Here is a 55,102-nt window from a genome sequence, read left to right on the forward strand (position 1 = left end):
ATCCGCAATATCCTGCGCAAGGCCGAGGGCGAGGTTGCCGCCGAGGTGCAGGCCTCGGCGCTGAAGGAGGAGGCCGAGCGCGCCCTGCTGCAGGCGCTCGAACAGGCCGAGGAGGACACCCGCGGCCCGCTCGCCGAGCACGATTACGTCGCCGTGCTGCGACGCCTGGCGCGCCTGCGTCCGCAGGTCGACGCCTTCTTCGATGCGGTGATGGTCATGGTCGATGACCAGGCCCTGCGCTCGCAGCGGCTCGGCCTGCTGCAGCGGCTCTCCGACCGCTTCCTCGCGGTGGCCGACATCTCCGGGCTGGCCCACGGCTGAGCGGAGTGCGCCCGGCAAGGCGTCCGCTTTGCCGGGCTTCACCTTGGATCGGCTAGTGTCCTGTCCCGGGAGCCAGCCGGCAGGGGGGCGTCACGCGTGTGGCGCCGACGCCGCAGAGTAAGGAGGCAAGGCAGCGCCATGGCGAGGACGCTCAAGGCAGCATCAGTGGCGGAGCCTTCACGGCTCAAGCCGATGCCCAGCCCCGCCCGCGCGGCGGCCAGCCTGAACGGGTGGTTCCATCGCCGACGGAACGCCGTGTATGCCCTCTTCCTGGGTGGCATCGTGCTGCCGATGGCGGGCGGCCTGCCCGGGGCGGTGCGGGCGCAGCCCGCGGCAGATCCGGCGGTCGCCGAAGACGCCCTGCTCAAATTCTCGGGCGTCGAGTTCAGCGGAGTCGACGAGCGCATGGAAGCCAGCCTGCGCAAGCGGGTCAGCCTGGCCCGCCTGAAGGTCGGCACCGGCCTTCGGCCTTCCCGGTTCCGCTATTTCCTGCAGATCATGCCGCGCGAGGTGGACGAGGCCCTTCATCCGTTCGGCTACTACAGCAGCGTGGTCGACGTGCGGCCGCGGCAGCAGGGCGATCAGCTCGGGGCAGCAGTGGCGATCGAACTGGGCGACCCGGTGCGCGTGCGCATCGACCGGCTGGCGGTGGATGGCGATGGCGCCCGCGACCGCGCCCTGCGTCGCGCCATCGCCGGCTTCGAGCCAGGCGAGGGCGATGTCCTCGACCACGTGCGCTACGAGGAGAGCAAGTCCGAGGTCAATCGGCTGCTCGGCGAGCGTGGCTACTTCGATGCCAGCCTGGCCCGCTCGCGGGTCGAGGTGGTTCGGGCGCGCGGTGAAGCCAGCCTCGACCTGTTCTGGGAGAGCGGCCCGCGCTACCGCTTCGGTGATACCCGCTTCGAGGGCAGTCAGTTCCGGCAGGGCCTGCTCGAGCCGCTGGTGCCCTATCGTGCCCAGGCGCCCTACCGGCAGTCGCAACTGCTGGTGTTGCAGCAGCGGCTGACCGATCTCGACTACTTCGATCGCATCGATGTGCTGCCACGGTTGAAGGCCCAGCCGGAGCGCCCGGGGGACGCCGAACGCGAGCTGGCCGAACAGGTCGAGGCCGGGCCGCCGACCGCCTCGGCGGACTCCGCCGGGGGGGAGGAGGGTCCGCCCCGCGTCGGCGTCGACGTCACCCTCGAGCCTGCACCGCGCAACGTCTACCGCGCCGGCCTCAGTTACGGCACCGACACCGGCCCCGGGGTCAAGCTGGGTTACACCCGGCGTTGGCTGAACGACCGTGGTCACCGTCTGGAGAGCGATCTACTGCTCGGCGGCGAGCGCTCCTCGGCCCTGGTGCGCTACCGCATTCCCGCCTTCGAACGGCTGACCGGCTGGTGGACCGCTCGGGTTGCGGCGCGCGAGGAACTGTTCCTCGATGAGCGCGCCGAGATCTTCGAGTCCTCGCTGATCCGGGACGGGCGCTGGCGCGGCAACCTGTTCGGTGTCGGCATGGTGGTCCAGAAGGAGCAGTACGACAGCGTGGGTGCCCTGCTGGTCTATCCGCAGGTCTCTCTGGAGCGCAGCGTCAGCAACGACCCGCTGTATCCGACCCGCGGCTTCAAGTGGTCGGTGCTCGGCCGCTGGGGCTTGACCGGGCTCGGCTCGGAGGTGCGCTTCCGCCAGGTGATCGCCTCCGCCACGCTGATCCGCGGCCTGGGCGAGCGCACCCGGGTGATCGTCCGCGGTGAGGCCGGGGCCCTGCGCACCGGCGAGTTCCAGCGGATTCCGCCCTCGCTGCGCTTCTACGCCGGTGGCGACCGCAGCGTCCGCGGCTATGGCTACCAGGAGCTGGCACCGCCGCTCGGCGACGGCGAGCGCTTCGGCGGCCGCAACCTGCTGGTCGGCAGCGTCGAGCTTGAGCATATGTTTACCGCCCAGTGGGGCGCGGCGGTTTTCGCCGACGCCGGCAATGCCTACGGCAGCGAATTCGAGCCGGCGGTCGGTGTCGGTCTCGGCCTGCGCTGGCGCTCGCCCGTGGGGCCGGTGCAGGTCGACATCGGCCGCGGGCTCGACCAGCCCGACAAGACCTTCCGCCTGCACATCCAGTTGGGGCCGCCGCTGTGACCCGCGCCCGCCGCGGATGGCTGTTTGCCCTGGCCCTGCTGATCCTGCTGCCGCCGCTGGCTGCGGCCTGGCTGCTCGGCACGACCAGCGGCCTGCGCTTCGCGTTCGCCCGGGCTGCGGGGGCGCTGCCTGGACTCGCCCTCGAAGCTGAGCGCATCGAGGGCCGCCTCGGCATGATCCGGGTCGAAGGATTGGCCTTGCGCCTGGCCGACAGGCCGATCCGCGTCGATCGGCTCGAACTCGACTGGCGGCCGCTTGCGGCCATCGCCGAACGGGTCGAGGTGGAGCGCCTGCAGGCCAGCGGGCTGGTCATTGGCCCGGTCGCCGGCGCGCCAGTCGAGAGCGAACCCTTCGATCCCGAGCAGTTCGTCTGGTCGTATCCGATACCCGAGCTGCCCGTTACGCTGGACTTCGATGAGGTGAGGGTCGACGGTGCGCGACTCGAGGACCAGCTGCTCTGGGAGTCGCTGGCGCTGTCGGCGAGTCTCGATCGTGCCGGCCGCCTGCAGCTGCGTCGACTGCAGCTCGGGCGCGGCCAGGACCGACTGCGGCTGTCCGGGGCGCTGCCGGCGCCGCCCGATTCGGCCGGTCTGCAGGGCGACTGGCGTCTCGGTGAGGCCCGCGGCGCGCTGAACCTGCGGGCGGACGGCAACGGCGGCGGCCTGCAGCTGAGCACCGACGAGGGCCGCGCCGAGTTGGCGCTGGCGATCCAGGCGCCGCGCAGCTGGCAGCTGCGCCTGGCCGCCGACCACGCCGATCTCGCGGCGATCCTGCCCGGCGTCCCGACGCCGCTCGACCTGCAGCTCGAGCTGCGCGGGGAAGGCGCTGCGGCCAGCCTGAGCGGCCGCTTCGAACAGGCGCTCATCCAGCTGCGCGAAGTCGAGGGCGAACTGCGCTGGCTGGCCGACCGCGACACCCTGGCCCTGGGCGCGCTGTCGGCACGCCATCCCGCGGGCGGCAGCCTGCGCGTGGAAGGCGAGCTGCAGCTCCAGGCATCGCTGGAGCTGTCCTTGCAGGCCGAGCTGGATGGCTGGCCGCTGCTGGCGGATGAGCCGGAGGCCCCGGCACCGCGCTTCAGCGGCCGCGTCGAGGCCGAGGGCACATTCGATGATCTTGCCCTGCGACTGCGCGGAAGCCTCGCCCGCGGCGAACAGCGGCTGCCGCTGGAGCTCGATGCGCGACTGCTTCCCGACGCGCTGGCGATCGAGCAGCTGCGAGCCCAGGGCGAGGCCGGGCGGCTGCTCGGCCGCGGCCGTCTGCAATTCGATCCGGAGCTTGCCCTGGACCTGGCTATAGAGGGCGAGGAGTTCGACCCCGGATGGCTGGATCCCCGTCTCAGCGGCGCCTTTTCACTCGGCGCCTCGCTGGATGCGCGGCAGGTCGGGGATCGTTGGCGGGCAGTGCTGGAGCTGACCCGGCTTGGCGGCCGGTGGAAGGATGTCGGGATCAGCGGCCAGGGAAGGCTGGAGTGGGAGGATCAGCGCCTGGCCGGTGAGCTGCTGCTGCAGGTCGGCGAAGGCACGGTCCGGGTCACCGGCGAGGGCCAGGCCGCACGGCTTGATATCGAGCAGCTGCAGATCGACCTGGTGCAGCCGGACACCGGTGGGGTGCTGTCCGGCAGCGTGCAGCTCGATGGGCTGCCCGATGCGCTGCGCTGGGACAGCGATCTGCGCATCGACAGGCTGCGCCGCGACGAGTTGCGGGTCGAGCAGCTGAGCCTGAGCGGAGGCCTCGGCCAGACCGGCTCGCGCAGCCTTCGTCTGGCCTGGCAGGGGGCCGACCTTCCACCGCAGGTGCGCGCACTCGCCGGTCAGCTCGAGCTGAGCGGAAACCTGACCGACTACCGCGCCGATCTCGAAGCCGAGGGCGATGGGTTGCGGCTGCAGGCGCAGTGGCGAGGGGATCTCGACGACACACCCGAGCTCCGAGTGGAGCAGTTCAGCCTGGTCAGCCCCGACATCGGCGAGTGGCGGCTGGAGGAGGGCGGCCAGATCGCGCTGGGCCCGGTGATGCGCGTCGAGCCGCAGTGTCTGGTATCGGACGAGGCCCGGTTGTGCCTGCGCAGCCTCGAACCCGGAGCGCCCGGTGAGGCGGCCCCCCTGGAGATCCAGCTGGATGACCTGGCGCTGACCCGCCTGGCTGCCCTGGGCGGGGCGCCGGAAAACCTGCGGATCGAAGGGCGACTGTCGGCCAGGGCCCGCCTGCGCACCGCGCCCTCGATCGAACTGCTGGGCGTGGAAGGTGGGCTGGACGGCGGCAGCGTGGTCGACGAGGCGCTGGAGACTCCACAGCGACTGGTCGCCTGGTCGGCGGCGCGCTGGGGCCTGCGTAGTGAGGATGGCCGCTGGAAGATCAAGGCCGGCGCGGATTTGCTGCCGGGGGGGCAGCTCAGACTGCAACTCGACGCCGACGCCGCAGCGCCGCTGGACAGCAGCCGCTGGGATGGATCACTCGAGGTCGATATCGACCAGCTGCAGGCGCTGGCCCTGCTTGCGCCGGACGTCACCGCCGCCAAGGGCGCCCTGCGCGGCAGCCTGCGTTGGAGCCCGGGTCTCGCTCCCCAGGGCGAGATCGCCCTGCAGGATTTCAGCGCGCGCATTGCCGCGCTCGGCATCCAGCTGCGGGACTCTTCGCTCAGCCTGCGCCAGGGCGAGAACGGGCTGCTGCTGGACGGTCTGCTCGACACCGGCGAGGGCCCACTGCGCGTCGAGGGCGAGGTCCAGCCCGGCGCCGAGGCCCGCGCCCGCATTCGTCTGGCAGGCGAGGGCGTGCTGGTTGCCGACACCCGGCGTCTGGCCCTGCGCGCGTCGCCGGATCTCGAGATCCGCTGGCGTGGCGGGCAGCTCATCCTGCGGGGGAAGGTCGCCATTCCCAGCGCGCTGATCGACCTCGAGCGCATCGAGGCAGGCGTGCAACCGTCGCCCGACGTGGTCGTGCTCGATCCGCGCGAAGCGCGCCAGGGCGCGGCGGCGATGCCGTTGGATGCCAGCGTGCAGGTGGTGCTGGGCGAGGCGGTCAAGCTCTCCGGCTTCGGTTTCGACGGCCGCATCAGCGGCACGCTCAATATCCGCGAACAGCCGGGCAGGTCGATGCGCGGGCGCGGCACGCTGCAGCTAAGCGGCAGCTATCGCGCCTACGGGCAGGAGCTGGAGATCGAGCGTGGACGCCTGTTGTTTGCCTCGAGCGCGCTCGACAACCCCGGCATCGACCTGCGCGCGCGACGCCCGCTGCGCGAGGTGGAAGTCGGTGTTGAGGTGCGCGGCCCCGCGCGCAACCCGCGCCTGAGCCTGTGGTCGCGACCGTCCATGGACCAGGCCGAGGCGCTGTCCTGGCTGGTGCTCGGCCAGCCGCTGGCCTCGGCCACCGAAGCCGACGGTGCCCAGCTCGGCCAGGCCGCCGCTGCGGTGGGCGGCAACCTGCTCGCAGCACGGATCGGCGGCCGGCTCGGCTTCGATACCTTTGGCGTCTCCGATTCAGAGGCCCTGGGCGGCGCGGCATTCACCGTTGGCAAGTACCTTTCGCCCAAGCTATACCTCAGCTACGGCGTGGGCCTGTTCGACGAGGGCACCGTGGTCACCCTGCGTTACCTGATCAGCCGGCACTTCGACATCGAACTGGAGTCGGCCCGCGAGAGCCGGGCCGGCATCAACTACCGCATTGAGAAGGACTGACGCGACATGCCGCCCGCGGCACGCGGCAAGCTGAACCGGCCCTGACAACGGCCCGTTTTGCGACTGCTACACTTCCGCCCCCTGCGGGCGGAGCGCCGCCCCGAAACCCGCTCAACGAAACATAGGAGCTCCCCATGCGCGCGCCGCTGTTCATCGCTCTTTCCGCCGTTCTTCTGGCTGCCTGCGGGCAGCAGGGCTCCCAGCAGGAGCAGCAGGCCCGCCGCGAGCAGGCCCAGCAGGGCCCGACCGCGCCGCCGCCGGTTCCGGCTTCGGCCACTGCCATCCGCGGCACCCTCAACATCAACGGACTGAGCCAGCTGCCGCCCGGTCTGCAGCTGCGGCTGCGCGTACTGGATCGCACCGATCCGAGCATCGTCCCGCCGGTGGTGGCCGAGCGGGTCGAGCCGGCGCCGGCCAGCGTGCCCTACAACTATGCGCTGCCCTACGATCCGGCGACGATCAACCCCGATGGCCGCTACGTGGTCGACGGTGCCCTGGTCGCCGGCGAGGCGGTGCTCTACGGCACCCCCAACTCGATCTGGGTGCTGACCCAGGGCGAGGACGCCAACGCCGACATCGGTCTGGAGCGCGGTGGCGGCCTGCCCCCGCCGGACATGGCGCCGGCCGATCTGCTGCGCCAGGAGTTCGACCGCCTCGAGCGTTCGATCGGCGGCATGAAGCGGATCAGCGGCGAGCGCATCGAGAACGACATCACTGTCGGCTGGGATGCCTTCGCCGACTCCTCGGGCATTCGCTTCGCCCGTCAGGCGATCGACTACGACAAGGGTGGCGTGGTGTCCTTCCGCTTCGCCTACAAGGATGGCCAGCCCTGGATTCTCGCCCGCGAACAGGGCGGTGTCGTGCAGATGGTCGGCTGGGCTGCTGACGGCACGCTGGCCCTGAACAGCGATACCAACGACAAGGCGCTGGACGAGAACGAGGTCGCCAGCCTGAAGGCCATGGCCGCCTCGGTTTACAGCGAGGCCGCCGCCAAGCACGGCGGCTGAGCCGGCCTTCACGGCGCATGCCGACGGCGGCCTTCACGCCGCCGTCGGATGTTTTTCACGGCCGCAGGGGTAATCTGCGGCCCATGAAGCCTGTAGCCGCCGCCGCAGACGTCGATCGACCGGATCGCAGCCTGCTTGCTTGCCGCTATGGTGCCCCAAGCACTATCATTCGCGGGCTTTTCGGCCTCCGCTTGGGCGGTCGTAGCGCTGGTCGACAGGGCTTCTCGCCATGATCGAGAACTTCGCCGCCGCAGGCCCGTCGGGAGAGGCTCGGATCGTCATCCGTCCCAACCGATCGCTTTCCCTGCGCCAGGTGAGGGGCGTTGCGCTCGGCTACGCGGGCGTGGTGTCGATGATCAGCGTGCTGAGCTGGCTGCAGGGCAATGCCTTCGCGCCGCTTTTCGCGCTGCTCAACGCCGCGGTGTTTGCCGGCTGCCTGGCCTTGGTCTGGCGCCGCTGCTCCCGCGCCGAGTTGATAGCGGTGGGTTGCGATCACGTCCGCGTGCGCCGCCTTCCGGAGCTGGTCGATCTGTTCGATGCGCACCCGGCCTGGGTCCGCGTCGATACTTCGGCCGGGCGTGTGCGGATATGTTCGGCCGGTTGCCGGGTGGAAGTGGGCAGCTGGCTGGTCGAAGGCGAACGGGTCGCGCTGGCAAGGGCGCTGGACCAGGCGCTGGGACAGGCCCGCGGCGGCATGCCGGCGCGGCAGGAATTCTGAATCATGCGATGTGGTGGAGTTGATCGAATGAAGGCTGCAGGAAAGGGCGTTCTCAGGGCCGCGGCCCTTGCGGCGTTGGGCATGGCGGGTCTGGCCGGTGCGGCCAATCCCGAGCGGTTCCAGCTCAACATGACCACCGGCGCGACCGACATGGCCGCCGAAGTGCATTCCCTGCACATGCTGATCTTCGGCATCTGCGTGGTGATTGGCATCATCGTGTTCGGCGCGATGATCATCGCGATGATCCGCTTCCGGAAATCGAAAGGCGCGGTGGCCGCCAAATGGAGCCACAACACCACGGCCGAGATCATCTGGACCGTGGTGCCGATCCTGATCCTGGTCGGCATGGCGGTTCCCGCCACCAAGACCCTGTTCAAGTTCGATGACGTCACCGGCGCCGAGATGACTGTCAAGGTCACCGGCTACCAGTGGATGTGGCGCTACGAGATCCTCAACTACAAGGGCGAGTCGACTCCGGTCAACTTCGTTTCGCGTCTTGACCTGGACAGCGACCGCATCCGCCAGCTGGGTTCGGGCGAGAACCCGACCCTCGACGCCAACCCGAACTACCTGCTCGACGTCGACAAGGCCCTGGTTCTGCCGACCAACACCAAGATCCGCTTCGTGATCACCGCGGATGACGTCATCCACGCCTGGTGGGTGCCTGCCCTGGGCTGGAAGCAGGATGCCGTGCCCGGCTTTGTCAACGAGGCCTGGACCGAGATCAACGAACCCGGCGTCTATCGCGGCCAGTGCGCCGAGCTGTGCGGCAAGGACCACGGGTTCATGCCGATCGTCGTGAAGGCGGTCCCGCCGTCCGAGTTCCAGACCTACCTCGCGGCCGAGACGGCCGCCCGCGACGAAGCCGCGCGTACCGCGCAGGCCGCCGCTCCCGCGCCCTCCAAGGGCTGATCCGAGACAACTTTAGAGGCAGGCAGACATGGCAACCGAGCACGCCGCACACCACGACGACCACCACCACGCGCCGAGCTTCTTCCAGCGCTGGTTCCTGGCCACCAACCACAAGGACATCGGTACGCTGTACCTGCTGTTCTCGTTGACCATGTTCCTGATCGGCGGCGCCATGGCGCTGGTGATCCGCGCCGAGCTGTTCCAGCCCGGTCTGCAGCTGGTCAATCCGGAATTCTTCAACCAGATGACCACCATGCACGCGCTGATCATGGTGTTTGGTGCGGTCATGCCGGCCTTCGTCGGCCTTGCCAACTGGATGATTCCGCTGATGGTCGGCGCGCCGGACATGGCGCTGCCGCGCATGAACAACTGGTCCTTCTGGATCCTGCCGTTCGCCTTCTCCATGCTGCTGGCCACCCTGTTCATGCCGGGCGGCGCCCCCGCCGCGGGCTGGACGCTGTATCCGCCGCTGGTGCTGCAGGGCGGCTCGAACGTGGCCTTCGCGGTGTTCGCCGTCCACCTGATGGGCATCAGCTCGATCATGGGCGCGATCAACATCATCGCCACCATCCTCAACATGCGCGCTCCGGGCATGGACCTGCTGAAGATGCCGGTCTTCGTCTGGACCTGGCTGATCACCGCCTTCCTGCTGATCGCAGTGATGCCGGTGCTGGCCGGCGCGGTCACCATGCTGCTGACCGACAAGTTCTTCGGCACCAGCTTCTTCAGCGCCGCCGGCGGCGGTGACCCGGTGCTGTTCCAGCACATCTTCTGGTTCTTCGGGCACCCCGAGGTCTACATCATGATCCTGCCGGCCTTCGGCATCGTCAGCGAGATCATTCCGACCTTCTCCCGAAAGCCTCTGTTCGGCTACCAAGCGATGGTCTACGCGACCGCCTCGATCGCCTTCCTGAGCTTCATCGTCTGGGCCCACCACATGTTCACCGTGGGCATGCCGCTGGGCGGCAAGCTGTTCTTCATGTACGCGACCATGCTGATCGCCATCCCCACCGGGGTGAAGGTGTTCAACTGGGTCTCGACCATGTGGAAGAGCTCGATGAGCTTCGAGACGCCGATGCTGTTCGCGGTCGGCTTCGTGATCATGTTCACCATCGGCGGCTTCTCGGGCCTGATGCTGGCGATCACGCCGGCCGACTACCAGTACCACGACACCTATTTCGTGGTCGCCCACTTCCACTACGTGCTGGTCACCGGCGCCGTGTTCTCGATCATGGCGGCGGCCTACTACTGGCTGCCGAAGTGGACCGGGCACATGTACGACGAGCGCCTCGGCAAGATCCATTTCTGGTGGTCGACCATCTCGGTCAACCTGCTGTTCTTCCCGCAGCACTTCCTTGGCCTGGCCGGCATGCCGCGCCGCATCCCGGACTACAACGTCGCCTTCGCCGACTTCAACATGTGGTCCTCGATCGGCGGCTTCGCCTTCGGCTTCGCCCAGATCTTCTTCTGCTACATCGTCTGGAAGTGCGTGAAGGGTGGCCAGAAGGCGTCCGATCGCGTCTGGGAAGGTGCTCGCGGCCTGGAGTGGACCGTGCCTTCGCCGGCCCCGCACCACACCTTCACCACCCCGCCGGTGATCCGTGACCAGGACTTGGCCCACGGTGACGTCACCCACTAAGGGTCCGCACGACCTCCCGCCGCGGCGGGAGGTCGGCCCAAGGAAGCCATGCTGTTGAACGCCCCCGACTCCCCGGAAGCCCGCCGAGCCGCCGCAAGGCGCACGGCATGGTGGGTGGCTGGCATCGCCCTGGGCGTGTACGCCCTGTTCATCTATCTCGGAGCTACCGGTCCGCGATGAGCCCCACTTCTCGCCACGTCCTGCGTCGTGCCGCCTTCGCCAGCCTGGCGGCGTTCACGCTTGCCTTCGCGCTGGTGCCGATCTACCGGATCGCCTGCGAGAAATTGTTCGGCATCCGCTTCGAGGAAGGGCCGGCCGAGGTGCGCGGCTTCGAGGCCGACCTCTCCCGCGAGGTGGTGGTCGAGTTCGACACCAGCGTGAACTCCAAGCTGCCCTGGAGCTTCCGTTACGAAGTGCCGTCGATGAAGGTCAATCCGGGCGTGCTGACCGAGGCGATCTTCTACGCGCGCAACGACTCCGACAAGCCGATCGTCGGCCAGGCCGTGCCCTCGGTGGCGCCGAGCTCGGCGGCGATCTATTTCAACAAGACCGAGTGCTTCTGCTTCACCGAGCAGCTGCTGGCGCCGGGCGAGGAGCGCGCCATGCCGGTGCGCTTCGTCGTCGACCCGGCCCTGCCCGGCAAGACCCAGACGCTCACGCTTTCCTATACGTTCTACAATAACGATCTCGCCACCCGGCGCGTCCGCGAACAGGCGGGCACGCTGGCAGGCAGCCACTGAATCAACGACCTTCCCCGGGGAACTCCATGGCCCAGACCCACGACGCCAACATCTATTACGTGCCGCATCACAGCCACTGGCCGCTGGTCGGCTCGGTCGGCCTGTGCACCACCGTCGTCGGTGCCGCCTCCTGGATCAATGGCGCCGGCTGGGGCCAGTGGATGATGTTCGCCGGCATGGCGATCCTCATCTACATGCTGTTCGGCTGGTTCGGCAACGTGATCAGCGAGTCGATCAAGGGCTACTACAACAAGCAGGTCGACACCTCGTTCCGGATGGGCATGATCTGGTTCATCTTCTCCGAGGTGATGTTCTTCGCCGCCTTCTTCGGCGCGCTGTTCTACGCTCGCGCGCTTTCGGTGCCCTGGCTGGGTGGCGAGGGTGACGGCGCGGCCACGCATTCCCTGCTGTGGCAGGGCTTCGATGGCGCCTGGCCGACCAATGGTCCGGCGGGAGTGGGCGGTCAGTTCGAGCTGATCCCGGCCTACGGTCTGCCGCTGCTGAACACCCTGCTGCTGCTCGCTTCGGGCGTGACCATCACCATCGCCCATCACGCCCTGCGTGCCGGCAAGCGCACCTCCTTGCTGTTCTGGCTGGCCGCGACCGTCGTACTCGGCAGCGTCTTCCTGTACTTCCAGGCGGTTGAGTACATCCACGCCTACCAGGATCTCAACCTGACTCTGTCGTCGGGCATCTATGGCTCGACCTTCTTCATGCTTACCGGCTTCCACGGCATGCACGTGACCCTGGGTGCCATCATGCTGACGGTGATCTGGTTCCGCTGTCTCAAGGGCCACTTCACCAAGGACAACCATTTCGGTTTCGAAGCGGTGGCCTGGTACTGGCACTTCGTCGACGTGGTCTGGCTCGGCCTGTTCCTGTTCGTCTACGTTTTGTAAGCCCCGCGACTCGGGCGCCGCGGCCTTGCTTCGGCGTGGCCCGGAGCCCCTGACCTAGCAGCTTCTTCGGGCCGGGAGACCGGCCCGAAGCGTTTTCTGGCAGCGGGCCCCGAGTCTGCTTCGGGCGGCGTTCCGCCGGAATGCCTAGGGCTGGACGCCGTGCGGCTCGATGATGCCGGTGGCAATGCCGAGCAGGACGAGCAGGATCAGCACCACGGACAGCGCGATGCGCTTGGTGAGCGCATTGACGGTGCGGTTGGTCGTGCCCTTGTCGACCAGCATGTAGTACAGGCCCGCCCCCAGGTTGTAGAGGATGACGAGCAGGAATGCGACGATGACCAGGGTTTTCATGATGCGGGCCAGGGAGGTTGAAACCCGCATTATGGGCGTGCCGACGCGAGTGGGGCGAGAAGGACGGTGAGGCCGGCTCTGCTCCTCGGCTGGGTCTTCGCCCTGCTGCTGGCCTGTCTTTTCGGCGCCCTGGGTGCCTGGCAGTACGGCCGCGGCGTCGCCAAGACCGCGTTCCTCGAGGCCTGGGACAGCGCACTCGAGGCGCCGCCCGAGACGCTGCTGCCCTGGCGGCGGGCTGAGGTCGTCGAGCGCCCGCAGCCGGTTACCGGACGCATCGATGCGCTGGACGGCGGACGCTGGCTGCTGCTCGACAATGCGCGGCGTGGATCGGAGGTGGGCTTGCGCGCCTATTTCATCGCCTCCGTGGGCGATGATCGGGGCCTGCTCGTGGATGCTGGCTGGCTGCCCTTCGACCGCGCCCGCGGCCTGCCTGACATGCCGCCCCTGCCGCGTCAGGAGCCCGCCGACGGGCTGTTGGTGCCCTGGCCGGGGCAGGGTATCGCTCTCGGCGAATCCGGGTTCGCTGCCGCCGGGCAGCCGACCCTGCTACTGCGGCTCGAGCGCGAGAGGCTGGCCGCCGACGCCGGGGTTGATCTGGTCGATGGCCTGCTGCGGCTCGCGCCGCGCGATGGGGCTGCCTTTGCGCGCGATCTCGACGCACTGCCGAATACCCTTCCGGCGGAGAAACACTTCGGCTATGCCCTGCAGTGGTGGGGCCTGGCCTTCGCCACGCTGGTCGTGGCCACCGTCCTGACCCTGCGGAGACGCCCCCGGTGACGAACCCACGCCGCTCGCGACTGACCCTGCTGCTGGTTGCCGCAGCCTTCCTGACCCCCTTCCTGGTCGCCGTGTTCCTGCGCTTCGGCGGCTGGCAGCCGCCCCAGACCCGCAACATCGGCGAGCTGCTGCAGCCGCCGCTGCCCATGCACGAGATCAGCGCAACCCGGGGCGACGACGGCACGGCGTGGACCTTCGAGAACACCGAGCACGAGTGGACGCTGCTGGCCCAGCTGCCGGCCCGATGCGAGGCCGAATGCCGCGCGACCCTCGAAGTGCTGCCCAATGTGCGTATCGCGCTGGCCCGGCACGCCGGGCGGCTGCATCCCTTCGTGCTTGGCAGCGCCCCCGGCACCGAGCTGCCGTTCCCGGCGCTGCGCCTGGCCGGCGAGCTGCCCGCGCCCCTGCGCCTCCAGCCCGAAACGCGCGTGCAGGTCTTCCTGGTCGACCCGCACGGGTTCCTGGTCATGCGCCACGCCGAGGGTTTCGACCCCAACGGCCTGCGCAAGGACCTTTCCCGGCTGATCAAGTAGTCGATTCGAGTCAACCACAAGCAAGCGGAAACGCCTTCGTGAATACCCCCCATCGCCACTATCACCGTCTCGCCTGGGCTGCCGTGCTGCTCGCCGCCTGCGTGATCGTCTTCGGCGGGTTCGTCCGCCTGTCCCACGCCGGGCTGTCCTGCCCCGACTGGCCGACCTGTTACGGCAAGGCGACCTGGCCGAAACACGTCGAGGAGATCGCGGTGGCCAACGAGGCCTTTCCCCAGCGAGCGGTGGAGGTGGGCAAGGCCTGGCGCGAGCAGTTCCACCGCCATATCGCCGCGCTGCTCGGCCTGCTGGTGCTCGGACTTGCCGCGATGTCGGCCCGCCTGCGCCAGCGTGGCCTGCTGCAGGTGCTCGGCGCCTGCGCCCTGGTCGCGGTGTCGATTCCGCTGTACATGAAACAGCATTACGCAGCATCGGCAGTGCTGACGCTGCTCGGCGAGCTGATCCTGATCCGCGCCGCCTGGCGCTGGGACAACAGCGACTTCGCCCGGATCGGCGTGATCATGCTGGCGGTGATCATCGTCCAGGCCACGCTCGGCCTGTGGACCGTCACCTGGCTGCTGAAACCGGTGGTGGTGATGGCTCACCTTCTCGGCGGGCTGACCATGCTTTCGCTGCTGGTCTGGACAGCGTGGCGGGCCACGCCCCGCCACGAGATGGTGGCGGGCGGGGCCGACCGCCTGCGCCGGCTGGTGATCGTCGGCCTGGCGCTGGTCGCGGCGCAGATCGCGCTGGGGGGCTGGACCACGGCGAACTATGCCTCGCTGGCCTGCGGCACCGACTTCCCGACCTGTTCGGGGCAGTGGTGGCCGGAGACCGATTTCGCCGAGGGTTTCGTGCTCTGGCGCGGTATCGGTGTTGACTACGAGGGCGGAGTGCTGGACGGCGCCGCGCGCAATGCCATCCATCTCAGCCACCGGCTGTTCGCCCTGCTGGTGCTCGGCCACCTTGGCGTGTTGATCTGGCGAATGATGCGCACGCCGGGCCTCGCCGGCTGGGGGGCGGGCCTCGGCGTCGTGCTGGCAGGACAGATCGCCCTCGGAATCAGTAACATCGTGTTCGGACTGCCGCTGGCGGTGGCGACCGCGCATCTGGCCGGTGCCGCGCTGATGCTGTTCCTGCTGGTCAGCCTGCTGGCCCGTCTGCGCTCGCCGCGCGCCGCCTGAGTCCTTAGCCCCATGAGCCTGACCGCCGACCAGTACTGGCAGCTGACCAAACCGCGCGTGGTGGCGCTGATCGTGTTCACCGCGGTGGTCGGCATGCTGCTGGCGGTGCCGGGCATCCCGCCCTGGCGCGCGCTGGTCTTCGGAAGCCTCGGCATCTGGCTGGCGGCGGCTTCGGCGGCGGCAATCAATCACCTCATCGACCAGCGCATCGACGCGGTCATGGCCCGCACCCAGCACCGGCCACTGCCGACCGGCTCGCTGCGCCCGCATCAGGTGCTGGTCTTCGCCATCATCCTCGGTGCCCTGTCGATGGGCCTGCTGGTCTGGCAGGTCAATGCGCTGACCGCCTGGCTCACCTTCGGCTCGCTGATCGGCTATGCCATTGTCTACACCGGCTGGCTCAAGCGCGCCACGCCGCAGAACATCGTCATCGGCGGTCTTGCCGGCGCCGCGCCCCCGGCGCTGGGCTGGACCGCGGTGACCGGCGAGCTGCACCCGCATGCGCTGCTGCTGGTGCTGATCATCTTCGTCTGGACCCCGCCGCATTTCTGGGCGCTGGCCATCTACCGCCGCGAGGACTACTCGCGGGCCCAGGTGCCGATGCTGCCGGTGACCCACGGCGTCGAGTACACCCGCTGGCACGTGCTGGCCTACACCATCCTGCTGGTCATCGTGACCCTGTTGCCCTGGCTGACCCGGATGAGCGGGCTGTTCTACCTTGGTGGCGCGGTGATCCTCGGTGCCGGCTTCCTGTACTACGCGATCCGCCTGATGAAGCCGCCCGGCGAGCGCTTCGCGATGGAAGTGTTCAACTATTCGATCATCTACCTGATGGCCCTGTTCGCCTTCCTGCTGATCGACCACTACATCGCCCCGCCGGTCCAGGCCCAGCCGGCGGCGGTCATCGAGTTCCAGCCCGACCCCTAGGCGCCCCCGCCCTCCCGGCTGGCCATACCGCGACGCCCAGGCGGGCAGGCTCGCCTCCACGCGTGGAAGCAGCGCCTGGTAGAGTCGAGCCCGCTCGACTGACCTGCTCAGTCCTCGCCCTGGTCCTCGGTTAACCGGTAGAAGACCAGGCGGTTGCCGGCAGGGTCTATCACCTGCAGCTCCGCGCAGCCCCAGGGCTGGAGCTGGATCTCCGGACGCGCGTTGGAATGGCGTCGCGATTTCAGCTCTTCGGCCAGCGCCGGCAGGTCCTCGAACAGGATGCGCACCGCGCTGCCCGGCGTGGCATCGCCATGATGCTCGCTGAGATGCAGCACGATGGCTCCGCGGGAGACCTGCATGTACAGGGGCAGGTCCGCTTCGAAGCGATGCTCCCAGTCGACCCGGAAGCCGAGGAAGTCGAGGTAGAAGGCCCGCGTTCGGGCCTCGTCGAAGCTGCGCAGGATGGGGATGACGGTGGCCGTCGGCATGCGCGGATGTCAGGCGTCAGGAAGGAGAACTGGAGGCTCAGTCACGGCCTGCATCAGGGGCAGGGCGAGGCGTCGCCTGCTCCGCGGCGTCCGACTGCCCGGAATCCTCTTGCGGAGGCGCGGCTGGAGCCGCCCCGCCGTGGCGCGGGCCGAGGCGCTGCGCCGCCTCGCGGCGGATGCGGCGCTCCAGCCAACGGCGCAGCACCCGGGCGCGGCGTTTGCCCTGCTGCGGGTCGCGGATCGCCGACTCGATCTGGTCCATGACCTGGTCGACATTGCCTGGGGCCGGGCCCATCCGTTCATAGAGCACCGCCCAGAGGTCGATCAGCCGCTCGCTGCGTTCGCCCAGCGCCAGCAGGGCATAGAAGTAACGCGGCTTGCGCCGGTGCGAGAGCAGCAGGTCGAGCACGGCCGCGCCCAGGGTCAGCGGCACCAGGATCAGGTCCCGCGCCGCGTCCACCAGCAGTTTCACCTGGAAGCGCAGCAGGTCGGACACCAGCTGGCCGGCGCCCCGTGCGTCCTCGGCCTCGGAAGAGTGCATCCGGGATTTCCCTGGAAACGGATTCCGCCGTAGCGTAGGGCACCGGCGCCCGCTTCGCATGCGTCCTTGGTCAGGGTGCGTGGTCGGGAGCCTCCCTTCCGCTGATCCGATTGAACCTTCGAGGAGATCCCATGCTTTCTGCCCTCAGTCCGCGACGCCTTGTTCCGCTGCTGCTGCTCATGAGTTGCGTGGTACCGGCGGCGCGTGGCGAGATCGTGCTCAGTGCGCCGCAGAACGCCCCGGTCGACACCCTGATCGAGGTGTCCGCGAGCGGCGCGGTGCCCGAGCGCAGTTTCTTCAGCGTGGTCGCTGTCGATGCCGGCGAGGGCAGCTATGACGCCTACACCTACTACCAGCCCGAGGCCGTAGAGCTCCTGGTTCCGGATCAGCCCGGCAACTGGGAGTTGCGCCTGCTGGGGCCCGACTCACCGTATCCGACGCTTGCCCGCAGACCGATCTCCCTAGTGCGGCCCGAGGCCAGCCTGGAAGCCGCCGCGACGTCGGCGATCGGAGCGCCGGTGACCGTGCGCTGGCGCGGCCCATCGTCTTCGCGGGAGTTCATCACCATCGTGCCGGCCGATGCCGCGGAGGGCAGCTACGAGGCCTACCAGTACGCCAAGGGTGAAGGCAGCGGTGAAGTCAGCCTCGCGGCGCCGGTGCAGCCGGGTGCCTACGAGATCCGTTTCCTGTCCGGCACCCGCTACCTGACGCTGGCCAGCCAACCGCTGGTGGTGGGCGACGTCGAGACCGCCCTCGACTTCCCGGCCAGCGTCGAGGCCGGCGGACGCATCGAAGTGTCGTGGCGCGGCCCCGGCAATCCGCGCGACTTCCTGACCATCGTTGCAGTCGACGCAGCGGAGTCGGACTACGGCGCATACGGCTATACCAGGGACAACCCGGTGCAGCTGCCGGTGCCCGAGACCCCGGGCCGCTACGAGGTCCGCTACCTGGTGGCCGACAGCAGCCGCGTCCTTGCCCGGGCTCCGCTTACCGTGGGCGCCACGCAGGCGTCTTTGCAGGCGCCTGCCGAGGTCGAGGCAGACTCGGAGTTCGAAGTGCTCTTCAGTGGGCCGGACAACGAAGGCGACTACGTGGCCGTGACCCGGGTCGACGATCCGTCGCGCTACCTGACCTACAGCTACACCCGGCGCGGCAGCCCGTTGCCGCTGCGCGCCCCGGCCGAGCCCGGCGAGTACCGCCTGCACTACCTCACCGCCCGAGAGGATCGCTCACTGGCCTCGCAGCCGATCAGGGTCGTGCCCGGGGACGCCCGGGGCAGCCTGAAGGTCCTGGCTGCCCCCGACGGGGTCGGGACGGCGGCCGACGGCGGCGGGGCGCTGACCGTGGCCCTGATCCTCGACGCCTCGGGCAGCATGCTGCAGAGGCTCGACGGCCGACGCCGGATCGAGCTGGCTCGCGAAGCCCTCGACACCCTGGTCGCCGACGGTCTGCCGGACGCGAGCAAGGTGGCCCTGCGGGTGTTCGGGCACCGCAAACCGGACGCTTGCGACACCGAGCTGCTGAGTCCACTGGCAGCGCTGGACCGGACGGCGATGCGCCGGCAGATCGCCGGCATCGAGGCCAGGAACCTCGCCCGCACGCCGATTGCCGACTCGCTGGCCGCGGTGGCCGAAGACCTCGCCGGGGTGGAGGGCAGGGCCGTGGTCGTGCTGGTCACCGACGGCGAGGAAACCTGCGACGGCGATCCCGCGGCGGCCATTGCCGGGCTTCGCCAGCAGGGCTTCCAGGTGGTGCTCAACGTGGTCGGTTTCGCAGTCGATGAGCATGCCCTGGAGCGGGAATTCGCGCGCTGGGCCGAGTTGGGCGGAGGCGCCTATTTTTCCGCCCGCGACGGCGCCGCCCTGGCCGCCGGCGTGCGCCAGGCCGTGCGGCTGCCCTTCGTGGTCCTCCGCGATGGCCGGCGGGTCGGTGCCGGATTCGTCGGTGGCGCGTCGCTGGAACTGCCAGTGGGGCGCTACGAGGTCGAGGTCGCCGGCCAGCGCCAGTCGGTCGAGGTCGCTGCCGGCCGGGAGACCCGCCTCTCCGCTGGAAGCTGAACCAAGGCCCCACCGGTCGCCGCGGCGCAGCCGTCCGCCGGAACTTTCGGGGAAACAGCCTGTCTAGTGGCTCACGGGCTCGCCAGGGTGGCGGGCCCAGCGGGCCGCCTTGCGGCATGGCAGATCGATATGTTGAGAGCGCTGGCGGCGGGGCTGTCGGCACGGGCGGCTGCGCGCCGCCTGCGCCGGGACGGGGCGGTGATCCTGAGGGGCCTGCTCGACCCGGATGAGGTGGATGCCCTGCGCGAGGCGATCGACCGCGCCTGGGTCGACGACAGCCTCGGTGCCATCGCCTCGCTGCCCCCCGACGCGACGAACGTCCCGGCCCGCGCCGACCTGCGCAGCCTGCCCGGCGTGCGCCTGCTGGATCCGCACTGGTCACTGCCCCCTGTGCGCCGCGCCCTGCTGCACCCACGCATCGTCGGCTGCCTGTCGGCGGTCTACGGAACCGCGCCGCTGCTGTTCCAGAGCCAGTCCTTCGAGGACAGCCCGCGCGCGGTGCGCCATCGTGACGACGCCTATCTGGCGCTGAGCCCGAACCGCTCGCTGATGGCGGTGTGGTTGGCGCTGGAGCCGGTCGGCCCGGGGCAGGGCGAGTTGGAGTACGTGCCGGGCAGCCATCGCATTCCGGCTTATGCCTTCGGTGAAGGCCGCACCTGGTTCACTCCGCCGCTCGACGACGGGACCGCCCATCAGCGCTACGTCGACTTCCTGTCCCTTGAGTGCCACCAACGCGGACTCTCGGCACGGCGCTTCCATGCCCGCCCGGGCGACGCGATCATCTGGGACGGCGCCCTGGTCCACGGCAGCGCTCCGATGGTGGGGGCCGTGCGCTCAAGGCGCAGCCTGGTCGCCCACTACTGCGCGGCCAATGTCAGCCCGCGCTACCTGCAGGAGGGCGCGGGACGCCTCGCGCCTGCCGCGGAGCAGCGGGCGCGCTTCTCCACCGGCTTCTATCCCGCCGAGCAGATCAGTCCCCCTGGATGATGTCGGGCCCCTTGCCGGCAGTCTTCTCGTATACGCCCTTGCCAATCTTGCGGTACTGGGTGAAGCCCTTCTCGCCGATCCGCTTCTCGCTCAGCAGGTGCGCACCACCAATGGCCAGGGCCGGCGCCGAGAGCTGTTTGCGCACGGCAGCCCCGCACTCGGGGCAGGCGTTGAGCTCCGCATCGCTCAGCTTCTGCAGCGTGTCGAAGCCTTCGCGGCAGTGAGCGCAGCCGGTTCCGGTGGATCGGTAGGTGTAGATCGGCATATCGAAACCTAGGCTGCGCCGGCCGGCTCGGCGGAGGGCGCAGCCTCGCCGATGGCCAGCGCGCGCCAACGATTGGTGATGTGGCAGAACAGCTGGGCGGTACGCTCGGTGTCGTAGACCGCCGAGTGGGCGTCGTCGCCCGACCAGTCGAGCCCGATCGCCTGCACCGCGCGCGACAGCACGGTCTGGCCGACGGCCAGTCCGGCCAGGCTGACCGTGTCGAAGGTGCTGAACGGATGGAACGGGTTGCGCTTGTGCTGGGTCCGGGCGACGGCAGCGTTGAGGAAGCCGAGGTCGAACGAGGCGTTGTGCCCGACCAGGATCGCCCGCTGGCATTCATGGCGGCGCAGCGCCTGGCGCACCGGCAGGAAGACGTGGTTCAGCGCCTCGCGTTCGGGCAGGGCGCCACGGAACGGATGATCAACATCGATGCCGGTGACCTCAAGGGCCTTGGGGTCGATCTGCGATCCCGGGTAGGGATCGACGTGGGTCGAGGTAATCTCGCCGGGATAGATGCTGCCGTCCTCGCGCATCTCGATCGGGCAGACGGCGATCTCGAGCAGCGCGTGGCGGCTGCAGTCGAAGCCGCCCGTCTCGACATCGACGATCACCGGAAGAAAGCCACGGAAGCGCTCGGCCATGCGGCCGGAAGTGAGGAAGCTGCCCATCCGGGGAAGGATAGCAGCCGCCTCCGTGGCCAGCCTGCCCTCAGCCTGAATAGCGCCAGGAAAGCCCCAGCAGAAGCACGCCGGCGCCGGCCATGGCAAAGCCGATCGTCGGCAACAGCATCGAGAGCGGAAGTCCAAGCGCCAGCAGGGCGCCACCGGCGGCGTAGCCATCCAGCACGGCCTGCGGACTGCCGACGCCCGAGAGCCGATGCAGCAGGGCATCGAGGCTCAGTTTGCCGGGCCCGGTCAGGACCAGGGGCAGCAGCATGACGAAGAAGATCAGCGGAAGCTTGTAGTTGCCGTGGCCCTTGTCCGAGATGGCATAGCCCATCAGCAGGTCGGCCACGCTCTGCCAGTCCGAGGGCCAGTGCACCGCCGCCGTGGCGACGATGGTGAGGACCAGCAGCGAGAACGCGAAGAAGCGCGTCGCCAGTCCAATCAGCAGGGCTACGGCGCCGATCAGCTCGAACCATGTCGCCATGGCCCAGCTGAGGTCCGAGGGCACGACGTTGAACGGAAAAGGAAACTGGTCCTCGATGTTCATGAACCAGTTGCTGCCGGTGAACTTCTCGCGGCCCGCCTCCCAGAATTCCCAGGCGAGGATCAGGCGCAGCCCCAGCGGCGCGAGCCATTCCCCGAGGCCCTCCAGTCGGCTGGCGATGGCGTGGTAGATCGTGGTCGGTGCGCTCATGACGTTTCGGATCCTCTCGTTGCGAAGTCGATCGCCGCGCGGGCGCGGCCCTCGATGACAAGTGGCGAGAAGGGGGTGAAACGGTGCGCGGCATCCCCTGCCGTTCGTCGGAAACCCCAAGCGCCCCCGCGCTGGCGGAAAGCTTAACCCGTCGCAGGCGGGGGGCGGGTAGGGGCGCGAAGAAGACATTCCACAACACCCGAATGTAGGAGCCAGCTTGCTGGCGATCGTCCCATCCGGGGCGACTATCGCCAGCAAGCTGGCTCCTACACACGAAACGGCGCTGCCAGGTCCGGTTTGCTCCGCAAAGCAGACCTTGCCGCAGTCAAATTGTGGGAGCCCCCTTGGGCGCCACCGCGGGGTTTCGCTCTGGCCGCGGTCTGAGGTGAATCTGTAGCGCCGCGGTCGCGCCCAAGGGCACTCCCACAGTCGGGCACCGTTGGGGAGCGGCGAAGGCCTATAGGGTGTGCCTTGGCGCACCGATATGGGCGCTCGGACGGTACGCCCGGTGCGGCAAGCCGCACCCTATGAATGTCTGCTTCGCGCCCGGATCGGCCTCTCGGGCCGGGCCCTAGCGGCTGAGCGCGGCCTTGACCCGGGCCGAGGCCTGACCCATGTCGGCCTTGCCGGCGATGGCGGGCTTGAGCACGCCCATGACCTTGCCCATGTCGGCGGGGCCGGTGGCGCCGGATTCGGCGATGGCTTTGGCGATGGCGGCGTCAAGCTCGGCCTCGCCCATCTGCGCGGGCAGGTAGGCCTGGATCACGCCCATCTCGTAGCGCTCGACCTCGGCCAGGTCCTCGCGGCCGGCCGCCTCGTACTGGCTGATCGAGTCCTTGCGCTGCTTCTGCATCTTCTCCAGCACCGCCAGGACCACGGTATCGGTGATCTCGATGCGCTCGTCCACCTCACGCTGCTTGATCGCTGCATTGATCAGGCGGATCACCGACAGGCGCTGCTTGTCGCCGCTCTTCATCGCGGCCTTCATGTCGTCGGTCAGCTGTTGGCGCAGGCTCATGGCGAATCTCCGTGTGATGCTGGTGGATCAATCTGCCGCACAAACACAAAAAGCCGGCGGCGCGAGGCGCGGCCGGCTTTCTGGGGGACAGCGGCGATCAGTAGAGGCGCTGGCGCTTGGTCACGTCGCGCGAGACGCGACGGAGGTGCCGCTTCACAGCCGCGGCGGCCTTGCGCTTGCGCTCCTGGGTCGGCTTCTCGTAGAACTCGCGCTTGCGGGTCTCGGCGAGGACGCCGGCCTTTTCGCAGGTGCGCTTGAAGCGACGGAGGGCAAACTCAAAAGGCTCGTTTTCGCGGACTTTGACGCTGGGCATGATGTCTCCGGGGTTGATCGCTGATGTCCCCGGGGTGCGGGGAAGCCGCGTATGATAGCGGGCTTGTTTTTTCCCTGCAAGGCTGAAAGCGTTTCCCGTGGCCATTCTCGGCATCGAAACCTCCTGTGACGAGACCGGCGTCGCCCTCTACGACGCCCGCCGCGGGTTGCTGGCGCACCGCCTGTACAGCCAGGTCGCCCTGCATGCCGAGTACGGCGGCGTAGTCCCGGAGCTGGCCAGCCGCGACCATGTGCGCAAGCTCTGGCCGCTGGTCGACGAATGCCTGGCCGAGGCCGGGATGAGCCGGCCCGATATCTCGGGTGTGGCCTATACCGCCGGCCCTGGCCTGGTCGGGGCGCTTCTGGTCGGCGCCGCTGCGGGCCGGGCCATGGCCTGGGCGCTGGGGGTGCCGGCGGTGGGCGTGCACCACATGGAGGGCCACCTGCTGGCCCCGCTGCTCGAGGCCGACCCGCCCGAGCCGCCCTTCGTCGCGCTGCTGGTTTCGGGCGGTCACACCCAGCTGATGCAGGTCGACGCGATCGGATGCTACCGACTGCTCGGACAAACCCTCGATGACGCCGCGGGCGAGGCCTTCGACAAGACGGCCAAGATGATGGGATTGCCCTATCCGGGCGGACCGGAGCTGGCGCGGATCGCCGAGCGCGGGGTGGCCGGGCGCTTCCGCTTCTCGCGGCCGATGACCGATCGACCCGGGCTGGACTTCAGCTTTTCCGGACTGAAGACGCAGGTGCTGCTGGCCTGGCAGGACAGCGACCAGAGCGGGCAGACCCGCTGCGACATCGCCCGCGCCTTCCAGGAGGCGGTGGTCGAGACCCTCGCCATCAAGAGCGAACGGGCGCTGCGCGACTCGGGGGCACGCACCCTGGTGGTTGCCGGCGGCGTCGGCGCCAACCTCGACCTGCGGGCCCGGCTCGCCGCGCTGTCGGAGCGCACCGGCGTGCGGGTCTGCTTCCCGCGGCCGGCTTTCTGCACCGACAACGGGGCGATGATCGCCTTTGCCGGCGCGCTGCGGATCTCCGCCGGCCAGCACGAGCCGGAGGCGATCGGCGTGCATCCGCGCTGGGACATGGCTACCCTGCCGGCACTCTGATCGGTCGCGACGTCCTCACGGTGCCTGCGACATCCGAGTCGCTACCATGGCGCCCGCTTCGGCCCCGGCGGCCGGCCGCCCCAACAGGAACGGACCCGCATCCCGCATGGACAAGGTATTCATCGAAGGCCTCGAGATCGAGGCGCTGATCGGCATCTACGACTGGGAGCGGCGCATCCGCCAGCCCCTGCGCTTCGACATCGAAATGGCCTTCGACAACCGGGTGCCGGCAGCCACCGATGACATTGGCGACACCCTCGACTACAAGGCGGTCAGCAAGCGGCTGATCCAGTACGTGTCCGAGTCCAGCTTCGGCCTGGTCGAGACCCTGGCCGAGCGCTGCGCCGAGATCATCCTTCGCGAGTTCTCCGTGCAGCATGTCCGGCTGAAGCTGAGCAAGCCCGGCGCGGTGCGCGGTGCCATCGCCGTCGGCGTGATGATCGAACGCGGCCGCGGGCAGGACTGATGATCGAATCGCTGCAGGCCCTCTGGGACAGCACAGAGTCGCCCTGGCTGCGCACCTGGCTGGGGCTCTCCTTCCTGCTGATCGCGGCCTGGCTGGCCGACTTCATCACCCGGCGCGTCCTGCTGCGCGTGCTCAACCGGCTGGTGCGCGCCAGTCAGGCGACCTGGGACGATGCCCTGCTCGACCGCGGCGTGATCCGCCGGCTGGCCCATGTGGTGCCCGCCCTGGTCATCTACCTCGGCATCGACGCGGTGCCCGGCGTGGCCGACGGGGTGGTTCGGGTCTGCCGCAACGTGGCCCTGGCCTACATGGTGCTGACCCTGGCCCTGGCGCTGGCCAACCTGCTCGGCACGATCAACGCGCTCTACGAGCAGCGCCAGCCGGAAAAGGCCCGCGCCCGCCCGATCAAGGGCTATGTCCAGGTCGCCCAGCTGGTCATCTACCTGCTCAGCGCGATCATCATGGTCGCGGTGCTGATCGAGCGCTCACCGCTGCTGCTGCTCTCCGGCCTTGGCGCGCTGACCGCGGTGCTGCTGCTGGTTTTCCGCGACACCCTGCTGTCCCTGGTCGCCGGCATCCAGATCTCCAGCCACGACATGCTCCGGGTGGGCGACTGGATCCAGATGCCCTCGCTGGGCGCGGATGGCGACGTCATCGACATCGCCCTGCACACGGTCAAGGTGCAGAACTTCGACAAGACCATCACCAGCATTCCGACCTACCGGCTGATCAGCGAGAGCTTCCGTAACTGGCGCGGGATGAGCGAGTCGGGCGGCCGGCGGATCAAGCGCTCCCTGCTTATCGACCAGCATTCGGTGCGCTTCCTGCGCGAGGACGAGATCGGCCGTCTCGGCCGCTTCGCCCTGATCCGCGACTACCTCGAGCACAAGCGCGGCGAGATCAAGCGCTGGAACGAGCAGCTGCGCGAGGACGGACTGGAGGCGGTCAACACCCGCCGGCTGACCAACCTCGGCTCCTTCCGCGCCTACTGCGAGGCCTATATCCGCCACCACCCGCGGATCCATCAGGGCATGACCATCCTGGTCCGCCAGCTGGCGCCAACGCCCACCGGCCTGCCGCTGGAGCTGTACTGCTTCACCAACACCACGGCCTGGGCCGACTACGAGGCGATCCAGGCGGACCTCTTCGACCACTTGCTGTCGATCCTTCCCGAGTTCGACCTGCAGCTGTTCCAGGAGCCGGGCTCGGCCGACCTGCGCCGGGTGTTCGGCAAGGCGAAGTGATGGCGAGCGTCCTGCTGAGCCTGGGCTCGAACATCGATCCCGACCGCCATCTGGATAGCGCGGTTGCGGCGCTGCGCGAACGCTTTGGCGAGCTGCGGATCTCGCCCTACTACCGCACGCCGGCGGTCGGCTTCGAGGGCGACGATTTCCTCAATGCCGGCGCGCTGATCGAGACGCAGATGGATCCGCAGGCCCTGAACGCATGGCTTCACCGGCTGGAGGACGCCCACGGCCGCCGCCGCGACGTGCCACGTTTCTCCGCGCGCACGCTGGACATCGACATCGTCCTCTATGACGACCTGGTCCTGCGTGGCGAGGGCCATCTCGAGATCCCGCGCGGCGAACTCAGGCACGCCTTCGTGCTCGGCCCGCTGGCCGACATTGCCCCGGACTTCGTCGAGCCGCTCAGCGGCCAGACCCTCGACCAGCTGTGGCGCGCCCATCCCGAGCACGGCCAGCTGCGCCCCGAACCGCGGGATGCGCTGGCGGCGGCAGGATCGAACGGCCTCTGAGGGCGCAGAGAAGACGTTCGCCGCGGCCTCGGATGGGCAGGCTTTTCGTAGGAGCGGACATGGCCGCGACCGCGGAAGTTCGCTCTTGCCCCGGTCTGTGTAGAACACGCCACGCTGCGGTCGCGCCCATGTGCGCTCCCACAGTCGGGCTTCGTTGGGCGTCGGCGAAGCCCCATAGGGTGTGCCTTGGCCACCGATACGGGCGTTCGGTCGGTACGCCCGGTGCGGCCAGCCGCACCCTATGAATGTCTTCTTCGCGCCCAGCGCAGTCATCCGGTCCCCTCGGGCGCGTCCCGTCGGGCGCGCTCGTGATGTCTTTCTGCTGGATCCCCATGTCACAGCCCTGTCGCCTAGGCGTCGGTGACCTCTACTCCAGGCCGCGAGACTCGATCATGCCCCTGCGCCCCCTGTGTCCCGACTTCCTGCTCCTGATGATTGCCGGGGTATTCGCTGCTGCCGGATCGTCTCCGGCCGCTGACCGCGACGGCACCGCCGACGCCGAATGGCCCTACCAAGCGGAGTGGGATCGGCTGACCGATGCGCATCTGGACCGGGCGCTCGACCGCATCGCGCTGCGCCACGATGCGGACGCCCAGCTGGTGCGCTTCGCGGTCGGCGCAACGGACTGGCTTGGCGACTGTTCCGGACAGGTATGGGCCCGGCATGGCCTCGTGTTCCAGGGCGACGATCCGCTGATGCGCTGCGATCCGGCCAAGGACGCCTGGGCGCGGGCTTCCACAGAAGCCTTGCTGGACGCGCCGGATATCGGCCCCCACCATCTGTTCGCCTTGCTGCGAGCCAATCAGGATCCTTCGGTGAAACGCCGGGTGATTGACGCCCTGCTTGCCGCGGAGCCGCTGAATCCGGCCGTACTGGCCGCGCAGCTGGGGGATCCGGCATGGCAGCCTGACGACGCGCTGCTCGACGCCCGTATCGAGGCGGTGGCCGAGGGCCGGCAGGGCTTCGACACCCATGCGGCGCGGATCAGCCAGATCATGGCCGAGGCCTCGTCCGCAATCGCGGCGGATCCCGAGCTGATCACGCTGCTGCTGAGGGTCGAGGAGGATGGTCGCGGCCCCGAGTCATCCGTGGAGCCGGCGCCCGCCGAGGTGCTGGCAGAGATGGCGGCGCTGATGCCGATCATGCCGGCGATCTTCTCCTCGACCTCGAATCTTCTGATGTCGGCGCTGTCACCCGTGTGCGATCCGCATCGCGGGCTGTCCGAGCGGCGCCTGCGCGCCTGCGCTGGCCTCGGTCGGGCGATGGCCGAGCAGCCGCAGGCGCCGATTGAACAGCGACTCGGCGCGAGGCTCTGGTGGCAGGCCCTGCAGGCCCTCGGCGAAGACCCGGAGCCCGCACGGGAGTCGATGCGGCAAGGGCTCTGGCAGACCGAGGCATTCATCGATCTGCTCAATCGGCAGCAGGCTGAAGAGGCGGGTGGCTGGTCCGTCGCGTACTCGCAGGCGATGCGCCGCGGCGAGAGCGAATGGGACCTGCAGCAGCGCACGCTGCGCGAGGCAGGCGTTCCCCTGCGGCCGCCGGAGGGTTATCTGCCGGAGGCGATCAAGCGGAACGATCCGTATCGCTGAGTCGTCGGCGTCGGGTCATCCCCTCAAACGCGCAGCGGCGAAGCCAGACAGGTTGGGATGTGGCCCCACCCCGCGTGCGTGAAGGGGCCAAGCGCAGGAAAGGGCGCAAGAGAGACCTTCATAGGTTGCGGCTTGCTGCACCGGGCGTACCGACGGAACACCCGTATCGGTGCGCCAAGGCACACCCTATGTGGCTTCGTTGACTGGCGAGAATGCGGTCGAAGGGGGCGGGATACGGTCGCGACAGAAGGGCGCAAACCGGACCTGGCAGCGCCGTTGCGTGTAGGAGCCAGCTTGCTGGCGATCGTCCCGTCCGGGGCGCCTATCGCCAGCAAGCTGGCTCCTACACTCGGGTTCTGCGGAAGGTCTGCTTTGCGCTCCAACTCCGCATTCGCCGTGGCCTGCAGGCCGAGCTAGCGGCCGGAGGCGGGCGACTCGATGCGGCGAAGCCTCAACTCGTACTTCTCCTCGCCTTCCTCGGTCTGCAGCACGCGCACCGGCGTGGGCGGGAGGGCAGGGTCGTACCAGGCGATGGTTACGCGTTGTTTCTCGACGCGCTCTCCGCGCATGGGCACCGCGCTGAAGCGACCTGCCGGAACCTGCACGGTCTCCGGCGCACCCGCGACGTAGTCGAGAGCCCGGCGTCGGCCGCGGTCGTGGAGGACGTACTCGACGCGCTTTCCGGGCTTGGCCGCGCGCGCATCGTAGGCCAGCTGCAGATTGAGGCTGGAGCCCACCGAAGGTCGGCCGTCGATCGGCCGCTGGGCGGGTTCGTCCTTCTCGATGTCCCCTGTCCAGCGGATCGTGCCGCGGTCCCAGTCCACGCGCACCTTGAGGTCTCGGTCCTTCACCAGGGAGCGCTGTGTCATTTCCGCGCCGAGCAGCCGCGGCCGGCCGTCCAGCCAGTCGATGTCGGCGACCTGCTCGGTGGTGAACCGGGCCAGCTTGGCCAGTCCCCGGGTGCCGGTGGCGCTGAGCCGATGCTGCCAGCTGCCGTTCTCGCCGGGCACCAGCTCCATGACGCTTTCGCCGGCGGCCTTGCCGTCGATGAACACCTCGTACTCGGCGCGGAAGCCCTGCGTCGGGGCGGCCAGGGCCGGCACGGAAAGCAGCAGGGTGAGCAGGACCAGGGCGCGGATCATGCCGCCCTCCGCAGTCCACCGGACGCATCCAGGCGCAGCGGGGCGCCGAGCGGCGATTCGCCGTGCCAGAGCCGCTCGTCCCGCCAGGCCACCTCGCCGCGCGCCAGGGCATCGACGCTGGCGATCAGCAGCGGATGCTCGCGCTCCAGCACGCGGGCGGCAAGGCGTTGCTCATCATCGCCGGCCAGCACCGGCACCACGGCCTGGGCGATCACCGGTCCGCCGTCCAGCTCAGCGGTGACCAGGTGCACGCTGGCGCCGTGCTCGGCGTCGCCGGCCTCCAGTGCGCGGCGATGGGTATGCAGGCCGCGGTGTCTGGGCAACAGGGAAGGGTGAATGTTGATCATGCGTCCGGTCCAGGGCGTCAGCGCCCGTCCATCAAGGATGCGCATGTATCCGGCACAGACGATGAGGTCGGGCTGAACCGCAGCCACCGCGTTCAGCAGGGCGAGGTCGAAGTGAAGGCGGTCCGGGTGGTCCTTGGGCGAGAGGGACTGCGCTGGCACGCCGCGTTCCCGCGCGCGCTCGAGCACCGGCGCGCTGGCCTTGTCGGAGAACACGCCCACCAGTTCCACCGGCAGGCGCCCTTCGCTCGCGGCCGCATGCAGGGCGAGGAAATTGCTGCCCCGGCCCGAGGCCATCACCGCGATGCGGTACGGCCGGGCCCCGCCTGCCGGGCCCCGGGCAGCGGCGCTCATCCGATGCGCACGCGCTCGTCGCCGTCGGCGGCGACCACCTGGCCGATGGCCCGCGCCGGCAGGCCCAGCGCATCGCAGGAGGCGCTGACCGCGGCGACCTGGTCCGGATGGACGATCAGGGTGAAGCCGATGCCGCAATTGAAGGTGCGCCACATCTCGGCATCGGCCACCGCGCCCTCGCGCTGCAGCCAGTCGAAGACCGGCGGCAGGACGATACTGCTGGCCTCGAGATCGAGGCCCAGGCCGTCGGGCACCACGCGGATGATGTTCTCGCTGAGCCCGCCGCCGGTGATGTGGGCCAGGCCCGGGATGGCGTGCTCGCCGAGCAGCTTGAGGATCGGCTTCACGTAGAGCCGGGTCGGTGCCATCAGCGCATCGGCCAGGCTGACGCCGCCAAGGTCGAGATCCAGCGGCCGGCCGGCGCGATCAAGAATGCGGCGGATCAGCGAATAGCCGTTGGAGTGCGGGCCGGAGGAGGGCAGGGCGAGCACCACGTCGCCCTGGCGGATGGCACTGCCGTCGATGATCCTGGACTTCTCCACCGCGGCGACGCAGAAGCCGGCGAGGTCATACTCGCCCGGCGGATACATGTCCGGCATCTCGGCGGTCTCGCCGCCGATCAGGGCGCAGCCGGACTCCTCGCAGCCCCTGGCAATCCCGCCGATCACCGCCACGGTGGTGTCGACATCGAGCTTGCCGGTGGCGAAGTAGTCGAGGAAGAACAGCGGCTCGGCGCCCTGGACCAGCACGTCGTTGACGCACATGGCGACCAGGTCGATACCGATGCTGTCGTGGCGGCCGAGCTGCTGGGCCAGCTTGAGCTTGGTGCCGACGCCGTCGGTACCGGAGACCAGCACCGGCTCCTTGTACTTGTTCGACAGGTCGAACAGGGCGCCGAAGCCGCCCAGCCCGCCCATCACCTCGGGACGGAAGCTGCGCTTGACCAGCGGCTTGATCCGCTCGACCACGCTGTTGCCGGCATCGATGTCGACGCCTGCGTCGCGGTAGGTCATGGGCGTGGGGGATTGGCTCACGGCGGCATCCAGGCGGCGGGAAAGCCGCCAAGTTTAACCGCTGTGACGGGGGCGGCGCCGGGGCGGGCGACGGACGGCCTTGTCACTGGACTGATTCAGGGGCTCACCAGGGACCGCCGGGCAGCATCCACAGTCCGGCGCCGACCATCAGCAGGTTCTCGGCCAGCGAGACCGGCCCCAGCGGGACCTGCGAATCGCCGCCCATGCAGGCGCAGCGCAGTTCACGGCCCTCGATCCAGACCGCCCGGATCACCGAAAAGGCGCCCACCGCGCCGATGAACAGGGCGATCGGCGCGGCCAGGGTCGCAAGGACGTCGCCTGCCAGCATCAGCAGTCCGGCGGCGGCCTCGGCGAAGGGGTAGAGGTAGGCGTAGGGCACCCAGCGCCGCGCCAGCAGGTCGTAGCCGAGGAAGGAATTGGTGAAGCTCTCGACGTCGCGCAGCTTCTGCAGGGCGAGCAGGAGCATCGACAGGGCGGCGAAGAAGGCGAGGGTGCGCGGCTGCAGCAAGGGTCCGTCGTCCGCCCAGGCCAGGGCCAGTGCGCCGAGGCCGGCCAGCGAGAACAGGGCCACCACCGGGCCGTAGCCTTCAGCCTCGGGATCCCGGACCTTCAGCCCGAAGTGCCGGCGCAGGTCGTCGTATCCGCCGATCCGCTCTCCGCCGATGAATACCTGGGGGGTGGTCTCGACGCCATGCTCCTGCTGGAAGGCGTCGGTCTCGTCCCGGCTGTCGAGGGTGTGGTCCTCAACCTGGTAGCCGCGGCGGCGGAGCAGGTGCAGGGCCTTCAGCCCGAAGGGGCAGAGGTGGTCGGGCGTAGCCATCCGGTAGAGCGTGGCCTGGCCTGCGGAGCCCTCGGCCAGTTCGGGCACCAGGTAACGCGGCGGCATGACGGACCTCCTTCCGAGCGCAGGGCCACGGGGAACGGGACTGCCTGTGACGGCCTCCTACCTAGAGTTTAGATCACCCCGGTGTGGACTGTTCGTCGTGGCCGGGGTCAGCCCGGGGGGGCCAGACCGGGGGGCCAGACCGGGGGGCGAAGTGGTCGACGGGAGGCGGGTCGCGTGGACGAGGTCGCGCCCATCCGGCACCATGCGCGGCGAACCCGCTGCCGGAAGAGACTCGATGCGCATCCTGTGGAGACTGCTTGGCTGCCTGCTTGCACTGGGTGCGGCATCGGCACAGGCCCAGGAGATCGAGCTGTACGAGGGCGAAGTCAGCGTTCCGGGCCAGTCCGACGCGGCCCGCGATGCCGCGCTGCCGCAGGCCCTGGCTGCGTCCCTGGTCCGCCTGACCGGTCGCGCCGATGTCGGCAGCGACCCGGCGGTGGCCGCCCAGCTATCGCGTGCGCCCACCCTCCTTCGCCAGTTCCGATACCGGCAGGACGCCGATCCGTCCCAGCCTGGCGCTTCTGGCACCACCCTGGTCGCCCGCTTCGACCAGGCCGGCGTCGACGCCCTGCTGGCCGAGACCGGGCAGCGCGTCTGGCCCAGCCCGCGATCGGTGCCGGTGGTCTGGCTGGCCATCGACGACGGCCGCGGTCCGCGCCTGCTGGGCAGCGCCCAGGCCCGCGTGGTCGGGGCCCTGACCCGTCGCGCCGCGCAGCGCGGGCTGCGCCTGACCTATCCGTTGCTCGACCTTGAGGAGCAGCAGCAGGTGGGGGTGGCGCCCTTCTGGGCCGGCGACAGCGCCGCCGCCCGCCGCGCCAGCGCGCGCTACCAGTCGCGGGTTTCCCTTGTCGGCAAGCTTTATCGCTCCGGCTCCGGCTGGACAGCCGAGTGGGTGGTCTATGACGGCGAGCAGCGCCTGGGCGAGACCACGCGCAGCGCGCCCGAGGCGCCGACGGTGCTGGCCGAGGGCGCCGACCTGGCTGCCGACCTGCTGGCGGCGCGCTATGCCGTGTCGGTGGCCGACAGCGGGCCGGCCGGAAAGTACCCGGTCAGCGTCAGCGGGCTCACCAGCGGCGCCGACTATGCGCGCACCCTGGCCTATTTCCAGCGCCTCTCGGTCGTTCGCGAGGTGCGGGTGCTGGGGGCGCAGGGCGACGTCCTGGAGCTGGAACTGGACCTGCGAACCGGTCTGGGCGGGCTGAACCAGCTGGTCGCCAACGGCCAGACCCTGGTTGCCCAGGACGACGACGCCGACAACGGGCAGTTCCGACTGCTTCCATGATCTGGCGGCAGATCCCGAACGGGCTCACCGCGCTGCGCATCCTGCTGGTTCCGCTGATCGTGCTGCAGCTGCTGCAGCGCGATTTCGCCCTGGCCGCCGTGCTGTTCGCGGTGGCGGCGCTGAGCGACGGCCTCGATGGCCTGCTGGCGCGCCGCTTCGGCTGGCAGACCCGGCTCGGCGGGCTGCTCGACCCATTGGCCGACAAGCTGCTTGTCAACGCCTGCTTCGGCTCGCTGTGGTGGCTGGGTGAGGTGCCCGGCTGGCTGCCGGCCCTGGTCCTGGCCAGAGATGCGGTGATCGTGGCCGGGGCAGTGGCCTATCATTGGCGCGTCGCGGCGCTGGATGCCGCCCCCACCCTGCTCGGCAAGGCCACCACCGTGGCACAGACCGGCTTCCTCTGGTTTGCCATGATCGACCTCGGTCTTGATCGCTCCTCGTCACCCTGGTGGCCCTGGGGCGTCGGAGTGGTGATCGCGCTGATCGCCGCCAGCGGAATCGATTACGTGGTCCGCTGGACGCGGCGCGCGCGGGAAGCCAGGCCATCGAGGAGTGAGCCGTGAGTGATACCCAGAAGTGGCAGCTGCTGGCCCTGACCGTCATCGTCGGCGGCCTGCTCTACCTGCTGGCGCCGGTGCTGACGCCGTTCGCCATCGCCGCCCTGTTCGCCTACTTGTGCGATCCGCTGGTCGACCGGCTGGAGGAGCGCTTCTCTCGCTCGCTGTCGGTGTCCCTGGTCTTCCTGCTGTTCATCCTGCTCTGGGTTCTCGCCCTGCTGATCCTGGTCCCTATGCTGGAACGGCAGGTGGTGAAGCTGTTCGAGCAATTCCCGAAGTGGGTCGCCTACCTGCAGGAGGCGATCCTGCCGCGCATCGAGCAGTACACCGGCGCCAGCCTCGAGCGGCTTGATCCGAGCAGCCTCGTCGAGATCCTGCGAAAGCACTGGCAGCAGGCCGGCGGCTTCGCCCAGAACGTGCTCGGCGGGCTGTCGAAATCGGGCATGGCCCTGCTGGCCTTCGTCGCCAACCTGGTCCTGCTGCCGGTGCTGATCTTCTACCTGCTGCGCGACTGGGACATCCTGATCGAGCGTATCCGCGAGCTGCTGCCGCGGGCGGTGGAACCGACCATCAGCCGGCTCGCCCGGCAGGCCGATGAGGTGCTGGGTGCGTTCCTGCGCGGTCAGCTCAGCGTGATGGTGGCGCTCGGCACGATCTACTCGGTCGGCCTGATGATGGTCGGCATCGACCTCGGTCTGCTGATCGGCATGGTCGCCGGGCTGATCAGCTTCATCCCCTATCTCGGCGCCATCGTCGGGGTCGGCGCCGGGGTGATCGCCGCGCTCGTCCAGTACGGCGACCTGTGGCACGTGCTGCTGGTGCTGGCGGTGTTCGGCGTCGGCCAGACCGTTGAGAGCTTCCTGCTGACGCCCTGGCTGGTCGGCGACAAGATCGGCCTGCATCCGGTTGCGGTGATCTTCGCGATCATGGCCGGTGGCCAGCTGTTCGGCTTCTTCGGCGTCCTGCTGGCCCTGCCGGTGGCCGCGGTGGCGATGGTCGTTCTTCGCTACCTGCACGAGCGCTACACGGCCAGTGCGCTTTACGGTGGTCGACCGCCGCCGCCGGCCGAGGTGCCGCCTCCAGCCGAGCTGGATGCCGCCGCCAGCGCCCCGGCACAGAAGCCCGCCCGGTCGCGCAAACCGCCGCGGCGGGGCGCTCCGAACGACGCGTGAGCACGCCGCAGCTGCCGCTCCGCCTGGCCCGCCCGCCGCGGGCCGGGCTGGAGGATTTCCTGCCGGCCGACGCCCCGGCCCTGTCCCTGCTGCGCGACTGGCTGGCCGGTGGTCGCGGCAATCTGCTGCTGCGCGGCCCGGCAGGCTGCGGCAAGAGCCATCTGCTGCTGGGCGCGCTGGAGCGGATTGCCGCCCGGGGCGAGCAGGCCGGCTATCTGCCTCTGGCAGCGCTCGGCACCCGCGCCGACGCCATGGTCGAGGCGCAGCCGGCGCTGCCCTGGGTCGCGGTGGACGACCTCGATGAGGCGCTGATCGATCCGGCCCTGCAGCGCGCGCTGTTCGCCCTGCACAACCGGGTCGGCGACCAGGGCGGTCGCATGCTCTATGCCAGCCGCGGCAATCCGGGTGACTGGACGAGCCTGCTGCCCGACCTGCGTTCGCGTCTTGGCCAGTCGGTGCAGGCCCTGCTCCAGCCGCTCGACGAGGCCCAGCGGCGGGAATGGTTCACGCGCCGCGCCGCCGCACTCGGCATGCAGCTCGACGAGGCCTCCCTCGAATACCTGTTCCGCCGGGTCGGCCGCGACCTGCCGGGGCTGCAGCGCCTGCTCGATCGCCTCGATGTCGACAGCCTCGCCGCCCAGCGCCGGCTGACCGTACCCTTCCTGCGCGACTTCCTGGCGGCCGGCGAGTCCGACTGATCAGGCGGTTTCGCCGGCGCCCTGGTCGACCGCAAGCACCCGCTGGTTGAACAGCGCGAGCAGGCCGCAGACCAGCAGCACCTGGAGCAGGGCGGCCAGCGGGCTCATCAGCAGTTGCACGCCGATCAGCAGGCTGCTGGCCTGGGATGGGTCGCCGGGGCTGGTGTCCATCGTGCTGCCAAGGGCGACCATGCCGATGACCAGACCGATCACCAGGCTGACCGTGAGATGGACCAGCAGGACGATGCCCAGCACGGCGCTGGAGATCCACCAGTGCCCGCGGATCAGGGCGAGGCTGCGCGAGATGGCGGCCATCGCACTGCGCCGCTCGAGGGCGACGGCAAACAGGTTGAGGCTGGCGGCCAGGCTCCACCAGGTCGGCAGACCGAGTGCGGCAAGGGCAAGCAGGCCGATCAGGCTGCGGGTCAGCGGGGCAAGGCCGTCGCTGGCCGCCCAGCCGACAATCATCAGCATCGGAAGCATGCTCAGCAGCAGACCGCCAACGTAGAGCAGGAAGGCGCCCAGGGCCGAAGCAAAGCGCGCCAGCGCCCGGTTCACGCTGGCCACGAGGCCCGGGTCCTGGCCGCGGCCGCAACAGCCGAGCCGGTAGCTCAGGGCGGTGAACAGGAAGACCTGGCAGACCACGACCAGGGCAAACAGCAGCCAGGTGCCGGGACGCGAGTACCACTCGATCAGCCCGTCCATGGTCTGCATCGGATCGCCGCCGCGCGGCATGAGCACCGCCGGCAGCAGTCCGATCAGCTGGCCGATGAAGGCGAGCAGGAAGCCGGGCTTCCAGTGGACCCAGAAGGTCCGGAAAGCCGCCTCGAGCTGGCGGCCGATGTCGCCGGGTTCGGCGGGAAGGGTGGCGTTGACGGGTACCATGCGGCGCATGATGCCCGAATCATTCCCGCTTTCGCTCGGCGAGGCGCTGCGCTGGCTGCGCACCGAGCTGGACGGGCCCCTGCGTGACGAGGCCGAGCCCCTGCTGCTCGGCGTGCTGGGGCTTGGGCGGAACGTCCTGTTCAGCCGTCCGGAGTCGCCCCTGACGGGTGCAGACGCCGCGCGGCTGCGCGAGGCGGTCGACCGGCTGCGTGGCGGCGAGCCACTGGCCTACGTGCTGGGAAGGCAGGGTTTCTGGTCGTTCGAGCTGGAGGTGGGTCCGGCGGTGCTGATCCCGCGGCCCGATACCGAAGTGCTGGTGCAGGGCGCGTTGCAGCGCCTGCCGCTGGATCGCGCCGCCACGGTGGCCGATCTAGGCACCGGTAGCGGGGCGGTGGCCCTGGCGCTGGCCGCCGAGCGGCCGCAGGACCGTGTGCTGGCGGTGGACTGTAGCCTCGAGGCGCTGGCTGTGGCGCGTCGCAACGCCGCGCGACACGGCCTTGAGCGCATCGAGTTCATCGCCGGCGACTGGCTGGCCCCCGTGAACATGCAGTTCGACCTGATCGCCAGCAACCCGCCCTACCTTGCCGAGGACGATCCGCACCTCGGCCGCGACGGACTCGACCGCGAACCCCGCGGTGCCCTGGTCTCGGGAGCCGACGGCCTGGATGCGATCCGCCGTCTGGCGGTCGAGGCGCGCGGGGCCCTCGTTCCCGGCGGCTGGCTGCTGCTCGAGCATGGCTGGGAGCAGGGTCAGGCGGTGCGCGAAGTCCTGCATGCCGCCGGATTCAGCGACGTGCTCACCTTGCCCGACCTCGCCGGTCGGGAGCGGGTGAGCGGGGGAAGGACGGGTTGGAAGTCCGCGAGGCCGAACCGTGCGAGGCAGCAGCCATGATGCAAAAGGAGGGCTCCCGAGTTCATAGGGCGCGGCTGGCCGCACCGTGCATACCGTCCGAACGCCCGTATCGGTGCGGCCAGCCGCACCCTATGGGCTTCGCCGACGCCCGCCGAAGCCTGACTGCAGGGGCGCCCTTGGGCGCGACCGCGGAGATCCGCTCTGGCCGCGGTCTGTGGTGAATCCGTAGCGCCGCGGCCGCGCCCAAGGGCGCTCCCACAACTCGACTGCGGCAAGGCCTGCTTTGCAGCGCAAACCGGACCTGGCAGCGACGTTGCGTGTAGGAGCCAGCTTGCTGGCGATCGTTCCGTCCGGGGCGCCTATCGCCAGCAAGCTGGCTCCTACAGCGGGGCCGGGGCGAATGCGAACTTCGCGCCCAAAGCGCGCAGCGCCGAACGCGCACTTCGGGTCAACCTTTGCAGACCATGGCCAAGCCGCCCGGGGTCGGACCGCCCGGGCCTCGGGCCCGATAGCCTTTAGCAGTGACCGCGCGCCGCTGCGGAGTCGGACGGCTTCTGCCGCGCGGGTTTCTAGGCGCGCTTGACCGCCAGCGAGGGGCTGGTCGGCCAGCGCTTCTGCACCGCGGCCCTGATGCCGGCGGCGTCGAGGCCGGCCTCGGCCAGCAGGTCCTCGCGCGAGGCGTGCTCCTGGTAGGCATCGGGCAGGCCGAGCTGCAGCACCGGCAGGCTGCGCCCGTTGGCGGCAAGCCACTCCAGCACCGCGCTGCCGGCGCCGCCCATGACCACGTTGTCCTCCAGCGTGACCAGGGCCTCGTGCTGGTCGCAGATTTCGGCCAGCAAGGCCTCGTCCAGCGGTTTGACGAAGCGCATGTTGACCACCGTGGCGTCGAGCGCCTCGCCGGCCTGCTCGGCGGCCGGCACCACGGCGCCGAAGGCGAGCAGGGCGATGCGCTGGCCGCGGCGGCGCAGCTCGGCCTTGCCAATGGGCAGGGTTTCCAGCGTGGCCGGCACCGCCGCGCCAGGGCCGCTGCCGCGCGGGTAGCGCACCGCGGCCGGGCCCGTGTGCTGGAACCCGGTGCTCAGCATGGCGCGGCACTCGGCCTCGTCCGCCGGCGCCATGATCATCATGTTCGGCACGCAGCGCAGGAAGCTGAGGTCGAAACTGCCCGCATGGGTGGCGCCGTCCGGCCCGACCACGCCGCCGCGATCGATGGCGAACAGCACATCGAGATTCTGCAGGGCGACGTCGTGGATCAGCTGGTCATACGCGCGCTGCAGGAAGGTCGAATAGATCGCCACCACCGGCTTCATGCCCTCGCAGGCCATGCCGGCGGCCAGGGTGACGGCATGCTGCTCTGCGATCGCGGTGTCGAAGTAGCGATCCGGATACTCGCGCGAGAAGCGCACCAGGCCCGAGCCTTCGCGCATGGCCGGGGTGATGCCGAGCAGCCTTGTGTCGCTGGCCGCCATGTCACAAAGCCAGTCGCCGAAGACCTTCGTGTAGGTCGGCCGGGCCGGCGCGGCCTTCTTCACCACGCCGACCTCGGGATCGAAGGGGCCGACTGCGTGGTATTCGATCTGGTCGCCTTCGGCCAGTTCGTAGCCCTTGCCCTTGGTGGTGATCACGTGCAGCAGCTGCGGGCCCTTGAGACCGCGCAGCGTGCGCAGGGCATGGACCAGAGCGCCGACGTCGTGGCCATCGATCGGCCCGGTGTAGTGGAAGCCCATCTCCTCGAACAGGGTCGAGGGCACGAACATGCCCTTCCAGTGCTCCTCCCAGCGGCGGACGAAGCGCGCGGCCGGGTTGTTCTTGTCGCCAAGCAGCTTCTTGCCGCCCTCGCGCACCGCGTTCAGGGCCTTGGAGGCCGTCATGCGGCCGAACATCTTGGTCAGGCCGCCGACGTTCTCGGAGATCGACATGCGGTTGTCATTGAGCACCACGATCAGGTTCGGCTCGGGATCAAGGCCGCCGGCGTGGTTCAGCGCCTCGTAGGCCATGCCCGCGGTCATGGCGCCGTCGCCGATCACCGCCACCACGTGGCGGTCGAGATCCTGACGGGCAAGGCCGAGCGCCATGCCGAGCGCCGCCGAGATCGAGGTCGAGCTGTGACCGACACCGAAGGTGTCGAACTCGCTTTCCTCGCGCTTCGGGAACGGGGCCACGCCGTCCTTCTGCTTGACGGTATGGATCGTGTCGCGGCGACCGGTGAGGATCTTGTGCGGATAGCACTGGTGGCCGACGTCCCAGACCAGCCGGTCATCCGGCGTCTCGAACAGCCAGTGCAGGGCGACGGTCAGCTCGATCACCCCGAGCCCGGCGCCGAAATGGCCGCCGCTCCGGCCCACCGATTCGATGAGGTAGGCGCGCAGCTCGTCGGCAACGGCGCGAAGCTGGTCTTCGGGGAGGCGGCGCAGGTCAGCAGGGCTGTCGATGCGCGCCAGCAGGGGATAACGCTGGGCGTCGATCATGAAGGCGGTAACTCAAGGCTGGCCGGCAATTTTCCGGGCTTTTGGGCGGGCGGGCAAGGCGCGGCCCGGGAATCCGCCGCCCGCTGCCCGCGGTCTGCCACCTTTTCGGGTCCCGGCCCGTCATGGGAATCAACGCACCCGAGGGTGCCGGGCAGGAGAACGACGATGAAGGGGATTGTAATCGCTGCGCTGGGTCTGCTCCCGTTTGCCCTGGCGGCGCAGCCGGTCGCCTCACGGGTGACCCCGCTGGAGCAGGAGCTGCTCGAGCAGGAGGGCGTCCTGGGCGCCCAGCCGGGCCTGCGCTGGCGCCGCGAGGCGCTGCTGGCGCTGGAAGAGGGCAATGACGGCCCCGTGCAGGCCTGGCTGGAGCGGGCCGCCTACTACGCGGACAAGCCGGCCCAGGCACTCATCGCGGATCGCTACTGGAATGGAGAGGGGGTCAGGCGGGACCGGGCGCTCGCCTACGCATGGATGGACCTCGCCGCCGAGCGCGGCTACACCGTGTTCCTGGCCCATCGCGAAAGATACTGGGCGGCGCTGGACGCGGCGGACAGGCAGCGCGCCCTCGAGGTCGGGCGCGGGATCTACGAGCGCTTCGGTGACGATGTCGCCAAGCCGCGGCTTGCGCGGCACCTCGAACGCAGGCGCGCCCAGCAGACCGGCAGCCGCCTCGGCCTGCGCAGCGGGGTTGAGGTCTACCTTCCTCCCGGCCAGAACCCCAGCGGTGAGAGCGGCATCGGCAAGGGGCGCTCGCAGCAGTTCTATATCGGCAAGCGGCTGCCGAACTACTACCAAGACAGCTCTGGAAGGTCGACGAATACTTCGCCTGGCAGGACGAGCAGTACATCGGTCTGCCGCCGGGCATCGTCACCGTCCGCGAACCGCGGGCGGCGGACGAGGCTGCCGACTAGCGCCCGCGCTCAGCGCAGGCGCAGGCGCCCCAGCAGCCCGCCCTTGGCGGCCTCGGCCTCGCCGCCGCCGCCGCCGGGCAATTCGGCCTCGATCAGGTCGATGGCAGCGCAGGCGTTGATGAAATCGATCACATCCTCGACCGGCTGGCCGCTGGCCTGGGCAATCTCTTCGGGCGTCGCCGGCTGCTTGAGCATCGCCGTTGCGATGCGGATGTGTTTCGGGAACTCGCGCTCGGTCGTCGGGTACTTGGCCAGCTTGAAGCGCCGCGCGGCGGACAGCTCCGGCAGCAGTTCGCCGTGGCTGGCACCCAATCCGGCCACCCACTGCAGGCGCGCCAGCGGCTGCTCGCCAAGTTCGCCCTTGAGCTTGGCGAAGGCCTCGGCGGAAAGCGGCTCCCAGCGTCCGGCTTCGATCTCCTGGCCGGCCAGGGGCAGGTAGGGTTTCAACGCGCTGCCGCCGAGATAGCAACGCTGGTCCGGGTCGACTGCCAGCTTCGGTTCGGCGTCCTTGAGCAGCACCGGTCCCGGCAGCCGGCCGGGACGCAGGAAGTCGACCAGGCGCTGCGGCGGGGGCGGTGCGGCGGGTTCGGCAGGCGCGGCAGGGGCCGGCTCCGGAGCGGGCGCCGCCGAGGGCGCAGGCTTCTTGGTCGGCGAGGCCGGCGCCGGCGTCGGCGCCGCGGCGCCGCTGCGCGCAGGACCGAGCTTGGGCGTGATCTCGGCCAGGGCAGCGGCCAGTCCGTCGCCGTCCAGCGGCCGGCTGACCCGGGCATCGGCCTCGGTGCGGCTGGAGGCGGTCAGGGCGATGATCGGACGCGGCCCGCCCTGCGCACGCAGCCAGCTCATCTGGCCGTACATCGAGTCGACGTCGATCAGCAGGGCTTCGGCGTCCGCTTCGGGAACCACCGTCCATTCCTCGGGCACCCGCGTGCCGAGTGAGCCGATCAGGGTTGCCAGCGTGGCTTCTTCGCCACGTTCGAACCCGAGCAGCGCGAGGCGTCGTGCCTGTGCCATGTTCCCCCTCGTTTGCAGGCTGCGGGCCGCGGGCCCGGACAAGTCAGGGGAGTGTGAGGAAGGGGGCAGGGGCCGTCAACGCTCGCGGCCGCGGCCGCGCGCCGCCGTTCACTGGATGCGGATGTCGCGCCGCCGTTTCGGCAGGTGGCTGCGCAGGAATTCCATCTGGTCGGCGAGGATGTTCCGGTTGGAGAGGATCAGGTGCTCCACCCAGCTCGGGCGGTAGGGCACCGCAAGCAGGGGCATGCCTGCCTCGGCCGGCGTGCGGCTGCCCTTGCGCACATTGCAGCCGATGCAGGCGCTGACAACGTTCTGCCAGTGATCCCGCCCGCCGCGCGAGATCGGCACGACATGATCGCGGGTCAGCTGGTAGCGGCTGAATTCATTGCCGCAGTAGAGGCAGAGATGGGCGTCGCGGGCGAACAGCGCGGCATTGGTCAGGGCCGGGCAGGGGTCGAGTGCGGCCGGGCGGGCGCGGCCTCGGGCGGCGACGATCGGGTGCAGGTCGACGATGCTCTGCTCGCCGGTGGTCCGCTGCCGTCCCCCGCGAATGCGCATGCAGGGTTCGCCGATGGTCCAGGCCACGGCTCCGCGGACGTAGAGGCAGGTGGCGTCCTGCCAGGACATCCAGTCGAGGATCCTCCCGTTCGCGTCCAGGGACAGGACCCGGGTGGTGAAGGGCTCGCCCTGCGAGCCGTGCACCGCGTGTAGACGCATGCTGCCCTCCGCTGACCGACCTTGCGACGCGGGGCGCGGGAATGCTGCCCTGCGTGCCTTGGGGCAGAGCATAACCAATCCCGATGACGAGATGCGTGCAGCCGCGCGCCCGGGCCGGGCGCTAGAGCGGTTTGACCATCCGCAGCATCTCGACGCCGTAGCCGGCCGCCTCGTAGATGCGCCGTGCACGTTCATTGCCGGGGAACACGGCGAGCTGCAGGCGCTCGCAGCGATGGTCGCGGGCGAACTGCTCGGCATGCCCGAGCAGGGCCTGGCCGATGCCCTTGCGCTCCATGGCCGGGACCACGGCCAGATCCGAGATATGGCAGTTCTGGTGCCCGGTGAAGAAGTCGGTCACCAGCTGCAGGTGGAGGAAGCCGATCCGCTCCCCGCTGCTGTCGTCCTCGACCACGAACAGGAAGGAGCCCGGCGGCTGGTCTTCGAGGTGCCTGACCAGATCGCGGCGGATGCCTTCCAGCACGACGTTCCGTCGTCGCCACTTGGGAAGCTCGAAATCCACGAAGCGTGAGGCCAGGTCGAGGATGAACTCATCGTCATCCGGGCCGGCTGCGCGGACCAGAAGTTCCAGATCACCTGCTTGGATATGCATTGCGCGAGGGCTTGCGAGCGGACAGGGCCCCCATTATGCGCAGCGCGCCCGGCGAGGGAAGGGCCGGGCGTGCTGGCAGGGGGGCGAATCAGGCGGCGAAGGCCTCTTCCGGCAGGGCCATAAGGCTGGCCGCGCCCGACCGGATCGCCGAGGCGTGGCTCAGGGTGCGCGGCAGGATGCGCTGGAAATAGAACCTCGCCACGGCCCGCTTCTGCTCGGCCAGGGCCTTGTCGCCGCTGCGGTCGGCCGCTTCGACGGCGCGGGTCCACCAGTAGGCGAGGGTGACGTACCCCGAGTAGAACAGGTAGTCCACCGAGGCGGCGCCGAGCTCCTCGGGGTTCTCCATCAGGCGCTTGCCGATATCCATGGTCAGCTGCTGCCAGTCCTGCGCCGCCTGGGCCAGCGGCGCCACGAACTCGACCAGCTCGGCGTTCTTGGTCTGCGCGCTGCAGAACTCGACGATCAGTCCGAGGAAGTGCTTGAGCCCGGCGCCCTGCAGCTGGATCACCTTGCGACCCAGCAGGTCCAGCGCCTGGATCCCGGTGGTGCCCTCGTAGATGGTGGTGATGCGGGCGTCGCGGGCGAGCTGCTCCATGCCCCATTCCTGCACATAGCCATGGCCGCCGAAGCACTGCAGCGCGTGGTAGGTGCACTCCACGCTCCACTCGGTGAGGCAGGCCTTGACGATCGGAGTGAGGAAGCCGAGCAGCTCGTCGGCCTTCTTCCGCTCGGCCTCGTCCGGAGAGCGCTCGAGCAGGTCGACCTGCAGCGCGGCATGCAGGGCCAGCAGCCGGCTGCCGTCGCCCAGCGCCTTGCAGGTCAGCAGCATGCGGCGGATGTCCGGGTGGACGATCAGCGGGTCGGCCGGCTTGTCGGGACGCTTGGAGCCGGAGAGCGAACGCATCTGCAGGCGGTCCCGCGAATAGGCCAGCGCGTTCTGGTAAGCGCGGTCGATCAGGCCAAGACCCTGGATGCCGACCGCCAGGCGCGCGGTGTTCATCATGGTGAACATCGCATTGAGCCCCTTGTTCGGCTGGCCGATCAGATAGCCCTCGGCACCGTCGAAGTTCATCACGCAGGTGGCCGATGCGTGGATGCCCATCTTGTGCTCGATGCTGCCGCAGCGCAGCGCGTTGGGCTCGCCCAGCGTGCCGTCCTTGGCGGTGCGGATCTTCGGCACGATGAACAGCGAGATGCCCTTGGTGCCCGGGGGGGCGTCGGGCAGGCGGGCCAGGACCAGGTGGACGATGTTCTCGGTCAGGTCATGCTCGCCGGCGGTGATGAAGATCTTGGTGCCGTGGATGGCATAGGTGCCGTCGGCCTGCGGTTCGGCGCGGGTCTTCAGCAGGCCGAGGTCGGAGCCGCAGTGCGGCTCGGTCAGGCACATGGTGCCGGTCCAGCGGCCCTCGACGATCGGCTTGAGGAAGACCTCCTGCTGCCAGTCCTCGCCGTGGTGCTTGAGCGCCTCGGTAGCGCCATGGGAGAGCAGCGGGTAGTTGCCCCAGGCGAGGTTCGCGGCGTCGATCATTTCCTTGATCGCCGCGCCCAGCGACTCGGGCAGGTGCTGGCCACCGAACTGCTCCGGCGCGGTCAGGCCCGGCCAGCCGCCCTCGACGAACTGGGCGTAGGCCTCCTTGAAGCCCTTGGGCGTGGTGACCTTGCCGGTCGCCTTGTCGAAGTGGCAGCCCTCCTGGTCGCCGCTCTGGTTGAGCGGGGCCAGCACGCTCTCGTTGAAGCGCGCGCCCTCCTCGAGAACCGCCTCGATGATGTCGCGGGTCGCCTGTTCGGCGCCGATGCGCTGGTAGATCGGCTCGACGTCGAGCACGTCCAGCAGGGCGAAACGCATGTCCTTGACGGGTGCCTTGTAGCTGTTCATCCGAGGGCTCTCCGGGTAGGTGTCAGATCGGGAAAAGATAGGGCAGCCGGCATCGCGCCGGCGTGAGCCGGCCGGCGGGGGGCGCGGCGCTCAGCGCAGGACGCCGGGCAGGCCCGGCGCAGGCGCCAATGAAGACGAGTATTCGATCTCGAAACGGGTCTGCGGTTCGCTGCTGGCGACCTCGGCCTCGATCCGGTAGTCCAGCGCCCGGCGATTGGCGGTGGTCGACTCAAGCAGGGCGCGCTGTTCGGCGTCCGGGTTGAAGGCCACCTCCAGAAGTTCCACCGAGGTGGCGGCGACCAGCAGATCGGGCTGCAGCGCCACCGGCACGCGGAGCCCCGCCGGGCCCAGTTCGAGGTGGCCGGACACCCGTTTCACGCGCACCGGAACCGTGCTGAAGCTGCGCAGGCGCAGCACGGCGACGGCACCCTGGTCGTCATAGCGCAGCTCGGCCAGGCTCAGCTCGGGCGGGAACAGGCGCACCGGCGGTCCGCTGCCGCAGCCGGCCAGCATCAGGGACAGCACCACCAAGAGAAGCCAACCTCGCCGCATGCGAACTCCGTGCCCGACGTATACTCGCCAGAGCATAGCAAGGCGGCGGGCCCGCGCGGCGTCCCCGCGACCTCGCCGGCACACGTCGACCAAGGTGACCATGCCCGTCAGCGCCCCGCCCACCGTCGCGCCGTTCTCCACCCTCGAGCAGACGGTGGAAGCCGTTGCCGAACTCATCTCGCCCGCCGCCCCGATGGGGCTCTGGATGGTGACCAAGGTCGAGGGCGAGCAGTGGATCCCGCTGGCCATCCGCGACCGGCGCTATGGCTTCGCCCGCGGCGCCACCTTCGCCTGGCGCTCGACCCCCTGCGTGCACATGGTGTCCGGAGAGGGGCCTTGCGTGTCGGGTGACGTCTCCGCCGAGCCTGTCTACGCCGGCTGCGCCCTGCAGCAGCATTTTGGCTTCGGCGCCTACCTCGGCTATCCGATCCATGACGGCCGCGGCGAGCTGTTCGGGACGGTCTGCGGCTTCCACCCCGAGGCGCTGGACCTCGACGAGTCGGCCCTCCTGCCGCGGCTGGCTGCCGCGGCCCAGGTGATCACCACCTACCTCGCCCACGAGGAGCTGATCGAGGACACCCGGCGCCGCGCCGAGCGCGCCGAGCTCGAGTCGCGCACCGACCCGATGACCGGCGTGCTCAACCGGCGTGGCTGGGAGCTGGCCATGGAGCAGGAGCAGGCGCGCATCGCACGCACCGGCAGCTCGGCCGCCGTCGTCCTGGTCGATCTGGATGGGCTGAAGCGACTGAACGATAGCGAAGGGCATGACGCGGGCGATGCGGTCATCCGCCGCCTGGCCCGGGTGCTCAGCACGCAGATCCGCGCCCGGGACGTGGTGGGTCGCCTCGGTGGCGACGAATTCGCCATGCTGCTGGGCGGCATCGAACACAATGTCGCCGCCCAGGTCGTCGAACGCATTCGCGCCGCGCTCAGCAGTGCCCGGGTGGAATCCACGCTCACCTGGAGCTGGGCCGGCGTGCTCGGCTCGCTCGAGGAGGCGCTGGCCGAGGCCGATGCCCTGTTGATCGAGCACAAGAAGCGCCACGGAAGGCAGGCATGAACGACGACGTCTGGAAGACCCGCTACATCGAGCTGGAACGTGAGCGTGACGACCAGGCCGAGCGCACCCAGGCCATCGAGGCCCTGCTCAAGCGCCTGATCGGCCGTCTCTGTCTCGCCGCGCGCGGCCTCGGTGCCGACCTCGATCGGGCACTCGAGCGCACCCAGCAGGCCATGCGTGGTGCGCTCGGCACGAGCCAGCTCGAAGAGCTGCTGAGCGAGCTCTCCGACGCCGTGGCCCGGACCGAGGCCCCGGTGGTCAAACAGGCGCAGTCGGCCGTCGCCGAATCATTCGACGCCGAACTGCGCAGCGCGCTCTCCGCCCTGCTTGGTGGGCTTGAGCTTGATGTGTCCCTGCGCGAGCGGGCCAGCGAACTGCGCGGGCAGCTGGAATCGGCCCGCGAGCTGCCGCAGGCGGTGAAGTTCTGCGCCCAGCTCAGCGACCTGATCGCGGCCCAGCGCGAACGCGCCAAACTGGAGCAGGCCGACCTGCAACGGGTGCTGCTGCAGGTCGACACCCGCCTGCACGAGTTCGTCTCCTACCTGCGCGGCGAGGAGGCCGAGCGCGAAGCGGCCAGCGCCAGCCGGCAGCAGCTCGACGAGCAGATGCTCGGCGAGGTGCGCGGATTGAATGAGACCGTGCGCAGTGCCGACGACCTCGGCACCCTGCGCAGCCAGCTCGCCGAGCGGCTGGAGGCCATGGATGCCTACCTCAAGCAGTTCCGGCTGCGCGAAACCGAACGCGCGGAAGGCTTCCGGGAGCGTGCCGAGCGCATGCGCTCGCGGGTCGAACAGCTGGAGAGCGAAACCCGCCAACTGCAGGCCTCGCTGGCCCGCGAGCAGATCAATGCCACGACCGATCCGCTGACCGGCGTCCCCAACCGTCTGGCCTACGAGCAGCGCGTCGCCCTCGAGTTCAAGCGCTGGAAGCGCTTCGGCCGGCCGCTGTGCCTGGTCGCCTGGGACATCGACCACTTCAAGGCGGTCAACGACGGCCACGGTCATCAGGCCGGCGACGCGGTGATCCGGAGCGTGGCCAAGCTGCTCGCCCGGCAGATCCGCGAGACCGATTTCGTCGCCCGCTATGGCGGCGAGGAGTTCGTCATGCTGCTGGTGGACACCGCGCCCGAGGCGGCGATGGCGGTCCTCGAAAAGGTCCGTCGCTCGGTGGAACAGATGGTCGTGAAGGCCGAGGGCCGGGCGATCAAGGTGACCACTTCGGCGGGGCTTGCCGAGTTCCGCGGCGAGGAAGGCCCCGATGCGGTGTTCGCCCGGGCCGATCGCGCCCTGTACCGGGCAAAGCAGAACGGCCGTAACCGCTGCGAGCGTGCCTGATTCCCTGTCGTTCGCCCTCCCGGTGCGGCGAGCTTGCTCGACGCGGGTTTCCGGGACGCCCGGTCAGCGCAGCAAGCTGCGCTCCACGGAGAAAGGTCGAAGGCGGGGCAGGGCGCCGCCTTCGTGCGCCCCGCGTTCGCCGTGGCGATGCTCAGGCGGCCTTGGATTCGGCCTTGCGCGGACCCTCGAGCAGGGCCTGACGTACCGCGCCGACCAGCAGGTCGACCTCGGCATCAGTGATGGCGAAGGTCGGGGTGAAGCGCAGCGAGTTGGCGCCGCCGTGGATCACGCCGATGCCGCGCTCGCGCAGGAACTCCTCGGTGGAGCCCTCGCCGTAGCACTTGAAGTCGGCCGACAGCTCGCAGCTGAACAACAGACCGGTGCCCTGCACCTTGGTGATCAGTCCGCCCAGCTCCTGCTTGAGCTGCTCCAGGCGCTCGACGAACAGCTTGCCCTTGCTGCGGATGTTCTGGCGCAGGGCCGGGGTCAGCTGGTCGAGGACCACGCAGGCGACGTCCAGCGCCCGCGGATTCGCGGTCATCGTGTTGCCGTAGACGCCCTTGCGATACAGCTTGGCCGCGCGCTCGTTCACCGCCAGCACCGACAGTGGGTACTGACCGGCGTTCAGCGCCTTGGAGTAGGTCTCCATGTCCGGCGCCTCCAGACCCTCAAAGCCCGGGTAGTCGACGATCGACAGCACACCGTGGGCGCGCAGGCCGGCCTGGATGCTGTCGACCAGCAGCAGGGTGCCGTGATCGCGGGTCAGCTCGCGCGCGGCGGCGTAGAACTCGGCGGTGACCTGCCGGCCCGGGTCGCCTTCGCCCATCACCGGCTCGAGGAACATCGCCTCGACGTACCAGCCGTTGGCATCGGCATCGGCGAAGGCCTGGCGCAGCTGCTCGACCGAATAGGGCTCGATGATGATCAGCTGGGCCTCGTGGTGCTTGTGGCTGGCCAGATGCTGGGCATAGGTCTTGCGGGTCGAGTCGGAGTACAGCGCCGGATGCTCGGTGCGGCCGTGGAAGGCGCCCTTGACCGCGATGCGCTTGACCTTCTTGCCGGCGTGGCGGCCGCCGGCGTCGGTGTGCAGCTTGGTGTTGATGTCGGCGATGCGGCCGGCGAGCGTCACCGACTCCGAGCCCGAGTTCAGGCACAGGAAGTGGGTGTACGGGCAGCCGCCGCGGCTCTGGCCGATCTCGCGACGCAGGGCTCGGGTCAGGCGCAGGTGCGACAGCGAGGGCGTCATGATGTTGGCCATGGCCTGCGGCTTCGCCATCGCCTCCAGCACCACCTTGGGCGCGTGCCCCATGCCGAGCATGCCGTAGCCGCCGGAGTCATGGATCACCGCGCCCTTCAGGGTGACGATCCACGGACCGCGCGCGGTCAGCGCGACGTAGGGATTCACCGCGTCGTCGGCATAGAAGTTGACGAAGCCGGCCTGGGTTTCGTTGATCTGGGTCTGCTCGTCGGCGCGCAGCAGATCCTCGAATTCGCCATTGCGCAGCGCCAGGTGGGCGGCATGCGCGGCGTCGATGGCCTCGGCCAGTTCCGGATGCGAGGCGGCGAAGCGCTCGATGGTGGCGTCGTCGAGGCCGACGGTGCGGCGGGCGCCGCCGTACTGGCGCAGTTCGTTGAGTTTCTGGATCGGATTCATGCTGCCTCCCTCGGGCAATGCGGACGCTCACGAACGCCCCCGCGTCGCGCAAGTGTCGGAAATAGAAAGGATCTAGGATATCACCGGCCCCTCGTGCGGAGCCAGCGGCGGCCGCGCAACTGTCCCTTCAGCCCGCCGCAAAGGGATAATGCCGGGCTGTCTTGCCGCGGATTCCCTTGTGAAGCGTTCCGACTTCCACTACGAGCTGCCGTCCGAGCTGATCGCCTCCGAGCCACTGGCAGAGCGCTCGGCCAGCCGGCTGCTGGTGCTTCCGCCGCCGCCTGCAGGTCCTCAGGACCGCATGATCCGCGACCTGCCGGGCATGCTGGAGCCGGGCGACCTGCTGGTGCTCAACGACACCCGGGTGATCCCCGCGCGCCTTTACGGCCAGAAATCGACCGGCGGACGCGTCGAGATCATGATCGAGCGCATCGTCGGACAGCACGAGGCAGTGGCCCAGCTCGGCGTCAGCAAGCCGCCGAAGCCCGGAGGCAAGATCCAGCTCGATGCCGGCGGCGAGATGGAGGTGATCGAGCGGGACGGTGGGTTCTACCGGCTGCGCCTGCTCGCCGCCGAGGGCTTCGAGCACCTGCTCTCGCGCGCCGGCCACCTTCCACTGCCGCACTACATGGGCCGCGAGGCACGTGCTGACGACGCCGAGCGCTACCAGACGGTCTTCGCCCGGCATGCCGGCGCCGTCGCCGCGCCCACCGCCGGCCTGCATTTCGACACCCCCCTGCTCGATGCGCTGCGCGAGCGCGGGGTGCAGATGGGCCATGTCACCCTGCACGTCGGTGCCGGCACCTTCAGTCCGGTGCGCGCCGACGATGTCCGCGAACACCGCATGCACAGCGAATGGCTGAATGTCGGCGCCGAGCTGGTCGAGCAGGTGCGCCGGGCGCGCGGTGCCGGTCGCCGGGTGGTGGCGGTGGGCACGACCGTAGTGCGTGCGCTGGAGACCGCCAGCCAGGGCGGCGAGCTGCGTCCCTTTGCCGGCGACACCCAGATCTTCATCTTCCCCGGCTACCGGATCCGCAGCGTCGATGCCCTGCTGACCAATTTCCACCTGCCCGAGAGCACCCTGCTGATGCTGGTCTCCGCCTTCGCCGGCCGCGACCGCGTGCTGGAGGCCTACCGCCACGCCGTGGCCGAGCGCTATCGCTTCTTCTCCTACGGCGATGCCATGTTCCTGCACCCGGGCGAGGCGGGCGGGGCATGAGCCGGATGCGTTTCTCCCTGCTCGGCCAGGACGGCGCCGCCCGCCGCGGCCGCCTCGAGTTTCCGCGCGGGACGGTCGAGACGCCCTGCTTCATGCCGGTGGGCACCTATGGCTCGGTCAAGGGCATGACCCCGGTAGGCGTGCGCGACACCGGCGCCGAGATCATCCTCGGCAACACCTTCCATCTGTTCCTGCGCCCGGGCCTGGAGACCGTCGCAGAGTTTGGCGGGCTGCACCGTTTCATCGGCTGGGACGGGCCGATCCTCACCGACTCCGGCGGCTTCCAGGTCTTCTCGCTGGCGCACCGGCGAAAGATCACCGAGGAGGGCGTGCGCTTCGCCTCCCCGGTCGACGGGGCGAAGGTGTTCCTGTCGCCCGAAGAGAGCATGCGCATCCAGCGCGTGCTGGACTCCGACGTGGTGATGATCTTCGACGAGTGCACCCCGTACCCGGCCACCGAGGACGTCGCCCGGCGCTCGATGGAGCTGTCCCTGCGCTGGGCCGAGCGCTCGCGTCGCGCACACGAGGGCAACGACGCGGCGCTGTTCGGCATCGTCCAGGGCGGTGTCTATCCGGCCCTGCGCGAGCGCTCGGCGGCGGCGCTGATCGACATCGGCTTCGACGGCTACGCGGTCGGCGGCCTGGCCGTTGGCGAGCCGCAGGACGAGCGCGAGCGGACGCTGGACGACACCGTGCCCCTGCTGCCCGAGGACCGGCCGCGCTACCTGATGGGGGTGGGCCGGCCGGAGGACCTGGTCGAGGCGGTGCGTCGCGGCATCGACATGTTCGACTGCGTCATGCCGACCCGCAACGGGCGCAACGGCCACTACTTCACCCGCTTCGGCACCGTGCGCATCCGCAACGCGAAGTACGAGCGCGACCACGCGCCGATCGACCCGGAATGCGGCTGCTACACCTGCGCCAGCGGCTTCTCGCGCGCCTACCTGCGCCACCTCGACCGCTGCAACGAGATGCTCGGCCCGATGCTCGGCACCATCCACAACCTGCACTACTACCAGGATCTGATGGCCGGTCTGCGCGCCGCCATCGAGGCGGGGCGGCTGGAGGCCTTCATCGACGACTTCTACGCCCGGCGAAGGGCGGCCTGAGCGGCTACGTGGGCGGTCTGGTCGTGCTGATCGCCAGCAAGCTGGCTCCTACACTAGCCCGATTGTAGGAGCCAGCTCGCTGGCGATGCCCCCCTCCCGCCCACAGGACCAGGCCGGATGGATCCTCCGTTGATCGGCAAGCCATGGCCTGGAGCGCCCGCCGGCCCTTGCAAAGTGCCCTCCAGCCCCCACGTGGCATAATCGCGGCCCTTTTGCGCCGGCGGGGAGCCGGCGAAACCGCATTCCAGTCCCGAAACGAGAACCTCACATGGACCTGCTCGACTTCCTCATTTCCCCCGCCATGGCCCAGGCGGCCGGGCAGCCGCAGCCCTCGCCCTGGTCGCTGCCGATCATGCTGGTGGTGTTCTTCGCGGTGTTCTACTTCTTCATCATCCGCCCGCAGAGCAAGCGCGCCAAGGAACACAAGGCGATGCTGCAGGCCATCTCCAAGGGCGACGAGGTGGTCACCGCCGGTGGGCTGGTCGGTCGCGTGGACGAGATCGGTGAGGCCTTTATCGGCGTCGAGATCGCCAGCAACGTCAAGGTGAAGGTGCAGAAGCACGCGATCACCGCCGTCCTGCCCAAGGGCACGCTCAAGTCCGCCTGAGGCGGTCCCCGTCGCAACTCTGATGCGGCCCCGGCGGCCGCGATGGATTCGCCATGCTTGATTTTCCCCGCTGGAAATATGCGCTGGTCCTGATCCTCGGACTGGTCAGCGTGATGTACGCGGTGCCCAACATCTTCCCGCAGGACGACGCGGTGCAGATCAGCGGCAACCGCGGCGCCCAGGTCGACGAGGCCCTCAAGGAGCGCGTTCTGGGCACGCTGCAGAAGGCCGACATCGACTTCAAGTCGGTGGCGATCGAGGATGGCAGCCTGATGGTCCGTCTCGAGACCCCCGAGGCGCAGCTGGCCGCGGCCGACGCCCTGCGCGGCGAGCTGAAGCAGCGCTACAACGTGGCCCTGAACCTCGCCTCGACCGTGCCCGACTGGATGGAGGCCATCCGCGCCACGCCGATGGTGCTGGGCCTCGACCTGCAGGGCGGCGTGCACTTCCTGATGGAGGTCGACCAGAAGGCCGCGCTGGAGAAGCGCGAAACGGCCTTCGCCGATGACGTGCGCGCCCTGCTGCGCGACAACGACATCGCCTACACCGAGGTGTCCCGCGATGAGGGCGGCATCCGCATCGTCCTGCGCAACGCCGAGGACGTCGGCCGGGTAGGGGGCATCATCGGCGCCGAAATTCCCGAGCTGCTGGTCGAGGACGGTGGGAGCGAGACCGAGCTGAACGCTCGCATCCGCGAGGCCGACCTCAAGGCCATCGTCGACAACGCGCTGGAGCAGAACATCGGCACCCTGCGCAAGCGCGTCGACGAGCTGGGCGTCGCGGAGCCGGTGATCCTGCGCCAGGGCGCGACGCGCATCGTCGTGCAGCTGCCGGGCGTGCAGGACACGGCGCAGGCAAAGAAGATTCTCGGCGCCACCGCGACGCTCGAATACCGCGCCGTGGTCGGCGACGGCGTGGGCTCGGCGATGGAAGCCATGCGCACCGGTCGCGTGCCGCCGGATGCGCGCCTCTACTATCGCCGCGACCGCGCCGCCGACGGCAGCCAGGTCCCGGTGCTGCTGTCCAAGCGGATCATCGCCTCGGGCGACCAGCTGGTCGATGCCAATCCCGGCTTCGACCCGCAGAGCGGGACGCCGATGGTCACGGTGCGTCTGAACAACGTCGGCGGCCAGCGCATGCTCGACTTCACCACCGAGAGCGTCGGCAAGCCGATGGCGGTGGTCTTCATCGAGCGCGTGCCCGAGACCCGCATGGTCGACGGCAAGGAAGTGCGCACCACCCGGGTCAGCGAGGAGGTGATCTCGGTCGCCACCATCAATGGCGTGTTCGGCAAGAACTTCCAGACCACGGGCCTCGAGTCCAGCGCCGAGGCGAGTGAGCTCGCCCTGTTGCTGCGCGCCGGTTCGCTGGCGGCACCGGTCGATATCGTCGAGGAGCGCGTGATCGGTCCCTCGCTCGGCCAGGAGAACATCGACGCCGGCGTGCGCGCCATCCTGCTCGGCTTCGCCCTGGTCATGGCGCTGATGGTCGTCTACTACAAGCTGATGGGCGTGGTGGCGGTGTTCGCGCTGTTCATGAACCTGCTCATGCTTTGCGCCGTGCTCAGCTTCATCGACGCCACCCTGACCATGCCGGGCATCGCCGGTATCGTCCTGACCCTCGGCATGGCCATCGACGGCAACGTGCTGATCCTCGAGCGCGTGCGCGAGGAACTGCGTGCCGGCAATACGCCAGTGGGGTCGATCAAGGCGGGCTATGAGCGCGCCTGGACGGTCATCCTCGATTCCAACATCACCAAGCTGATCGCCGCCACCGCGCTGTTCTCCTTCGGCTCGGGCCCGGTCCGCGGGTTTGCCGTGGTGCTGTTCTTCGGCGTGCTGACCTCGATGTTCACCTCGGTCACGCTGTCGCGTTCGATCGTCACCCTGATCTACGGCGGTCGCAAGAAGATCAGCCGTCTGTCGCTCTGACCCAGGACCCTGGACATGGAATTCTTCAATCCCAAGAGCAATGTCAACTTCATGGGGATCCGCCGGGTGACGGTGTGGATCGCCATCGCATTGATGACGATCTCGATCATCTCGCTGGCGACCCGCGGCCTGAACTTTGCCCTCGACTTCACCGGCGGCACCCTGGTCGAGGTGGTCTACGACCAGCCGGTCGAGCAGGCCGATGTATCCGGCAAGCTGCAGGCGGCCGGGGTCGAAGGGGCGATCGTGCAGCGCTTCTCGACCACCAACTACTCGATCCGGCTGTCACCCGAAGCGGTCGAGCGCCTCGGCGCGGATGCTGCCGACCTTGGCGAGTCGAGCCTTGATGGCCGCAACGCGGCGGTCGGGCAGAAGATCCTCCAGGCGCTTGCGGTGGAGGGGAACCCGGTCGAGATCAAGCGCAGCGAGTTTGTCGGCCCGCAGGTTGGCGCCGAGCTGGCCTACAACGGCATCGTCGCGGTCTTCGTGGTGTTGGCTGGCATCCTGATCTACATCGCGCTGCGCTTCGAGTGGAAGTTCGCGGTGGCGACCGTGGTCGGCGAGATCCACGACGTGATCGTGACCCTCGGCTTCTTCTCCCTGCTCGGTCTCGACTTCGACCTCACCGTGCTGGCGGCGATCCTCGCGGTCGACGGCTACTCGGTGAACGACAAGATCGTCGTCTTCGACCGCGTCCGCGAGCTGTTCCGCTCGACCCGCAAGGCGCCGCCGACCGAGATCCTCAACATCGCGGTCAACGAGACGCTGTCGCGCACCATCATGACTTCGTTGACCACCCTGCTCACCGTGGTCGCGCTCTACGTGTTTGGTGGCCCGGCGCTGGAGGGCTTCTCGCTGGCCCTGATCGTCGGCATCATCGTCGGCACCCTGTCGTCGATCTTCTTCGCCTGCCCGGTCGTGCTGGCGCTTGGCGTCACCAAGCAGGACCTGCTGCCGCGGGCCAAGGACGAGGCCGAGCTGGCCCGCCGTCCCTGATCCATCCGACAGAGTCTGATCCGAGCGGGGCGGCCAAACGGCCGCCCCGTTTCGTTTGCGCAGGCGGATCCTTCAGCCAGCGAGCGCACCGCTTCCCGGCTCCGA

General features: G+C 69.3%; 53 protein-coding genes (1 of these 53 running past the window's edge). 32 read left to right on the top strand and 21 right to left on the bottom strand.

The features are described from left to right. From glyS to M0G41_RS08220, 9 genes are all read left to right on the top strand, one after another. Window positions 1-321: the end of a glycine--tRNA ligase subunit beta gene (gene glyS, locus M0G41_RS08180; RefSeq protein WP_248207588.1), read on the top strand. The gene continues 1,821 nt to the left of window position 1, outside the view; only the last 321 of its 2,142 coding nucleotides appear in the window; its start codon lies off the left edge, out of view; its stop codon occupies window positions 319-321. Window positions 322-576: 255 nt separating this feature from the next. Continuing rightward, a complete protein-coding gene (locus tag M0G41_RS08185) occupies window positions 577-2,433 on the top strand; it encodes an autotransporter assembly complex protein TamA (protein WP_248207591.1) in 1,857 nt (618 codons plus the stop codon). After that, complete coding sequence (locus M0G41_RS18800) at window positions 2,430-6,104, top strand: translocation/assembly module TamB domain-containing protein (RefSeq protein ID WP_248207597.1); 3,675 nt, start codon at window positions 2,430-2,432, stop codon at window positions 6,102-6,104. Before M0G41_RS08185 ends, M0G41_RS18800 begins: the two co-directional genes overlap by 4 nt. A gap of 134 nt (window positions 6,105-6,238) precedes the next feature. Beyond that, window positions 6,239-7,111, top strand: coding sequence for a YbaY family lipoprotein (locus M0G41_RS08195; RefSeq protein WP_248207608.1), 873 nt, complete (start codon window positions 6,239-6,241; stop codon window positions 7,109-7,111). Window positions 7,112-7,340: 229 nt separating this feature from the next. Then, window positions 7,341-7,829, top strand: coding sequence for a DUF2244 domain-containing protein (locus M0G41_RS08200; protein WP_248207611.1), 489 nt, complete (start codon window positions 7,341-7,343; stop codon window positions 7,827-7,829). Window positions 7,830-7,856: 27 nt separating this feature from the next. Continuing rightward, window positions 7,857-8,741 (top strand): cytochrome c oxidase subunit II, encoded by an 885-nt coding sequence (coxB, locus tag M0G41_RS08205; protein ID WP_248207614.1) that lies wholly within the window; start codon window positions 7,857-7,859, stop codon window positions 8,739-8,741. A 28-nt stretch (window positions 8,742-8,769) separates the two neighbouring features. After that, entirely contained in the window at window positions 8,770-10,380 is a 1,611-nt protein-coding gene (gene ctaD, locus M0G41_RS08210; protein ID WP_248207623.1) for a cytochrome c oxidase subunit I, read from the top strand. A gap of 176 nt (window positions 10,381-10,556) precedes the next feature. Then, complete coding sequence (locus M0G41_RS08215; protein ID WP_248207624.1) at window positions 10,557-11,120, top strand: cytochrome c oxidase assembly protein; 564 nt, start codon at window positions 10,557-10,559, stop codon at window positions 11,118-11,120. A gap of 26 nt (window positions 11,121-11,146) precedes the next feature. Beyond that, on the top strand, window positions 11,147-12,019 hold the full coding sequence (locus tag M0G41_RS08220; protein ID WP_248207628.1) for a cytochrome c oxidase subunit 3: 873 nt from the start codon (window positions 11,147-11,149) through the stop codon (window positions 12,017-12,019). Window positions 12,020-12,163: 144 nt separating this feature from the next. Here M0G41_RS08220 and M0G41_RS08225 read toward each other — a convergent pair whose 3' ends face one another. Further along, complete coding sequence (locus tag M0G41_RS08225) at window positions 12,164-12,370, bottom strand: twin transmembrane helix small protein (protein WP_425511240.1); 207 nt, start codon at window positions 12,368-12,370, stop codon at window positions 12,164-12,166. Between the two features lie 66 nt (window positions 12,371-12,436). Here M0G41_RS08225 and M0G41_RS08230 point away from each other — a divergent pair, with 66 nt between their 5' ends. From M0G41_RS08230 to cyoE, 4 genes are read left to right on the top strand one after another with little or no spacing between them, the layout of a single operon-like run. Then, complete coding sequence (locus M0G41_RS08230) at window positions 12,437-13,147, top strand: SURF1 family protein (RefSeq protein WP_248207635.1); 711 nt, start codon at window positions 12,437-12,439, stop codon at window positions 13,145-13,147. After that, window positions 13,144-13,680, top strand: coding sequence for a hypothetical protein (locus M0G41_RS08235; RefSeq protein ID WP_248207638.1), 537 nt, complete (start codon window positions 13,144-13,146; stop codon window positions 13,678-13,680). Before M0G41_RS08230 ends, M0G41_RS08235 begins: the two co-directional genes overlap by 4 nt. A gap of 38 nt (window positions 13,681-13,718) precedes the next feature. Continuing rightward, window positions 13,719-14,861, top strand: a complete 1,143-nt coding sequence (locus tag M0G41_RS08240) for a COX15/CtaA family protein (protein ID WP_248207641.1) — start codon at window positions 13,719-13,721, stop codon at window positions 14,859-14,861. Window positions 14,862-14,873: 12 nt separating this feature from the next. Beyond that, a complete protein-coding gene (gene cyoE, locus M0G41_RS08245; protein ID WP_248207650.1) occupies window positions 14,874-15,788 on the top strand; it encodes a heme o synthase in 915 nt (304 codons plus the stop codon). A gap of 107 nt (window positions 15,789-15,895) precedes the next feature. On the opposite strand, the gene M0G41_RS08250 is transcribed toward cyoE, so the two are convergent. Continuing rightward, window positions 15,896-16,276: a glyoxalase superfamily protein gene (locus tag M0G41_RS08250; protein ID WP_248207654.1), complete on the bottom strand. Its 381-nt coding sequence runs from the start codon at window positions 16,274-16,276 to the stop codon at window positions 15,896-15,898. Window positions 16,277-16,313: 37 nt separating this feature from the next. Beyond that, complete coding sequence (locus tag M0G41_RS08255; protein WP_248207661.1) at window positions 16,314-16,817, bottom strand: hypothetical protein; 504 nt, start codon at window positions 16,815-16,817, stop codon at window positions 16,314-16,316. 131 nt (window positions 16,818-16,948) lie between these two features. Between M0G41_RS08255 and M0G41_RS08260 the strand changes: the two genes are divergently transcribed. Next, a complete protein-coding gene (locus M0G41_RS08260) occupies window positions 16,949-18,874 on the top strand; it encodes a vWA domain-containing protein (RefSeq protein ID WP_248207664.1) in 1,926 nt (641 codons plus the stop codon). Between the two features lie 129 nt (window positions 18,875-19,003). Continuing rightward, window positions 19,004-19,861 (top strand): phytanoyl-CoA dioxygenase family protein, encoded by an 858-nt coding sequence (locus tag M0G41_RS08265; protein ID WP_248207667.1) that lies wholly within the window; start codon window positions 19,004-19,006, stop codon window positions 19,859-19,861. Here M0G41_RS08265 and M0G41_RS08270 read toward each other — a convergent pair. The 5 genes from M0G41_RS08270 to rpsU all read right to left on the bottom strand — a co-directional run bounded on the left by M0G41_RS08270 (window position 19,845) and on the right by rpsU (window position 22,816). Further along, window positions 19,845-20,126, bottom strand: coding sequence for an FmdB family zinc ribbon protein (locus tag M0G41_RS08270; protein WP_248207669.1), 282 nt, complete (start codon window positions 20,124-20,126; stop codon window positions 19,845-19,847). The two genes, M0G41_RS08265 and M0G41_RS08270, sit on opposite strands and share 17 nt — an antisense overlap. Window positions 20,127-20,134: 8 nt before the next feature. Beyond that, window positions 20,135-20,794: a ribonuclease T gene (gene rnt, locus M0G41_RS08275; RefSeq protein ID WP_248207676.1), complete on the bottom strand. Its 660-nt coding sequence runs from the start codon at window positions 20,792-20,794 to the stop codon at window positions 20,135-20,137. Window positions 20,795-20,834: 40 nt separating this feature from the next. Next, on the bottom strand, window positions 20,835-21,485 hold the full coding sequence (locus tag M0G41_RS08280) for an HvfX family Cu-binding RiPP maturation protein (RefSeq protein ID WP_248207678.1): 651 nt from the start codon (window positions 21,483-21,485) through the stop codon (window positions 20,835-20,837). A gap of 571 nt (window positions 21,486-22,056) precedes the next feature. After that, complete coding sequence (locus tag M0G41_RS08285; protein WP_248207681.1) at window positions 22,057-22,503, bottom strand: GatB/YqeY domain-containing protein; 447 nt, start codon at window positions 22,501-22,503, stop codon at window positions 22,057-22,059. Window positions 22,504-22,600: 97 nt separating this feature from the next. Beyond that, complete coding sequence (gene rpsU / locus M0G41_RS08290) at window positions 22,601-22,816, bottom strand: 30S ribosomal protein S21 (protein ID WP_137912178.1); 216 nt, start codon at window positions 22,814-22,816, stop codon at window positions 22,601-22,603. A gap of 97 nt (window positions 22,817-22,913) precedes the next feature. Between rpsU and tsaD the strand changes: the two genes are divergently transcribed. From tsaD to M0G41_RS08315, 5 genes are all read left to right on the top strand, one after another. Then, on the top strand, window positions 22,914-23,927 hold the full coding sequence (gene tsaD / locus M0G41_RS08295) for a tRNA (adenosine(37)-N6)-threonylcarbamoyltransferase complex transferase subunit TsaD (RefSeq protein WP_248207683.1): 1,014 nt from the start codon (window positions 22,914-22,916) through the stop codon (window positions 23,925-23,927). A gap of 106 nt (window positions 23,928-24,033) precedes the next feature. Next, window positions 24,034-24,393: a dihydroneopterin aldolase gene (folB, locus tag M0G41_RS08300; protein ID WP_248207685.1), complete on the top strand. Its 360-nt coding sequence runs from the start codon at window positions 24,034-24,036 to the stop codon at window positions 24,391-24,393. After that, complete coding sequence (locus M0G41_RS08305) at window positions 24,393-25,637, top strand: mechanosensitive ion channel family protein (protein WP_248207688.1); 1,245 nt, start codon at window positions 24,393-24,395, stop codon at window positions 25,635-25,637. The genes folB and M0G41_RS08305 overlap by 1 nt, the downstream gene beginning before the upstream one ends. Further along, on the top strand, window positions 25,637-26,149 hold the full coding sequence (gene folK / locus M0G41_RS08310; protein WP_248207692.1) for a 2-amino-4-hydroxy-6-hydroxymethyldihydropteridine diphosphokinase: 513 nt from the start codon (window positions 25,637-25,639) through the stop codon (window positions 26,147-26,149). Before M0G41_RS08305 ends, folK begins: the two co-directional genes overlap by 1 nt. 392 nt (window positions 26,150-26,541) lie before the next feature. Continuing rightward, window positions 26,542-27,738: a hypothetical protein gene (locus M0G41_RS08315; RefSeq protein ID WP_248207695.1), complete on the top strand. Its 1,197-nt coding sequence runs from the start codon at window positions 26,542-26,544 to the stop codon at window positions 27,736-27,738. A gap of 413 nt (window positions 27,739-28,151) precedes the next feature. On the opposite strand, the gene M0G41_RS08320 is transcribed toward M0G41_RS08315, so the two are convergent. From M0G41_RS08320 to M0G41_RS08335, 4 genes are all read right to left on the bottom strand, one after another. Next, on the bottom strand, window positions 28,152-28,880 hold the full coding sequence (locus M0G41_RS08320) for a DUF3108 domain-containing protein (protein ID WP_248207697.1): 729 nt from the start codon (window positions 28,878-28,880) through the stop codon (window positions 28,152-28,154). After that, window positions 28,877-29,578, bottom strand: coding sequence for a phosphoribosylglycinamide formyltransferase (purN, locus tag M0G41_RS08325; protein WP_248207701.1), 702 nt, complete (start codon window positions 29,576-29,578; stop codon window positions 28,877-28,879). Before purN ends, M0G41_RS08320 begins: the two co-directional genes overlap by 4 nt. Then, window positions 29,575-30,591 carry a phosphoribosylformylglycinamidine cyclo-ligase gene (purM, locus tag M0G41_RS08330; protein WP_248208248.1) on the bottom strand — a complete coding sequence of 339 codons (1,017 nt, stop codon included), beginning with the start codon at window positions 30,589-30,591 and terminating at the stop codon, window positions 29,575-29,577. The genes purN and purM overlap by 4 nt, the downstream gene beginning before the upstream one ends. Before the next feature lie 124 nt (window positions 30,592-30,715). Beyond that, window positions 30,716-31,498, bottom strand: coding sequence for a MauE/DoxX family redox-associated membrane protein (locus tag M0G41_RS08335; RefSeq protein WP_248207703.1), 783 nt, complete (start codon window positions 31,496-31,498; stop codon window positions 30,716-30,718). A gap of 235 nt (window positions 31,499-31,733) precedes the next feature. Between M0G41_RS08335 and M0G41_RS08340 the strand changes: the two genes are divergently transcribed. Genes M0G41_RS08340 through M0G41_RS18805 form a run of 4 tightly spaced genes read left to right on the top strand, consistent with a single transcriptional unit; the run spans window position 31,734 to window position 35,204 of the window. Continuing rightward, window positions 31,734-32,780, top strand: coding sequence for a DUF2066 domain-containing protein (locus M0G41_RS08340; RefSeq protein ID WP_248207706.1), 1,047 nt, complete (start codon window positions 31,734-31,736; stop codon window positions 32,778-32,780). Next, entirely contained in the window at window positions 32,777-33,340 is a 564-nt protein-coding gene (locus M0G41_RS08345; RefSeq protein WP_248207710.1) for a CDP-alcohol phosphatidyltransferase family protein, read from the top strand. The genes M0G41_RS08340 and M0G41_RS08345 overlap by 4 nt, the downstream gene beginning before the upstream one ends. After that, window positions 33,337-34,506: an AI-2E family transporter gene (locus tag M0G41_RS08350; RefSeq protein ID WP_248207721.1), complete on the top strand. Its 1,170-nt coding sequence runs from the start codon at window positions 33,337-33,339 to the stop codon at window positions 34,504-34,506. Before M0G41_RS08345 ends, M0G41_RS08350 begins: the two co-directional genes overlap by 4 nt. Beyond that, the gene (locus M0G41_RS18805) at window positions 34,503-35,204 is read left to right on the top strand and encodes an HdaA/DnaA family protein (RefSeq protein WP_248207723.1); all 702 of its coding nucleotides are present in this window, start codon (window positions 34,503-34,505) and stop codon (window positions 35,202-35,204) included. The genes M0G41_RS08350 and M0G41_RS18805 overlap by 4 nt, the downstream gene beginning before the upstream one ends. On the opposite strand, the gene M0G41_RS08360 is transcribed toward M0G41_RS18805, so the two are convergent. After that, window positions 35,205-36,098, bottom strand: a complete 894-nt coding sequence (locus tag M0G41_RS08360; RefSeq protein WP_248207724.1) for a hypothetical protein — start codon at window positions 36,096-36,098, stop codon at window positions 35,205-35,207. A 1-nt stretch (window position 36,099) separates the two neighbouring features. On the opposite strand from M0G41_RS08360, the gene prmC reads away from it, so the two are divergent. Continuing rightward, on the top strand, window positions 36,100-36,981 hold the full coding sequence (gene prmC, locus M0G41_RS08365; protein ID WP_248207730.1) for a peptide chain release factor N(5)-glutamine methyltransferase: 882 nt from the start codon (window positions 36,100-36,102) through the stop codon (window positions 36,979-36,981). Window positions 36,982-37,511: 530 nt separating this feature from the next. On the opposite strand, the gene dxs is transcribed toward prmC, so the two are convergent. The 7 genes from dxs to M0G41_RS08400 all read right to left on the bottom strand — a co-directional run bounded on the left by dxs (window position 37,512) and on the right by M0G41_RS08400 (window position 45,087). Continuing rightward, the gene (gene dxs / locus M0G41_RS08370; protein ID WP_343226470.1) at window positions 37,512-39,410 is read right to left on the bottom strand and encodes a 1-deoxy-D-xylulose-5-phosphate synthase; all 1,899 of its coding nucleotides are present in this window, start codon (window positions 39,408-39,410) and stop codon (window positions 37,512-37,514) included. A gap of 231 nt (window positions 39,411-39,641) precedes the next feature. Then, a complete protein-coding gene (locus tag M0G41_RS08375; protein ID WP_248207734.1) occupies window positions 39,642-40,205 on the bottom strand; it encodes a hypothetical protein in 564 nt (187 codons plus the stop codon). Window positions 40,206-40,330: 125 nt separating this feature from the next. Then, complete coding sequence (locus M0G41_RS08380; RefSeq protein WP_248207739.1) at window positions 40,331-41,332, bottom strand: hypothetical protein; 1,002 nt, start codon at window positions 41,330-41,332, stop codon at window positions 40,331-40,333. A gap of 108 nt (window positions 41,333-41,440) precedes the next feature. Further along, complete coding sequence (locus M0G41_RS08385; protein ID WP_248207741.1) at window positions 41,441-42,049, bottom strand: HNH endonuclease; 609 nt, start codon at window positions 42,047-42,049, stop codon at window positions 41,441-41,443. Between the two features lie 121 nt (window positions 42,050-42,170). Beyond that, entirely contained in the window at window positions 42,171-42,659 is a 489-nt protein-coding gene (locus M0G41_RS08390) for a GNAT family N-acetyltransferase (protein ID WP_248207743.1), read from the bottom strand. An 88-nt stretch (window positions 42,660-42,747) separates the two neighbouring features. Beyond that, complete coding sequence (locus tag M0G41_RS08395) at window positions 42,748-44,535, bottom strand: acyl-CoA dehydrogenase C-terminal domain-containing protein (RefSeq protein ID WP_248207754.1); 1,788 nt, start codon at window positions 44,533-44,535, stop codon at window positions 42,748-42,750. Between the two features lie 90 nt (window positions 44,536-44,625). Beyond that, window positions 44,626-45,087 (bottom strand): hypothetical protein, encoded by a 462-nt coding sequence (locus M0G41_RS08400; RefSeq protein WP_248207756.1) that lies wholly within the window; start codon window positions 45,085-45,087, stop codon window positions 44,626-44,628. A gap of 100 nt (window positions 45,088-45,187) precedes the next feature. On the opposite strand from M0G41_RS08400, the gene M0G41_RS08405 reads away from it, so the two are divergent. Continuing rightward, on the top strand, window positions 45,188-46,147 hold the full coding sequence (locus tag M0G41_RS08405) for a sensor domain-containing diguanylate cyclase (RefSeq protein WP_248207758.1): 960 nt from the start codon (window positions 45,188-45,190) through the stop codon (window positions 46,145-46,147). Next, entirely contained in the window at window positions 46,144-47,481 is a 1,338-nt protein-coding gene (locus M0G41_RS08410; protein WP_248207762.1) for a GGDEF domain-containing protein, read from the top strand. Before M0G41_RS08405 ends, M0G41_RS08410 begins: the two co-directional genes overlap by 4 nt. 151 nt (window positions 47,482-47,632) lie before the next feature. Here the strand turns inward: M0G41_RS08410 and M0G41_RS08415 are convergent, their stop codons facing one another. Next, window positions 47,633-49,135: an aminotransferase class III-fold pyridoxal phosphate-dependent enzyme gene (locus tag M0G41_RS08415; RefSeq protein WP_248207765.1), complete on the bottom strand. Its 1,503-nt coding sequence runs from the start codon at window positions 49,133-49,135 to the stop codon at window positions 47,633-47,635. A gap of 148 nt (window positions 49,136-49,283) precedes the next feature. Here M0G41_RS08415 and queA point away from each other — a divergent pair, with 148 nt between their 5' ends. The 5 genes from queA to secF all read left to right on the top strand — a co-directional run bounded on the left by queA (window position 49,284) and on the right by secF (window position 54,997). Further along, the gene (queA, locus tag M0G41_RS08420; protein ID WP_248207769.1) at window positions 49,284-50,354 is read left to right on the top strand and encodes a tRNA preQ1(34) S-adenosylmethionine ribosyltransferase-isomerase QueA; all 1,071 of its coding nucleotides are present in this window, start codon (window positions 49,284-49,286) and stop codon (window positions 50,352-50,354) included. After that, entirely contained in the window at window positions 50,351-51,463 is a 1,113-nt protein-coding gene (gene tgt, locus M0G41_RS08425; protein ID WP_248207772.1) for a tRNA guanosine(34) transglycosylase Tgt, read from the top strand. The genes queA and tgt overlap by 4 nt, the downstream gene beginning before the upstream one ends. A 268-nt stretch (window positions 51,464-51,731) precedes the next feature. Continuing rightward, complete coding sequence (gene yajC / locus M0G41_RS08430; protein ID WP_248207776.1) at window positions 51,732-52,070, top strand: preprotein translocase subunit YajC; 339 nt, start codon at window positions 51,732-51,734, stop codon at window positions 52,068-52,070. A gap of 53 nt (window positions 52,071-52,123) precedes the next feature. Continuing rightward, the gene (gene secD / locus M0G41_RS08435) at window positions 52,124-54,001 is read left to right on the top strand and encodes a protein translocase subunit SecD (protein ID WP_248207781.1); all 1,878 of its coding nucleotides are present in this window, start codon (window positions 52,124-52,126) and stop codon (window positions 53,999-54,001) included. A gap of 15 nt (window positions 54,002-54,016) precedes the next feature. Then, window positions 54,017-54,997: a protein translocase subunit SecF gene (secF, locus tag M0G41_RS08440; RefSeq protein ID WP_248207784.1), complete on the top strand. Its 981-nt coding sequence runs from the start codon at window positions 54,017-54,019 to the stop codon at window positions 54,995-54,997. The last annotated feature ends 105 nt before the right edge of the window (window positions 54,998-55,102 follow it).

Source organism: Pseudomarimonas salicorniae (assembly GCF_023156535.1).
Lineage (GTDB): Bacteria > Pseudomonadota > Gammaproteobacteria > Xanthomonadales > Xanthomonadaceae > Pseudomarimonas > Pseudomarimonas salicorniae.

What these genes read in the sequence shown, in the direction of transcription:
- purN (WP_248207701.1), bottom strand. Translation starts at nt 29,578, where the DNA reads ATGAGCGCCGCTGCCCGGGGCCCGGCAGGCGGGGCCCGGCCGTACCGC.
- M0G41_RS08395 (WP_248207754.1), bottom strand. Translation starts at nt 44,535, where the DNA reads ATGAACAGCTACAAGGCACCCGTCAAGGACATGCGTTTCGCCCTGCTG.
- M0G41_RS08315 (WP_248207695.1), top strand. Translation starts at nt 26,542, where the DNA reads ATGCCCCTGCGCCCCCTGTGTCCCGACTTCCTGCTCCTGATGATTGCC.
- M0G41_RS08385 (WP_248207741.1), bottom strand. Translation starts at nt 42,049, where the DNA reads ATGCGTCTACACGCGGTGCACGGCTCGCAGGGCGAGCCCTTCACCACC.
- M0G41_RS08410 (WP_248207762.1), top strand. Translation starts at nt 46,144, where the DNA reads ATGAACGACGACGTCTGGAAGACCCGCTACATCGAGCTGGAACGTGAG.
- M0G41_RS08215 (WP_248207624.1), top strand. Translation starts at nt 10,557, where the DNA reads ATGAGCCCCACTTCTCGCCACGTCCTGCGTCGTGCCGCCTTCGCCAGC.
- purM (WP_248208248.1), bottom strand. Translation starts at nt 30,591, where the DNA reads ATGACCTACCGCGACGCAGGCGTCGACATCGATGCCGGCAACAGCGTG.
- secF (WP_248207784.1), top strand. Translation starts at nt 54,017, where the DNA reads ATGGAATTCTTCAATCCCAAGAGCAATGTCAACTTCATGGGGATCCGC.
- M0G41_RS08360 (WP_248207724.1), bottom strand. Translation starts at nt 36,098, where the DNA reads ATGCGCCGCATGGTACCCGTCAACGCCACCCTTCCCGCCGAACCCGGC.
- M0G41_RS08200 (WP_248207611.1), top strand. Translation starts at nt 7,341, where the DNA reads ATGATCGAGAACTTCGCCGCCGCAGGCCCGTCGGGAGAGGCTCGGATC.
- ctaD (WP_248207623.1), top strand. Translation starts at nt 8,770, where the DNA reads ATGGCAACCGAGCACGCCGCACACCACGACGACCACCACCACGCGCCG.
- queA (WP_248207769.1), top strand. Translation starts at nt 49,284, where the DNA reads ATGCCGGGCTGTCTTGCCGCGGATTCCCTTGTGAAGCGTTCCGACTTC.
- folB (WP_248207685.1), top strand. Translation starts at nt 24,034, where the DNA reads ATGGACAAGGTATTCATCGAAGGCCTCGAGATCGAGGCGCTGATCGGC.
- M0G41_RS08280 (WP_248207678.1), bottom strand. Translation starts at nt 21,485, where the DNA reads ATGAGCGCACCGACCACGATCTACCACGCCATCGCCAGCCGACTGGAG.
- M0G41_RS08400 (WP_248207756.1), bottom strand. Translation starts at nt 45,087, where the DNA reads ATGCGGCGAGGTTGGCTTCTCTTGGTGGTGCTGTCCCTGATGCTGGCC.
- M0G41_RS08340 (WP_248207706.1), top strand. Translation starts at nt 31,734, where the DNA reads ATGCGCATCCTGTGGAGACTGCTTGGCTGCCTGCTTGCACTGGGTGCG.
- yajC (WP_248207776.1), top strand. Translation starts at nt 51,732, where the DNA reads ATGGACCTGCTCGACTTCCTCATTTCCCCCGCCATGGCCCAGGCGGCC.
- rnt (WP_248207676.1), bottom strand. Translation starts at nt 20,794, where the DNA reads ATGGGCAGCTTCCTCACTTCCGGCCGCATGGCCGAGCGCTTCCGTGGC.
- M0G41_RS08345 (WP_248207710.1), top strand. Translation starts at nt 32,777, where the DNA reads ATGATCTGGCGGCAGATCCCGAACGGGCTCACCGCGCTGCGCATCCTG.
- M0G41_RS08255 (WP_248207661.1), bottom strand. Translation starts at nt 16,817, where the DNA reads ATGCACTCTTCCGAGGCCGAGGACGCACGGGGCGCCGGCCAGCTGGTG.
- M0G41_RS08335 (WP_248207703.1), bottom strand. Translation starts at nt 31,498, where the DNA reads ATGCCGCCGCGTTACCTGGTGCCCGAACTGGCCGAGGGCTCCGCAGGC.
- secD (WP_248207781.1), top strand. Translation starts at nt 52,124, where the DNA reads ATGCTTGATTTTCCCCGCTGGAAATATGCGCTGGTCCTGATCCTCGGA.
- M0G41_RS08260 (WP_248207664.1), top strand. Translation starts at nt 16,949, where the DNA reads ATGCTTTCTGCCCTCAGTCCGCGACGCCTTGTTCCGCTGCTGCTGCTC.
- M0G41_RS08265 (WP_248207667.1), top strand. Translation starts at nt 19,004, where the DNA reads ATGTTGAGAGCGCTGGCGGCGGGGCTGTCGGCACGGGCGGCTGCGCGC.
- M0G41_RS08225 (WP_425511240.1), bottom strand. Translation starts at nt 12,370, where the DNA reads ATGAAAACCCTGGTCATCGTCGCATTCCTGCTCGTCATCCTCTACAAC.
- M0G41_RS08270 (WP_248207669.1), bottom strand. Translation starts at nt 20,126, where the DNA reads ATGCCGATCTACACCTACCGATCCACCGGAACCGGCTGCGCTCACTGC.
- cyoE (WP_248207650.1), top strand. Translation starts at nt 14,874, where the DNA reads ATGAGCCTGACCGCCGACCAGTACTGGCAGCTGACCAAACCGCGCGTG.
- M0G41_RS08405 (WP_248207758.1), top strand. Translation starts at nt 45,188, where the DNA reads ATGCCCGTCAGCGCCCCGCCCACCGTCGCGCCGTTCTCCACCCTCGAG.
- folK (WP_248207692.1), top strand. Translation starts at nt 25,637, where the DNA reads ATGGCGAGCGTCCTGCTGAGCCTGGGCTCGAACATCGATCCCGACCGC.
- M0G41_RS08320 (WP_248207697.1), bottom strand. Translation starts at nt 28,880, where the DNA reads ATGATCCGCGCCCTGGTCCTGCTCACCCTGCTGCTTTCCGTGCCGGCC.
- M0G41_RS08390 (WP_248207743.1), bottom strand. Translation starts at nt 42,659, where the DNA reads ATGCATATCCAAGCAGGTGATCTGGAACTTCTGGTCCGCGCAGCCGGC.
- coxB (WP_248207614.1), top strand. Translation starts at nt 7,857, where the DNA reads ATGAAGGCTGCAGGAAAGGGCGTTCTCAGGGCCGCGGCCCTTGCGGCG.
- M0G41_RS08195 (WP_248207608.1), top strand. Translation starts at nt 6,239, where the DNA reads ATGCGCGCGCCGCTGTTCATCGCTCTTTCCGCCGTTCTTCTGGCTGCC.
- M0G41_RS08305 (WP_248207688.1), top strand. Translation starts at nt 24,393, where the DNA reads ATGATCGAATCGCTGCAGGCCCTCTGGGACAGCACAGAGTCGCCCTGG.
- M0G41_RS08415 (WP_248207765.1), bottom strand. Translation starts at nt 49,135, where the DNA reads ATGAATCCGATCCAGAAACTCAACGAACTGCGCCAGTACGGCGGCGCC.
- rpsU (WP_137912178.1), bottom strand. Translation starts at nt 22,816, where the DNA reads ATGCCCAGCGTCAAAGTCCGCGAAAACGAGCCTTTTGAGTTTGCCCTC.
- M0G41_RS08285 (WP_248207681.1), bottom strand. Translation starts at nt 22,503, where the DNA reads ATGAGCCTGCGCCAACAGCTGACCGACGACATGAAGGCCGCGATGAAG.
- M0G41_RS08380 (WP_248207739.1), bottom strand. Translation starts at nt 41,332, where the DNA reads ATGGCACAGGCACGACGCCTCGCGCTGCTCGGGTTCGAACGTGGCGAA.
- M0G41_RS08220 (WP_248207628.1), top strand. Translation starts at nt 11,147, where the DNA reads ATGGCCCAGACCCACGACGCCAACATCTATTACGTGCCGCATCACAGC.
- tgt (WP_248207772.1), top strand. Translation starts at nt 50,351, where the DNA reads ATGAGCCGGATGCGTTTCTCCCTGCTCGGCCAGGACGGCGCCGCCCGC.
- prmC (WP_248207730.1), top strand. Translation starts at nt 36,100, where the DNA reads ATGCCCGAATCATTCCCGCTTTCGCTCGGCGAGGCGCTGCGCTGGCTG.
- M0G41_RS08250 (WP_248207654.1), bottom strand. Translation starts at nt 16,276, where the DNA reads ATGCCGACGGCCACCGTCATCCCCATCCTGCGCAGCTTCGACGAGGCC.
- dxs (WP_343226470.1), bottom strand. Translation starts at nt 39,410, where the DNA reads ATGATCGACGCCCAGCGTTATCCCCTGCTGGCGCGCATCGACAGCCCT.